This is a genomic window from Pseudomonas sp. GW823-FHT06B06 (assembly GCF_058795195.1).
Genome location: NZ_JBXAHO010000001.1, coordinates 278,283 through 334,999, shown reverse-complemented (window position 1 = coordinate 334,999; position 56,717 = coordinate 278,283). Strand labels below are relative to the sequence as shown.

Genomic DNA, 56,717 nt, shown 5'->3' with positions numbered 1-56,717 from the left:
GCGTTGATGCACTTGGCCGCCTTGCTGCAATCCCAGGGGGATACCGCGGGAGCCAGACGATTGCAGGATCGCGCCGCCCGCAGCGAGCGCGCCGCCGACAGTGAGCGTAAACGATGATCGCCTCCGACTCCTTGAACGTCACCCATGAAGATGCCCAGTCCATCGACGACTGCTGGAATCGCATTGGCATTCACGGCGACAAGTCCTGCCCGCTGCTGAGCGAACACATTCACTGCCGTAATTGCGCGGTGTATTCGGCGGCCGCCACGCGCCTGCTGGATCGCTACGCGTTGCAGCAGGAGGAACGCGCGTCAGCGTCCATTGCCGTCGAAAGCGAGGTGAAAACCCGTTCGCTGCTGATGTTCCGCCTCGGCGAAGAATGGCTGGCGCTGGCCACTCGCAGCCTGGTCGAAGTGGCGCCGTTGCAAACCATTCATTCATTGCCCCATCAACGCTCCCGGGCCTTGCTAGGGGTGGCGAATGTACGGGGTGCGTTGGTGGCGTGCCTCTCTCTGGTCGAGTTGCTGGGTCTCGATAGCACCAGCAGCGTTGCCAGCGGCGCGCGAGTCGTGCCGCGCATGCTGATCATCGCCGCCCACGGCGGTCCCGTGGTGGTGCCGGTAGACGAAGTGGACGGAATACATGCCATCGACGAACGCATCCTCGAAGCGGCGTCCCGCTCTGGCGCGCAGGCCAGTGCCAAGTACACCCGTGGCGTGATGCAATTCAAAGGTCGCAGCCTGCGCTGGCTGGATGAAGATCAGCTGATGTCCGCCGTGACCCGGAGCCTCACATGACCCCCGAGCAAATGCGCGACTCTTCGTTGCTGGAGCTGTTCAGCCTGGAAGCCGAGGCCCAGACCCAGGTGCTGAGCGCAGGTTTGTTGGCGCTGGAACGTGATCCGACCCAGGCTGATCATCTCGAATCGTGCATGCGTGCGGCACATTCGCTAAAAGGCGCGGCCCGGATCGTCGGCGTCGATGCTGGCGTCAGCGTTGCCCATGTCATGGAAGATTGCCTGGTCAGTGCCCAGGAAGGGCGCTTGTACCTGCGCCCGGAACACATTGATGCGTTGCTGCAAGGCACCGACCTGCTGATGCGCATCGCGACACCGAACAATGCGCCGGGCGCTGCGGACATCGAAGCGTATGTCGCATTGATGGGGCGCTTGCTCGATCCAATGGCTGCTGCGATACCGAGCATGACCCCCGCCGCGCTGGTGATGGCCGAGCTGCACGTTGAAGCGCCCGCACCCGCGATCGAAGAGCCGGCGGTGCCCGTCGAATCGCTGGCGGTATCGCCCAAGCTGGCCAGGCGTACCACCGAAAACGGCGAGCGCGTACTGCGCGTCACTGCCGAGCGCTTGAACAGTCTGCTCGATCTGTCGAGTAAATCCCTGGTGGAAACCCTGCGGCTCAAACCGCACCTGGCCACCATGCAGCGGCTCAAGCGCATGCAGAGCAACAGTCAGCGGGCGCTGGAAAACCTCAACGTCCATCTCAAGGAGCAAGTCCTGAGCCTCGAAGCCCGGGAAGCCCTCGACGATGCACGCCGGCTCCTGGCGGAGTCCCAGCAATTGCTGGTGGAAAAAAACGCCGAACTGGATGAGTTTGCCTGGCAGGCCAGCCAGCGCGCGCAGGTGTTGTACGACACCGCCCTGGCTTGTCGCATGCGGCCGTTCGCCGATGTCTTGACGGGGCAGGTGCGGATGGTCCGCGACCTCGGTCGTAGCCTCGGCAAGCAAGTGCGGCTGGAGATCGAGGGCGAAAAGACCCAGGTCGATCGCGACGTCCTGGAAAAACTCGAAGCACCACTGACTCACTTGCTGCGCAATGCCGTCGATCACGGTATCGAAAGCCCGGAACAAAGGCTGTTGGCGGGTAAGCCAGCAGAGGGCCTGATTCGTCTGCGCGCGTCCCATCAGGCCGGGTTGCTGGTGCTGCAACTGAGCGATGACGGTAACGGGGTCGATCTGGAAAAGGTCCGTCGCAGCATCGTCGAACGCCAGTTATCCCCGGCCGATACCGCCGCGCAATTGAGTGAAGAGGAACTGCTGACCTTCCTTTTCCTGCCCGGCTTCAGTCTGCGCGACACTGTCACCGAAGTCTCCGGGCGCGGCGTTGGCCTGGATGCGGTGCAGCACATGGTTCGCCAGTTGCGCGGTGCGGTGGTGCTGGAGCAGACGGCGGGCGAGGGCAGTCGTTTCCATCTCGAGGTGCCCCTGACCCTGTCCGTGGTGCGCAGCCTGGTGGTGGAAGTCGGTGAAGAGGCTTATGCCTTCCCGCTGGCCCACATTGAACGCATGTGTGATCTGGAGCCGGCGGATATCGTTCAGGTCGAGGGCCGCCAGCATTTTTGGCATGAAGGCCGGCATGTCGGGCTGGTCGCCGCCAGTCAACTGTTGCAGCGTCCGGCCAGTCAAGGCAGCCAGCAAACCCTGAAAGTCGTGGTGATCCGCGAGCGTGATGCGATATATGGCATTGCGGTAGAACGCTTTATCGGCGAGCGGACATTGGTTGTATTGCCCCTGGATGAGCGCCTCGGCAAGGTCCAGGATATCTCCGCCGGCGCTCTGCTCGACGACGGTTCGGTGGTGTTGATCGTCGACGTCGAAGACATGCTGCGTTCGGTGGATAAATTGCTCAACACCGGGCGCCTGGAGCGCATTGCGCGCCACAGCAACCAGGTCGTCGCAGCAGCCCGCAAGCGAGTCCTGGTCGTCGATGACTCCCTGACCGTGCGTGAGCTGCAGCGCAAACTGCTGCTCAATCGAGGTTATGACGTGGCCGTGGCGGTCGACGGCATGGATGGCTGGAATGCCTTGCGTTCTGAAGATTTCGACCTGCTGATCACCGACATCGACATGCCGCGCATGGACGGCATCGAGCTGGTGTCGTTGTTGCGCCGGGACAATCGTCTGCAATCGCTGCCGGTGATGGTGGTGTCCTACAAGGATCGTGAAGAAGACCGTCGTCGTGGACTGGACGCCGGGGCCGACTATTATCTAGCCAAAGCCAGTTTTCACGACGATGCCTTGCTCGATGCAGTGGTTGAGCTCATAGGAGGAGCACGGGCATGAAGATCGCAATCGTCAATGACATGCCAATGGCCGTGGAAGCCTTGCGCCGGGCATTGGCTTTCGAGCCGACCCACCAGGTGATCTGGGTGGCGGGCAACGGCCGCGAGGCGGTGCAAAAGTGTGCCGAACAGACGCCAGACCTGATCCTGATGGATTTGATCATGCCGGTGATGGACGGAGTGGAGGCCACCCGGCGCATCATGGCTGAAACGCCCTGCGCGATCGTCATCGTCACCGTCGATCGCCAGCAGAACGTGCATCGGGTGTTCGAGGCCATGGGCCATGGCGCCCTGGATGTGGTCGACACGCCGGCCCTCGGTGCGGGTAATGCCCAGGAAGCGGCGGCACCGCTGTTACGCAAGATCATGAATATCGGCTGGCTGATCGGCGACAAGGGCAATCGGGAACGATTGGCACCGGATCCGACGCGCAGTTCGGGCCCACGCCAGAGCCTGATCGCCATCGGTTCATCCGCTGGCGGGCCGGCGGCTTTGGAATGCCTGCTCAAGGGATTGCCGCGGGATTTTTCCCCGGCCATCGTCTTGGTCCAACACGTTGACCAGGTATTTGCCGCTGGCATGGCGGAATGGCTCGGCAGCGCCAGCGGCCTGAACGTGCGCCTGGCCCAGGAGGGCGAACCGCCGCAAAGCGGCACCGTGCTGCTGGCGGGCACCAACCACCATATTCGTTTGTTGAAAAACGGCAAGCTGGCCTACACGGCCGAACCGGTCAACGAGATCTACAGGCCCTCTATCGATGTGTTTTTCGAGAGTGTGGCCAGTTACTGGAATGGCGATGCGGTTGGCGTTTTGTTAACCGGCATGGGGCGTGATGGGGCGCAAGGGCTTAAACTCATGCGCCAGCATGGCTACCTGACCATCGCACAAGATCAACAAAGCAGTGCGGTGTACGGCATGCCGAAGGCGGCAGCCGCCATCGATGCCGCCGTGGAAATACGCCCGCTGGAAAAGATAGCGCCACGATTGCTGGAGATATTCCCCAAGTGACCCTTTCAACCGCATTCCTGGCCCAAGTAGTATTCAGGTGAACGCACATGAATGATTTACAGCTCGACGACTTCAAGACTGACGAAAATGCCGCCATGGTGCTGTTGGTGGACGATCAGGCGATGATCGGCGAGGCCGTACGACGCGGTTTGTCGAACGAAGAAAACATCGACTTCCACTTTTGCGCCGACCCGCACCAGGCCATCGCCCATGCCGTGCGCATCAAGCCGACGGTGATCCTGCAGGACCTGGTCATGCCCGGCCTCGATGGCCTGAGCCTGGTGCGCGAATACCGCAACCACCCGGCGACCAGGGACATTCCGATCATCGTCCTGTCGACCAAGGAAGACCCGCTGATCAAGAGCGCGGCGTTCGCGGCCGGGGCCAACGACTACCTGGTCAAGCTGCCGGACAACATCGAGCTGGTGGCGCGCATTCGCTATCACTCGCGCTCCTACATGACGCTGCTGCAGCGTGATGCGGCCTACCGCGCCTTGCGGGTCAGCCAGCAACAGTTGCTCGACACCAACCTGGTGTTGCAACGCCTGATGAACTCCGACGGCCTGACCGGGCTGTCGAACCGTCGGCATTTCGATGAATACCTGGAACTCGAATGGCGCCGCTCGCTGCGTGAGCAGACCCAATTGTCGTTGCTGATGATCGATGTGGACTACTTCAAGACCTACAACGACACCTTCGGCCATCTGGAAGGCGACGAAGCCCTGCGCCAGGTCGCCGCGGCGATCCGCGACGCCAGCTCCCGACCTTCCGACCTCCCGGCCCGCTACGGCGGCGAAGAATTCGCCCTGGTACTGCCCAACACCTCGCAGGGCGGCGCGCGGCTGGTGGCGGAAAAACTGCGCATGACCGTGGCCGCGCTGAAGATCCCGCATATAGCCCCGACCGAAGGATCGAGCCTGACCATCAGCATCGGCCTGTCTACCATCATCCCGACATCTGGCAGCAATTGTCGTGAATTGATCTCGGCGGCGGACAAGGGGTTGTACCAGGCGAAGAACAACGGGCGTAATCAGGTGGGCATAGGCTGACCGACACAAAACACCCTGTGGCGAGGGGATTTATCCCCGCTGGGCTGCGAAGGGGCCCCAACAACGGGACTGCTGCACAGTCCAACGGGGATAAATCCCCTCGCCACAGGTGATCTCCACAGTTGCAGAGGGCGTAGGTGAACCCCGCCTTTTCGGCCAAGCGGACTGCCGTTTCCGGCCGTTTACCGTTATACTCGCCGGCTTTCAAAAGTTCGCCAACGAGTGCTGCCCGCCATGGAAATCAACCCGATCCTTAACACCATCAAGGACCTGTCCGAGCGCTCCGAAACTATTCGGGGGTATCTTTGACTACGATCAAAAGCATGAGCGCCTGACCGAGGTCAATCGCGAGCTTGAAGATCCGAGTGTCTGGAACAAACCTGAATACGCCCAGGAACTGGGCCGCGAGCGCGCTGCGCTGGCGCAGATCGTCGATACCCTCGACGAACTGAACACGGGTCTGGCCGATTGCCGCGACCTGCTGGACATGGCTGTCGAAGAAAACGACGAAGGCGCAGTGGGCGATGTCGTCGCCGAGCTGGCCCGTCTTGAGGAAAACCTCGCCAAGCTTGAATTCCGCCGCATGTTCAGCCATGAAATGGACCCGAACAACGCCTACCTGGATATCCAGGCCGGCTCCGGTGGTACCGAGGCCCAGGACTGGGCCAACATCCTGCTGCGCATGTACCTGCGCTGGGCTGACAAACGCGGTTTCGACGCCACCATCATGGAACTGTCGGCCGGTGAAGTCGCTGGCATCAAGGGCGCGACCGTGCACATCAAGGGTGAATACGCCTTTGGCTGGCTGCGTACCGAGATCGGCGTACATCGCCTGGTTCGCAAGAGCCCGTTCGACTCTGGCAACCGTCGTCACACTTCGTTCTCGGCGGTTTTTGTCTCGCCAGAGATCGATGACAAGGTGGAAATCGAGATCAACCCGGCGGACTTGCGGATCGACACCTATCGTTCCTCCGGTGCCGGTGGTCAGCACGTAAACACCACCGACTCGGCCGTACGTATCACCCACGTACCGACCAATACCGTGGTCAGCTGCCAGAACGAACGTTCCCAGCATGCCAACAAGGACACCGCCATGAAAATGCTGCGGGCCAAGTTGTATGAGCAGGAAATGCAGAAACGCAACGCCGCGTCCCAGGCGCTGGAAGACACCAAGTCGGATATCGGCTGGGGTCACCAGATCCGTTCTTATGTGCTCGATGCGTCGCGGATCAAGGATCTACGTACCAACATCGAACGCAGCGACTGCGACAAGGTGCTCGACGGCGATATCGACGAATACCTGGAAGCCAGCCTGAAATCAGGGCTGTAAGACATGCAATACGGGATCGGTCCCGATCCCTGTAGGAGCCGGCTTGCTGGCGATCCCCGGGCCGCAGGCCCGGGGGCAACGAACCTGTGATGGAATATTTAAAGACATGAGCGACCTAGAACTCGACCCGCAAGCCCTGCAACAGGAAGAAAACTCCCTGATCGCCCTGCGCAAGGAAAAGCTTGCTGCCGAGCGCGCCAAGGGCAATGCCTTCCCCAACGACTTCCGCCGCGAAAACTACTGCAATGACTTGCAGAAACAGTACGCGGACAAGACCAAGGAAGAGCTGGCAGAGGCTGCAATCCCGGTCAAGGTTGCCGGTCGCATCATGCTCAACCGTGGCTCGTTCATGGTGATCCAGGACATGACCGGTCGCATCCAGGTCTACGTCAACCGCAAGACCCTGTCCGAAGACACCCTGGCCGCGGTGAAAACCTGGGACATGGGCGACATCATTGCTGCCGAGGGCACCCTGGCCCGTTCCGGCAAAGGTGACCTGTACGTTGAAATGACCAACGTGCGCCTGCTGACCAAGTCCCTGCGCCCGCTGCCGGACAAGCACCACGGCCTGACCGACACCGAACAGCGCTATCGCCAGCGTTACGTTGACCTGATCGTCAACGAAGACGTGCGCCAGACGTTCCGCGTACGTTCGCAAGTGATCGCGCACATTCGCAGCTTCCTGATGAAGCGCGACTTCCTCGAAGTCGAAACGCCGATGCTGCAGACCATTCCTGGCGGTGCCGCGGCCAAGCCGTTCGAAACCCACCACAACGCGCTGGACATGGAAATGTTCCTGCGTATCGCGCCAGAGCTGTACCTGAAGCGTCTGGTGGTTGGTGGCTTCGAAAAAGTGTTCGAGATCAACCGCAACTTCCGTAACGAAGGCGTTTCGACTCGTCACAACCCTGAATTCACCATGTTGGAGTTCTACCAGGCCTACGCCGACTACGAAGACAACATGGACCTGACCGAAGAACTGTTCCGCGAGCTGGCACAGCTGGTCCTGGGCAGCACCGACGTGCCGTACGGCGACAAGGTGTTCCACTTCGGCGAGCCGTTCGTGCGCCTGTCGGTGTTCGACTCGATCCTCAAGTACAACCCTGAGCTGACCGCCGATGACCTGAACGACATCGACAAGGCTCGCGCCATCGCCAAGAAGGCCGGCGCCAAGGTGCTGGGCTTCGAAGGCCTGGGCAAGCTGCAGGTGATGATTTTCGAAGAACTGGTCGAGCACAAGCTGGAGCAGCCGCACTTCATTACCCAGTACCCGTTCGAAGTATCGCCGTTGGCTCGCCGCAACGACGAGAACCCGAATGTCACCGACCGCTTCGAGCTGTTCATCGGTGGTCGTGAAATCGCCAACGCCTACTCCGAGTTGAACGACGCGGAAGACCAGGCCGAGCGTTTCATGGCCCAGGTGGCCGACAAGGACGCCGGCGACGACGAAGCCATGCACTACGACGCCGACTTCGTGCGCGCGCTGGAGTACGGCATGCCACCGACGGCCGGTGAAGGCATCGGCATCGACCGCCTGGTGATGTTGTTGACCAACTCCCCGTCGATCCGCGACGTGATCCTGTTCCCGCACATGCGGCCACAAGCGTAAGTGTTTCAATAAAAAGCCGCCTCTTCAGGCGGCTTTTTATTGCCTGTCTGGTACAAACGTATCAACTTGTTAGTTTCATCTGAGAGGAAAGACCTGTCGTGAATCGTGCAATGGCTCAAGAAGGTGCAGCGGGTATCGCCACTGCGGTTGCTGAAAGTGTTCAGTACCAGGGCCGCAAGGCCAGCCGGCAGGGCAGCGAGCAACGTCGACAGGACATTCTCGATGCCGCGATGCGCATTGTCGTGCGCGATGGCGTACGGGCCGTAAGGCATCGTGCGGTGGCTGCCGAGGCGCAAGTGCCCTTATCGGCGACCACTTACTACTTCAAGGATATCGATGACCTGCTCACCGATACCTTCGCCCAGTATGTGGAGCGCAGCGCGGCCTACATGGCCAAGCTGTGGGTGAATAACGAGGGCCTGCTGCGCGACATGATCGCCAGTGGCGACGGCAGTGCGCAGGCTCGTTCAAAACTGGCGGACGACATTGCGCGGTTGATGACCGACTATGTGCACCGGCAACTGATCACCCGTCGTGAGCACTTGATGGCCGAGCAGGCGTTCCGCCAGGAAGCGCTGCTGAACCCGCGCCTGGCCGAGTTGGTGCGCTCCCATCAGCAAATCCTGTTGCAGGGTTCCTGCCAGCTTTTCCAGGTGCTGGGTTCTCGCGAACCACAACAGGACGCCAAAGTGTTGACGGCGATAATCGGACGGATGGAATATCAGGGCCTGCTCAACGACGCCGAACCGGACGCCGAAGAGGAGATGCTGGGCATACTGACGCGTTATATGCATTTGGTGCTGGCTTCGGTATAACGCGCCCCCCGTACCGATCGTTCCCACGCTCCGCGTGGGAATGCCGCCCGGGACGCTCTGCGTCCCTTGCCGGTGTGACGCAGAGCGTCACTGGATGCATTCCCACGCGGAGCGTGGGAACGATCAGCGTGGACAAGTCATCGTGTGTCGATAGGGAGTGTTGAATGAAAGCTTGGTGCGCCGTAGTAATCGCCTTGTCGTTCCTGCTGCTCAGCGGCTGCCTGGTGACCTTCAAGGAGCCGCTGCCCACGAGCGAGCCCGCACCAAAAGGTTTATTGGGAAAATGGACCAGCACCAATGCCTGGGGTGAACCGCTGAATCTTGAGTTGACGCGCATCGGCGACAATCGCTATCAGGCAGTCAGCTATTTCAAGGCCAGGCCCAAGGAACGCGAGGCCTATCCATTTACCGTGTCTCACCACGGTAGCCGCTGGTATCTCTCTGCGAAAGCGCCGGCCCGGTTCGGCGGGCATTTCACGATTGCCGGCTTCGAACTCACCGACAAGCGCGAACTGGTGGTGTACAACCTCGACCTCGAGCAAATCAAGCAGGCGCTTGGGCAGAAAATTCTCAGTGGCGAAGTCTTCCAGACCGACGACGGCGAGGGCGTGTTGATCGACAGCAAGATGGACCAGGTATCGGCCTACCTCGACGATCCCGCCAACTCCGATGTATTCGTCGAAGCGGTCCGCTACCAGCGCCAGGCCAAGGCCCAATAACCAACAGTTTTCAACAGGAGTTCCGGGTGGACGATTACCAGCAGTCGATACGCATTTTGTCCGATCGCATTGTGCTGGCACAGACGCCGATTCGCGTCCTCGATGCGGTGAAATGGGACGACAACATCCGCAAGGGCTTCCTCAAGGCCAAGGGCAAGGAAATGCCCGCGGTGGACCGTGATTACTATCTCAACCGTCCGCTGGCCTTCGATTCCAGCAAGGTGAAGCTGGAATTCCAGAACATCGAGCGCGACATCACCCGTCAACTTGGCCAGTTCAACCCGGTCGGGCAAATCATGCGCCGCATGTGCAAGGAATACCGGATGGTGGTGCGCATGCTCGAAGCGCGTGGCACCGAGGATTTCGGCCTGATTTCCCAGGAGTTGTATGGCGCTGCCTCGGACGCCTTTCATGCTGGCGACCCGACCCTGTCCGACCTGGGCATGATGCTGTCCGAGTACCTGAACAACATCGACGGTCGTGGCGACCTCAAGGATGAACCGAAGACGCTGACGGCCAAGGAAGCGGTCGACCTGTTGCAACATCGCTTGAACAAAGTATTTGGCGAAGCCGAGGAAACCATCCGCGTGTTCGAGTCTGACGGCATCGTCGCCGATGCGGCTGCCGGCGCTGACTACATCAAGATCCGCTCCGATGCGATGTTCAATCAGCGCGATGTGCGCGCCCTGGAGGTCCACGAAGGGCTGGTGCATGTCGGTACCACCCTCAACGGTTTGAACCAGCCGATCTGCACCTTCCTGTCCAAGGGGCCGCCCTCGTCGACGGTGACCCAGGAAGGCCTGGCGATCCTGATGGAAATCATCACCTTTGCCTCCTACCCGAGCCGCCTGCGCAAGCTGACCAACCGCACGCGGGCCATTCACATGGTTGAGGAGGGCGCGGATTTCCTGCAGGTGTTCGAGTTCTTCCGCGAACAAGGCTTCGAGATGCCCGAGAGCTACAGCAACGCCAGTCGCGTTTTCCGCGGCTCGGTGCCGACAGGTCTGCCATTCACCAAAGACTTGTCCTACCTCAAGGGCTTCATCATGATTTACAACTACATTCAACTGGCCGTGCGTAAAGGCAAGCTGGAGCAGATACCGCTGTTGTTCTGCGGCAAGACTACCCTGGAAGACATGCGCACCTTGCGCCTGCTGGTGGATGAAGGCCTGGTGGTGCCGCCCAAGTACCTGCCTGAACAGTTTCGCGACATGAACGCGTTGTCGGCGTGGATGTGTTTCTCCAACTTCCTCAATCACCTGAGCCTGGACCGGATCGAGGCGGATTACTCCAATATCCTTTGATCAGATCGTTCCCACGCTCTGCGTGGGAATGCCGCCATGGACGCTCCGCGTCCACTGTGACGCGGAGCGTCACGTTATGCATTCCCACGCGGAGCATGGGAACGATCACCCACATTGAGGTTTCACCGGATGAGAATCCTCGGCATCTTCTGCCTTCTCCTGGCCCTGAGCGGTTGCAGCTCACTGCTGTTCTACCCCGAACCCGGCCAGTTATTCACCCCGGAAAAAGCCAAGCTCGAATACCGCGATGTCACCCTGACCACCGCCGACGGCCTCAAGCTGCACGGCTGGTGGCTGCCGGCAAAAAAAGGTGTCGAGGTCAAAGGCACCGTTTTGCACCTGCACGGCAACGGTGGCAACCTGCCCATGCACCTGGGCGGGAGTTGGTGGCTGCCTAAAGAGGGTTACCAGGTGTTGCTGGTGGACTATCGCGGCTACGGCTTGTCCGAGGGCGAACCGAGCTTGCCGGCGATCTATCAGGACATCGACGCCGCGTTCCAATGGCTCGACCAGGCCCCGGAGGTCAAGGGCAAGCCGCTGATCTTGCTGGGACAGAGCCTTGGCGGTTCGATGGCGGTTCACTACCTCGTGCAACACCCCGAGCGGCAAAAACAACTGAAGGCGGTTGTGCTCGATGGTGTGCCTGCCAGTTACCGCAGTGTCGGTCGTTATGCGCTGAGCAATTCATGGGTGTTCTGGGCGTTCCAGGTGCCGCTGTCCTGGCTGGTGCCTGATGGCGACAGTGCGATCAATTCCATGGCTCAGCTCAATGGCGTGCCGAAACTGATCTACCACAGCATCGACGATCCGCTCGTGCCTCTTTCCAACGGCATCCGTCTGTATCAAGCTGCGCCGCCGCCCAGGGTGCTGCAACTGACCCGTGGCGGTCACGTGCAGACATTCGCCGACCCGGTCTGGCGCAAAGTCATGTTGCGTTATCTCGATGACCCGCAGCATTTCAACGGCCTGCGCCGCTTGGGCGAAATCCCCAATTACCCGGCACCCGAACATTCTGAAAATGAACCACCAGAGAGCCCGCAATGAGTGAAGAACGTAACGCCATCCCGCTGATCATCACCGGTATCTGCAGCATCCTCGGCACCGTCGCGGCCTTGTGGTGGTACGGCTACCTGCACTTCGCCAAGCCAGAGGATGCGTTGCTGCTCAACGAATTCACCATGCTCAAGACCGTGCCGGGCGAAGACTACAAGGTCTCCCTGGAACCGGCGGCGCAAGTGGCGCAGTGCATTGATGGCGTGTTGGTGCTGTTCGACACCGAACAGAAAGGCCTGACCGGCGTGCTGGTCAACAACAAGAAGAAAGCGGTGCGTTGCATGGGGCAGGAAACCCCGCAGAAGCTGGAACAGTAGGAGCTGCCGAAGGCTGCGATCTTTTGATCTTGAAAACTAAAAGCCCCGCCTGATCAGATCAGGTGGGGCTTTTGGATTATTGCGTGATGCTTAATTCGAGCTCACCGCCGAACGCGGAATCACCGGCTGGTTGTCATTGGAAATCGTCACTTCCACCCGACGATTCTGTGCCCGGCCCGAGACACTGGTATTTTCCGCCACGGGATATTCCTTGCCATAACCCTGGGCGACGATGCGGGTTGGATCAACACCCATCTTCACCAGCGCCATGCGCACGGAGCTGGCGCGGCGTTCCGACAGTGACTGGTTGTGCGAGGCGGTACCGGTGCTGTCGGTGTAACCCTCGACAATCACCTTGCGGTCCGGATTCTCCTGAAGGTACTGGGCCAGTTTGTTGATGTTCATCATGCCGTTGGATTTCAGCTCGGCCTTGTCGGTGGCGAACAGCACATCACCGAAGGTCACCAACGTGCCGCGATCGGTCTGTTTGGCATTGAGGCTGTCCTGCAGCTGCTTGATCTGCTGGTCGCGGGCGTCAAGACGCGCCTGGGCCCGTTGTGCAGAAGCGTTTTTCAGATTGGCTTCGGCGGTGCGCAGGGCGATGGTCTGTTTCGCCACTTCGACACGCTGGTTGGTCAGGTAGGCCAACTGGTCAACCTTGGCCGGGTCTTCCTTATCCAGGTAGGCCTTGTCGGCCTTGTCCAGGTAATCGCTGGCGTCCTTGGTTTCCAGCGCCGCGACTTTGCTCGCCTGCGGGTTGGCTTGCAGGCCGGAATAATTGGTGCGGGCCTGTTCCAGATTGGCGTTGGGAGGCGTTGAGCATGCGGCCAAAGTAACGCTGGCGGCCAGCAGGGCAGGGATCATCAAATTTTTTGAATTCATGGTTTTAGTCCTTTTCAATCGAGTAAGAAATACGTCGTGCAGCGCTGTTACTGAACGGTGCGCTGGCTTTCCTGACGCAGTTCCTGAACCCCTTTCTGAGAGTCCTTCACAGATTGTTCGGCTTTCATCGCCTGGGCTTTGCGCTCGGCTACACGAGCGTCCCACTCAGCCTGTTCGGCCAAGGTCTTGGCTTGATCGAACTTCTTGTCGTGCATGGCAATTTCGGCTTGCTTGAGTTTGTCTTGTGCAGCCTTCATTTCCACTGCAGCGAATTCGGTACCACCGGCACTGACGGCGCTATTGACCGCTGACTCGGTGACGGCAAATTGCTCGGTGGGTGGGTTACCCGCGCAACCGGCCAGCACGAGGCCTGTGCCGATGGCCAGTGCCGCCATTTTCAGTCCGTGCAGGGAAGAGGATTTGCCAGTTCGGGTTTTCATCGTTTTCAACTCCATTGGGCTAACTCCTGAGCAACGTGAATATCCATCCTGGGCAAAGAGCCGAAACCGTATTTCACAAGGCTTTTTGAAACGGCCGTCCCAGGCGTGGTTACTGGGTTGACCCGAGGCGTTTTTTGAAAGTTCAGAAATTTAGCTGGCTATCGAAAAAATTTCGACGCAGCGCGAAGGGCTCTATATCGAGGAATGTGGCGATGAACACAGCTGATCACACCCCTCGAAGGGGGTGCGAACAGTGATTTTCAGGAGGGACAAATACAAAAAAAATCAGTGCTTTTGCTTGTCGCCAGCGGCCGACAGGTCATGCAAATGACGACGGGACAAAGCGAGGAAACGTGGGGTCGGGCCGATGTCTTCGTACAACGGATCGCCCTCTTCATCAGTGGCGACTACGGTGGAACCTTTCACATACGGAAAACTTTTTTCCAGTTCTTCCAGGGCGGCCCCGATCAATTCGCCCAGCAGTTCTTCAGGATGCCGCTTGGGGTACATCTCGATAATCGCCGCAAGCCGTGCGGCAGCCTCCACGTCCAGATGAATCGAATAGCCTGTGTCGGTCAGGCGACCCTTGGCGTTTTCTTCCCAGTGGTTGGCAAGCTCGCGGATTTTCATAATGACCTCATTGCACTCCTGCTCCCGGCAGGCGGGGAATGTCCGGCAGATGCCGGCGACAGCCGTTGTACGGCTTACTCTTGAGACTAGCTTTTACGCCAAAGGTTTAAAGGCCCTTCGTCGTCTTGCTTGTAAGAACCGGTCTGGAGCGGCACTCTTAAGGTTCCTGGTCGACCGGATTTTTCGCTGGAGAACTGTTGATGACCGATATTGATGCACGCTTGCGCGAAGACGTTCACCTGCTCGGTGAGTTGTTGGGCAACACCATTCGGGAACAGTATGGGGACGGCTTTCTCGACAAGATCGAGCAGATCCGCAAGGGGGCGAAGGCTGACCGTCGCGGTTCCATGGATGCCGAGCTCAGCGCCAGCCTCAACCAGTTGACGGAGGACGAACTGCTGCCGGTGGCGCGGGCGTTCAACCAGTTTCTCAACCTGGCCAACATCGCCGAGCAGTACCAACTGATTCATCGTCGCGAAGAATCCCAGCCCGCGCCATTCGAGGCGCGGGTACTGCCGGAGCTGCTCGCCCGCCTGCGCGCCGAAGGTCATGGCGCCGAGTCCCTGGCCCGTCAGTTGGGACGGCTGGAAATCGAGCTGGTGCTGACGGCGCACCCGACCGAAGTCGCGCGCCGCACGCTGATCCAGAAATACGACGCCATCGCTGCGCAACTGGCGGCGCAGGACCATCGCGACCTGACCAGCGCCGAGCGCGAGCAGATCAAGTCGACATTGCAGCGCCTGATCGCCGAAGCCTGGCACACCGAAGAAATCCGCCGCACGCGCCCGACGCCGGTCGACGAAGCCAAATGGGGCTTCGCGGTGATCGAGCATTCACTGTGGCAAGCGATCCCCAACTACTTGCGCAAGGCCGACCAAGCCCTGCATGCCGCCACGGGACTGCATTTGCCATTGGAAGCGGCGCCGATTCGCTTCGCCTCGTGGATGGGCGGCGACCGCGACGGCAACCCCAACGTGACGGCGGCCGTGACCCGTGAAGTGCTGCTGCTGGCGCGCTGGATGGCGGCCGATTTGTACCTGCGCGATGTCGATCATCTGGCTGCCGAGTTGTCGATGCAGCAGGCCAGTGAAGAATTGAAGGCCAAGGCTGGCGACAGCGCCGAACCTTACCGCGCTGTGCTCAAGCAGCTACGCGAACGCCTGCGCGCCACGCGAAGCTGGGCGCACACCGCGTTGTCGACGCCGACGCCTGCACCGGCCGATGTACTGCAAGACAATCGCGACCTGCTCGACCCACTGGAGCTGTGCTACCACTCGCTGCATGAGTGCGGCATGGGCGTCATCGCCGACGGTCCCTTGCTCGATTGCCTGCGCCGGGCCGTGACGTTCGGCCTGTTCCTGGTGCGCCTCGATGTACGCCAGGACTCGTCGCGCCATACCGCGGCCATGACCGAAATCACCGACTACCTTGGCCTGGGTCGCTATGAAGACTGGAGCGAAGAAGAGCGCATCGCCTTCCTGACGCGCGAACTGAATAACCGTCGACCCTTGTTGCCGGCCTACTACAAGCCTTCGGCCGATACCGCCGAAGTGCTGGCGACTTGCCGGGAAATCGCTGCGGCGCCAGGAGCGTCGCTGGGCTCCTACGTGATTTCCATGGCCGGTGCCGCTTCCGATGTGCTGGCCGTGCAGCTGCTGCTCAAGGAGTCCGGGGTATTGCGGCCGATGCGCGTGGTGCCGCTGTTCGAAACCCTTGCCGACCTCGATAACGCAGGTCCGGTGATCGAGAAGCTCTTGTTGCTGCCGGGCTATCGCTCGCGCCTGCAAGGCCCGCAGGAAGTGATGATCGGTTATTCCGACTCGGCCAAGGACGCAGGGACCACGGCAGCCGCCTGGGCCCAGTACCGGGCGCAGGAACAACTGGTGGATATCTGCCGCTCGCACGACGTGGAACTGCTGTTGTTCCATGGTCGCGGCGGCACCGTGGGGCGGGGTGGCGGCCCGGCGCACGCGGCGATTCTGTCGCAGCCGCCGGGTTCGGTCGCCGGACGTTTCCGCACCACCGAGCAGGGAGAAATGATTCGATTCAAGTTCGGCCTGCCGGACATCGCCGAGCAAAACCTCAATCTGTATCTGGCCGCGGTGCTCGAAGCGACCTTGCTGCCACCGCCGCCGCCGACACCTGAGTGGCGCCATCTGATGGACGAACTGGCCGCCGATGGGGTCAGCGCCTACCGTGCGGTGGTGCGGGAAAATCCGCAGTTCGTGGAATATTTCCGCCAGTCCACCCCGGAACAGGAGCTTGGGCGCCTGCCGCTGGGCAGTCGCCCGGCCAAGCGCCGTGCTGGCGGGATCGAAAGCCTGCGGGCCATCCCGTGGATCTTCGGCTGGACCCAGACCCGGTTGATGCTGCCCGCCTGGTTGGGCTGGGAAGCGGCCCTGAGCAAAGCGCTGGAGCGCGGTGAGGGCGAACTGCTGCAGCAGATGCGCGAGCAGTGGCCGTTTTTCCGCACGCGCATCGACATGCTGGAAATGGTCCTGGCCAAGGCCGACGCGGATATCGCCCGCTCCTACGACGAGCGTCTGGTCGAGCCGGACTTGCTACCTTTGGGCGCGCATTTACGCGACCTATTGTCGCAGGCATGCGCCATCGTTCTCGGCTTGACCGGTCAGTCGCAGCTGCTGGCACATAGCCCAGCCACCCTGGAATTCATCCGCTTGCGCAACACTTACCTCGACCCGCTTCATCTATTGCAGGCAGAGTTGCTGGCACGATCGCGGCAACCGGATGTGGCCCAGGACAGCCCGGTAGAACAGGCGTTGCTGGTGTCTGTAGCAGGGATTGCCGCCGGTTTGCGCAACACCGGCTGAGGATTTTTGCCATGCTTTTGGGCATCCGGCGGGGGCGCCGGATGCGGTTCCAAGGCGGGTTAAAAAGTGCTGCCAGGCGACAGTTAATGATGGGGTTGCGACTTGGGGAACCCGGTTGCGCGGTCACGACAGGCAGTGGTTTCTCCGACTTTTGGCGGCTTGTGTGGGCGAAGCCTGCTGTGTATCTTGATCAGCCTTTGGCCGTTTGGGCGGTCACGACCCTATTTTTGAGATTGGCCCCACGAGGCGAATCTGACGTTATCCATATAAAAAATTGAGGAGCACATCGATGCGCGTCATTCTGCTGGGAGCTCCCGGGGCCGGTAAAGGTACTCAGGCTAAGTTCATCACCGAAAAATTCGGTATTCCGCAAATCTCCACCGGCGACATGCTGCGTGCCGCGGTCAAGGCTGGCACCGAGCTGGGCATCAAGGCCAAGAGCATCATGGATGCCGGTGGCCTGGTGTCCGATGACTTGATCATCGCCCTGGTCAAGGACCGTATCGCCCAGTCCGACTGCGCCAACGGTTTCCTGTTCGACGGTTTCCCGCGCACCATTCCACAGGCTGAAGCCCTGGTGACTGCCGGTGTCGAGCTCGACGCGGTGGTTGAAATCGCCGTTGAAGACGAAGAGATCGTGCAGCGTATCGCCGGTCGCCGTGTTCACGAGGCCAGCGGTCGTGTCTACCACATCGTCTACAACCCGCCGAAAATTGCTGGCAAGGACGACATCACCGGCGAAGAGCTGGTACAGCGCAAGGACGACACTGAAGAAACCGTGCGTCATCGCCTGTCCGTCTACCATTCGCAGACCAAACCGCTGGTGGACTTCTACCAGAAGCTGTCTGCTGCCAACGGCAAGCCGAAGTACAGCCATATCGAAGGCGTCGGCTCGGTTGAAGCGATCACCGACAAGGTGCTGGCTGCCCTGAGCTGAAAATAGCTTGATCTTCTACGGCCCGCTTGCGGGCCGTAGTTGTTTATACTGACGGACTTTTTTCTGACCTCTCTTGTGGAAACATCGATGAGCACCTTGCTGGCCCTGGACACCGCGACTGAAGCTTGCTCCGTTGCCTTGCTGCATGACGGCAAAGTGACGAGCCATTACGAGGTGATTCCGCGCCTGCATGCACAGAAGCTGCTGCCGATGATCCAGCAGTTGCTTGCCGATGCCGGTACCACCCTGCAAGCGGTCGATGCCATCGCCTTCGGTCGCGGGCCGGGTGCATTCACCGGCGTGCGGATTGCCATCGGTGTGGTGCAAGGCCTGGCCTTTGCACTCGATCGCCCAGTCTTGCCGGTGTCGAACCTGGCGGTGCTGGCCCAACGCGCCTATCGCGAACACGGTGCCAGCCAGGTCGCGGCGGCCATCGATGCGCGGATGGACGAGGTGTATTGGGGCTGCTACCGAGAAACCGCAGGGGAGATGCGCCTGGTCGGCTCCGAAGCGGTATTGCCACCGGAAGTCGCTGCATTGCCGGCCGATGCCAGCGGTGAGTGGTTCGGCGCGGGCACCGGTTGGGGCTATGCCGAACGCATTGGCGTCAGCCTGAGCGGGCAGGATGCGGGCATGTTGCCCCATGCTGAAGATTTGCTGACCCTGGCGCGTTTCGCTTGGGAACGTGGCGAGGCGATCGTGGCGGATGAGGCGCAGCCGGTTTATCTGCGCGATAAAGTGGCGACGCCGAAAGCGCGTTAATCCCTTGGTCCCAGGTGTCCGCTTCGCGAGCAGGCTCGCTCCCACAGGAGTTATGCCAATCCCTGTGGGAGCGAGCCTGCTCGCGAAGACGATCATGCCTGGCGAAGCCAATCGTCGTTTTCTAACCCCGGGTTTTAAACCTTTTGCCTTTTATGTGTTCTAGTTATCACTAGGCAGTTTGCGATGTGGGTTATGTGCCACTAGACTGCCATTACTGATACCGAGCATGCACCTATGCGTATAGACGGCGTTTCCTCTCAGTCCTACCCCATCAAGCGCAAGCCTCGCAAAGACCCGCGAGTGGAAGACGAGTCCGTCGATATCGAAGGCGAACTTGCATTTGCGACTGAAGAACAGCTGGCTGCCCGTGCTGCCAAAGCCGCTGCGCAGAAGCTGAGCAATCTTCCCGCCCGCCAGCAGGACATGCTTTATCACCGCGCGATGAACAAAAGCGTGGCAATGGCGCTGGCCAGTTACCTGAGCACCGCCAGTTTCGTCGAATGGGATGCACAAGTGCTGGGCCTCGACCTGTACATCTGATGTTGCCTTACTACCTTGGTTGCCCGTCCTGGAGCGAAAACGCCTGGCGTGATTACCTCTACCCGGCAGCGGCCAGGCCCGCCGATTTTCTGGGTCTCTATTCCCAAGTGTTCAACGCCGTGGAAGGCAATACGACCTTCTACGCGAGTCCCTCTGCCAGTACCGTGCAGCGATGGGCCGAGGTCATGCCCGCACACTTTCGCTTCACCGCGAAGTTTCCCCGCGAGATCAGTCACGGCGGGGACCTGCGAGAACAACTGACTGCCGCCGAAACCTTCACCCGATTGCTCAGCCCGCTGGGCGAGCGGATAGCGCCGTTGTGGCTGCAATTATCCAAGGGCTTTACGCCGCAACGCTTGCCCGAGCTGGCCGGATTCATCGACGCGCTGCAGCGCCCGCTGGCCGTTGAAGTGCGGCATGACGAGTTCTTTGCCAAGGGCGAGAACGAGCGGATGCTCAATCGCCTGTTGCTCGATCGTGGGGTCGAGCGCATTTGCCTTGATCCCCGTGCTTTGTTCAGCTGTACCTCCACCGACCCTTCGGTGCTGCACGCCCAATCGAAGAAACCCCGTGTGCCGCCGCGCCCTGCAGCGTTCACGCAGTTCCCGCAGGTGCGTTTCATCGGTCATCCGCAGCTTGAGGCCAATGAACCGTTCCTGTTGCCGTGGGTGGAGAAAATCGCCCTGTGGATCGAAGAAGGTCGTACGCCCTACATCTTCCTGCACACCGCCGACAATGTGCTCGCGGCCAAACTGGCACAACGTTTCCACGCGCGCCTGATGCTGCGTCTGCCTGGCTTGCCGGCGCTGCCTGAGCTATACAGAGAGCCCGCGGCGGAGCAACTTGGCTTGCTCTGAAGCGGACTCGTTTCCCTTCAGAGGAGCCTGCCAATGGATGCGCAAACCCTTCGAGCCCAAGCGTTCAGAGCCTTGCACGAACGCGACGGGGTTTTTGTGATTCCCAACCCGTGGGATGCTGGTTCGGCCAAGATGCTCGCCAGCCTGGGTTTCGAGGCGCTGGCGACCACCAGCGCCGGTTACGCTTTTTCCCAGGGTCGCCCTGATGGCGGCCTGACGCTTGACGACACCCTGGCCAACGTCCGGGCGATTGTCGCCGCCACCGACCTGCCGGTCGCGGTCGATCTGGAAAACGGATTCGCCGATGATCCCGCCGAATGCGCGCAAAGCATTCTGGCGGCGGCGGCCGCGGGTGCCGTCGGCGGTTCGATCGAGGACTTCACGGGCCGACCGGACGCTCCGATTTATTGCTTCGAACATGCCGTGGCGCGCATCGAGGCCGCCGTCGCTGCCGCTCGCAGCTTGCCTTTCGCGTTCACGCTGACAGCCCGTGCCGAGAACTATCTGCATGGCAATCCGGATCTGGCCGACACGATCCGCCGCTTGCAGGCGTTCGCCGAAGCGGGTGCCGACGTGTTGTATGCGCCAGGGTTGCGCAGCGCTGAAGAGGTATTGGCGGTGGTTCGCGCCGTGGCGCCGAAACCGGTCAACGTGTTGATGTCCGGCGGCTTGAAGCTGACGGTCGAGCAGTTGGGCGAAATGGGCGTCAAGCGCATCAGTGTCGGCTCGGCGCTGGCCCTGGCGGCGCTGGGTGAGTTCTACCGCGCCGCCGAAGAGATCAAGACGGCGGGCACGTTCGGCTTCACGTCGCGCTCCATGCCCTACGCCCAGGCCAATCAGTTTTTCAAAGGCTGACGGTGCGGTTTCGCGGGTGGCTGCTGCTGATCCTGTTGATCATCGCAGCTGCGGGAGTGGGCGTCTGGCGCGATTGGATCTCCCTGCCGCCGCAGTGGAATCCCTGGGCGCCGCTGGACGTCAAGGCGGAGCCCAACCTGCTGACCCGCTACAAACTGATGCGTCTGCGCGCTGATTCGCAGCTGTGCGATCAGGCGTTGAGCAGCTCCGGATTGCGCGTGACCCGTCAGGCCGACAGCCCGGACGCCAAATGTCCGCTGACCAATGCCCTGCGTGTGCAGGGCGGGGACGTGGCCCTGAGCAGCAGTTTCCTTGCCAGCTGCCGACTCGCCGTGTCGTTTGCCCTGTTCGAGCATCACGCGCTGCAACCTGCGGCGCAGGCGATCTACGGGCAAGCGGTCACGCGGGTCGATCACCTTGGCAGCTTTGCCTGCCGCAATGTCTACAGTCGCGAGAATGGCAGGCTCAGCCAGCACGCGTCGGCCAATGCACTGGATATCGCCGGTTTTCGACTGGCGGATGGCCGGACCGTCAATGTGCTCAAGGATTGGTCGAAGGATAATCAGGATGGAAGATTTTTAAGGCAGGTGCGCGATGGCGCCTGTGGCCTGTTCAGCGTGGTGCTGAGCCCGGATTACAACGCGGCCCATCGCAATCACTTTCATCTGGATGTCGGGCCTTGGTGGGTCTGTCGGTGATGCTTAGGCGGCGAGGCGCAGGTTCTGCAGGATGATCGGGCGTGCCCAGCCGTTGTCGAAATCGAGTTGTTTCTGTTGCTCCAGCAGTTCTTCCGGCGAGAACGGCGGGAACGGCTTGTCCAGCAGATCGAGCTCGAACTCGGCGATCGGCAAATGCAGTGGACGCGGTTGCGGTGCGGGACCGGCTTGCGGCAACGGCTGACCGGCGGTGAGCACGATCGGGCGTACCCAGCCGCTCTCGAAGTTTTGCTGTTGCTGCTGGGCAACGATTTCTTCGGCGGGGAACGGTGGGAATGGTTTGTCGGCCAGTTCCATTTCGAACTCGGCAATTGGCAGGAACAGCGGTTCGGGCGGGCGAACTTCGTTGTCTTTCACGTCGCATTCGCGCTGGGAAACGATGTGCGCCAGCAGGTCACTGCCCACGGTAGGTTCAACCGGGCTTTGCAAATCGACCGGTGGAAAATTCAGCGATTGCGGAAGCACTTCACCCGACTGTTCGGCCAGTGCACGGGCAAAGAAATCCTGCCATATGTGACTGACGCCGCCCAGTACCTGGGTATTTCGCAGGTTGTAATCGCCGTAGGGCGAGATAAAGCCTGTGATTGTGGGTTGAATGTCTGACATTTCTCTCGGTCGACGCTCAGCTCTGGCAAAATGCTCGATAGTTTTGTTATCGGCCGTTTTTGCCGATCATTAATTTTTTGAGCGTGTTTTCCCATGATTGATCAACCTGCGGCCTGCCGCATCCATGTCGAGGCGCTGAGCGCGGCCTTCGAGCCCCAGGCCGAGCAATGGGCCGAGCGTCTGGGCCTGCCGCTGCAAGTGACTGATGGCGAGTTCGCGTTGCAGGTGGGTGACCAGGGTCTGCAGCTGCAACAGCTGGGGCCGGACGCGCCCGGACCAGTGCGGGTGGATTTCGTCGAGGGTGGCGCGGCGCATCGCCGGTTGTACGGTGGCGGCAGTGGGCAGATGATCGCCAAGGCCGTCGGCGTCGCCCAAGGCGTGCGTCCGCGTGTGCTGGATGCCACCGCGGGGCTGGGCAAGGATGCGTTCGTGCTGGCTAGCCTGGGTTGCGAGATGAGCCTGATCGAGCGTCAGCCGTTGATTGGTGCCTTGCTTGAAGATGGCCTGGCCCGTGGCGCGGAAGATTTTGACGTAGCACCCATCGTGGCGCGCATGCGCTTGCTCAAGGGCAACTCGATCGAGGTGATGCGCAATTGGCAGGGCGAACCGCCGCAGGTGATCTACCTCGACCCGATGTTCCCCCATCGTGAGAAAACCGCGCTGGTGAAAAAGGAAATGCGCCTGTTCCGGCCACTGGTTGGGGATGATCCGGATGCGCCGGCTTTGCTTGAAGCCGCCCTGGCCCTGGCCAGCCACCGGGTGGTGGTCAAGCGTCCGCGCAAGGCGCCGTGCATTGAGGGGCCCAAGCCGAGCCATGCACTGGATGGCAAGTCCAGCCGGTATGACATCTACCCGAAGAAAGCGCTCAAGCCCTAAGACCGAGTCGCCTTCATCGCGGGCAAGCCACGCTCCCACAGGATTTGTGTTGAACACAATTTCTATGAATACCTCGAACCCTGTGGGAGCGGGCTTGCCCGCGATGGCGTCAGATCAGCCAACCAATATCTGTCAGGCCTACTCCGGCCGATAAGCCCGCATAAACAACCCCACAACCTCCCGCACATGGCTCTCCGCCGCGTCCCCGGTCAGCGGCTCGCCACAGCCATACAACAACCGAAAATTCCCCGCGCCCTTGAGCAGGCAGAAGAAGTGCTCAGCCGCATTGTGCGGTTTGTCGATACTCAACGCGCCACTTTCGTCGATCCGGGTCAGCAAACGCTCCATGCCATGCAGCATGCGTTGCGGGCCCGCCTCAAAGAAGATTTGCGAGAGTTTCGGGTCCTGGCTGCCCAGGGTCATCATCAACCGGTGCAGGTTCACCGACTCGTCGCTGTTGATCAACTGGTGAAAGCCGCGGGCGATGTTCAGCAGTACGGTTTCCACTGCCACGCCTTCGGGCAATTCAAAGAACAGTGACGGCAACTGTTCCTCGCACTTGGCCACCACGGCAGCGGAGAACAGCGTCTCCTTGTCGTTGAAGTGGCTGTAGACCGTGAGCTTCGACACACCGGCCTGCGTAGCGACAGCATCCATGCTGGTGTTGGCATATCCCTTGGTCAGAAACAGCGTTTTCGCTGCATCGAGGATCGCCTGGCGCTTGGCCAGATCCTTGGGGCGGCCCGGGCCATTGGGTGCTGAAAGATTGTTCGGCATATTCGCTTTTATTACTGGACTGGTGAGTTTGCTATTAATAACATACTCGTCAGTATAATTATTCCAAGCACCATTGGCGAAAGGTCCTTCACCATGTTCCGCTATGCCTTGCCCCTCGCGTTGCCAGTCACCCTGGCGTTTTTATTGACCGCGTGCGGTCACGAAGAGGCGCCTCAAGTCAGCGTTCGACCGGCCATGGTGGTCCAGCCAGAGCCTTCAACCCAGGCGATGGAAAGTTATCCCGGTGAAGTCCGTGCCCGCTTTGAACCGGAGCTGGCGTTCCGCATTGGCGGAAAAGTCAGCCGACGACTGGTCGACGAAGGGCAGCGGGTCAAGGCCGACCAGCCACTGGCGGAACTCGATCCTCAGGACGTGCGCCTGCAACTGGAGGCCACCCGTGCCCAGGTCGCGGCCGCCGAGGCCAACCTGAACATGGTGCGTGCCGAGCGTGATCGCTATAAAACGCTGATGGAGCGCCAACTGGTCAGTCGCTCGCAGTATGACAATCACGAAAACCTGTACCGGTCCGGTGAAGCGCGTCTTAAACAGATCAAGGCCGAGTTCAACGTCTCCACCAATCAGGCCAGTTACGCGGTGCTGCGGGCGCCGCAAGATGGCGTTGTGGCCAAGCGAGCCGTGGAAGTCGGGCAAGTGGTCGCGGCGGGGCAAACGGTGTTTACCCTGGCCACCGATGGTGAGCGTGAAGTGTTGATCAGCTTGCCGGAAGCAAGCTTCGGCCGCTTCAAGGTGGGTCAACCGGTTTCGGTAGAACTGTGGACGCAACCGGATCAGCGCTTCGCCGGACACATCCGCGAACTGTCGCCGGCCGCCGATCCAAAGTCGCGCACCTTCGCCGCGCGTATCGCCTTCAATGCGGGCACGGTACCGGCCGAACTCGGCCAGAGCGCCCGTGTCTTCGTTCAGAGCGCCCAATCCGTGCCGTTGTCAGTGCCACTGTCGGCGCTGACCGCGGAGAACGGCGTGACCTACGTCTGGGTCGTCAGCGCCAACAACACCTTGAAGAAGACCCCGGTTCGGGTCGGTGCCTTCGGTGAGAAAACCGTCCCGGTACTCGAAGGCCTCAATGCCAGCGACTGGGTGGTGGCCGCCGGCGTCCATGTGCTTCTCGACGGGCAGTCCGTGCGCCCGGTGGATCGCTCCAACCGCGTGGTCAATCTGGCTGGCAAGGAGTAGTCCCCGATGGGTTTCAATCTTTCTGCATGGGCGCTGCGCAATCGCCAGATCGTCCTGTTCCTGATGCTCTTGCTGGCGATTGTCGGCGCACTGTCCTACACCAAGCTGGGTCAAAGCGAAGACCCGCCGTTCACCTTCAAGGCCATGGTGATCCGTACCAACTGGCCGGGGGCGACCGCACAGGAAGTCTCGCGCCAGGTCACCGAACGCATTGAAAAGAAGCTGATGGAAACCGGCGAGTACGAGCGCATCGTGTCGTTCTCGCGCCCGGGTGAATCACAGGTGACCTTCATCGCCAGAGACTCCATGCACTCGGTGGAGATACCGGACCTCTGGTATCAGGTGCGCAAGAAGGTCAGCGACATTCGCCATACCCTGCCGCCGGGTATCCAGGGGCCGTTCTTCAACGATGAATTCGGCACCACCTTCGGCAATATCTACGCCCTGACAGGCGAAGGTTTCGATTACGCCGTGCTCAAGGACTACGCCGACCGCATCCAGATCCAGCTGCAGCGGGTCAAGGATGTGGGCAAGGTCGACCTGCTCGGTTTGCAGGACGAAAAGATCTGGATCGAGCTGTCCAACGTCAAGCTCGCCACCCTCGGATTGCCGCTGGCGTCGGTGCAGCAAGCCCTTGAAGAACAGAATGCGGTGTCCACCGCCGGCTTCTTCGAAACCACCAGCGAACGATTGCAGCTACGGGTCTCGGGGAATTTCCAGACGGTCGAAGAGATCAAGAACTTCCCGATTCGTGTCGGCGATCGTACGTTCCGCATCGCCGATGTCGCCAACGTGCGCCGCGGTTTCAACGATCCACCGGCGCCGCGCATGCGCTTCATGGGTGAAGACGCCATTGGCCTGGCCGTGGCCATGAAGGACGGCGGCGACATTCTGGTGCTGGGCAAGGCCCTGGAAATCGAGTTTGCCCGTATCCAGAAGAACCTCCCGGCCGGCATGCAGTTGCGCAAGGTCTCGGACCAACCGGCCGCCGTGAAAACCGGCGTCGGCGAATTCGTCCAGGTGCTGGTCGAAGCGCTGGCCATCGTCTTGCTGGTGAGCTTCTTCTCCCTCGGGGTGCGCACCGGCATGGTGGTGGCCCTGGCCATCCCGCTGGTATTGGCGATGACGTTCGCCTGCATGTATTACCTCGGGATAGGCCTGCACAAGATCTCCCTCGGCGCCCTGGTGCTGGCGCTGGGCTTGCTGGTGGACGACGCCATCATCGCCGTGGAAATGATGGCGATCAAAATGGAGCAGGGCTTCGACCGGATCAAGGCGGCGAGTTATGCCTGGACCAGCACCGCGTTCCCGATGCTCACCGGTACGCTGATCACCGCCGCCGGTTTCCTGCCCATCGCTACCGCGCAATCGGGCACCGGCGAATACACCCGTTCGATCTTTGAAGTGGTGACCATTGCACTGGTGGCGTCCTGGGTGGCGGCGGTGCTCTTCGTGCCTTATCTGGGGGAAAAGCTCCTGCCGGACCTGGCGAAAATTCACGCGGCCAAACATGGCACTGATCAACCCGATCCCTATGGCACGCCGTTTTATCAACGCGTACGGCGTCTGGTGGAGTGGTGCGTGCGCTGGCGCAAGACCGTGATCACGGCGACTGTGGTGCTGTTCATTGCCTCCATCGTGCTGTTTCGATTTGTGCCTCAACAGTTCTTCCCGGCCTCGGGCCGACTGGAGTTGATGGTCGACCTGAAGCTGGCCGAAGGCGCGTCCCTGAGCAATACGGCCGAGGAGGTCAAGCGCCTCGAAGCGTTGCTTAAGGACAAAGCCGGCATCGACAACTACGTGGCCTACGTCGGGACCGGCTCACCGCGTTTTTACCTGCCGCTTGATCAGCAATTGCCAGCAGCGAGCTTCGCCCAGTTCGTCGTCCTGGCAAAAACCATCGAAGATCGCGAACCCTTGCGCACCTGGCTGATCACGACCCTCAACGAACAATTTCCGGCCTTGCGCTCGCGGGTCACGCGCCTGGAGAACGGTCCGCCGGTTGGCTATCCGGTGCAATTCCGGGTGACCGGTGAGCACATCGAGGAAGTCCGCGCACTGGCCCGAAAGGTCGCGGCCAAGGTTCGCGAAAACCCGCATGTGGTCAACGTCCATCTGGACTGGGAAGAGCCCAGCAAGGTCGTCTATCTGAATATCGATCAGGACCGTGCACGGGCATTGGGCGTGAGCACGGCAAACCTGTCGAAGTTCCTGCAGAGCTCGCTGACCGGTTCCAGCGTCAGCCAGTACCGCGAAGACAACGAGTTGATCGAGATCCTGTTGCGCGGCACCGTGCATGAGCGCACCGAACTGTCGCTGCTGCCAAGCCTGGCGGTGCCGACCGACAATGGTCGCAGCGTTGCGCTGTCGCAGATCGCGACCCTGGAATACGGCTTTGAAGAAGGCGTGATCTGGCACCGTAATCGCCTGCCCAACGTGACGGTTCGCGCCGACATCTATGGCAAGGAACAACCGGCGACCCTGGTGCAGCAGATCATGCCGACCCTCGATCCGATCCGCGCCGAATTGCCGGATGGCTATCTACTGGATGTCGGCGGTACGGTCGAGGATTCCGCTCGCGGGCAGAACTCGGTGAAGGCTGGCGTGCCGTTGTTCATCGTGGTGGTGTTGACGTTGCTGATGCTGCAGTTGCGCAGCTTCTCCCGCACGGCGATGGTGTTCCTGACGGCGCCCCTGGGGTTGATCGGGGTGACGCTGTTCCTGATGGTGTTCCGCCAGCCGTTCGGGTTTGTGGCCATGCTCGGGACCATCGCGTTGTCGGGGATGATCATGCGCAACTCGGTGATCCTGGTGGATCAGATCGAGCAGGATATCGCGGCCGGGTTGAAGCCGTGGCAGGCGATTATTGAGGCGACCGTGCGGCGGTTCAGGCCGATTGTGCTGACGGCGCTGGCTGCTGTTCTGGCGATGATTCCATTGTCGCGCAGTGTGTTTTTCGGGCCGATGGCGGTGGCGATCATGGGCGGTTTGATCGTGGCGACGGCGTTGACGTTGTTATTTTTGCCTGCGTTGTATGCGGCTTGGTTTCGGGTCAAGAAAGAATCGGCCTGAGTTCGTTGGACTTGGCGGCCTTTGGGCCGACCAAGCTCTGGTTTTTCGAGTACATATCCGTTTCTGCGGTAAGGGCGGCTGACGGTTTCGCCCTTACGGCGACTCACTTTTTTTCAAACCCCTCCGGTTGGCTTCGCTGGCACCTACATGCAGCGTGTTCGACTGCGTCGAACGGCGCTGCGCGCCACTCCCCGGATGAACACCTCCGCTCAGCCTCCCGAAGGGACGGGTGGATCAAGATCAACAGCTGGAGCTAACGCTCGGCCTGATGAGTGGTGAAGAGCGGAGGGTGTATACCCTGTGGGAGCGGGCTTGCTCGCGAAGGCGGCCTGCTGGCCGACCTGCATCTGGCGGATGTACCTGATCCCCTGTGGGAGCGGGCTTGCCCGCGAAGGCGGCCTGCCAGCCGACCTGCATCTTGATCGTTCCCACGCTCTGCGTGGGAATGCCGCCGGGGACGCTCCGCGTTCCGCTGTCGACGCAAGGCTTGAGTCCTGCGCTGTGACGCGGAGCGTCACGGGATGCATTCCCACGCGGGCGTGGGAACGATCAGGGTGGTGGCTTAGAGCGTACCAAACACCTTCTTCGCCAAACTGGTCGCCGCCGCCGTCGGGTTCTGGCGGATGGTTTCTTCCTGTTTGCCGATCATTTCGAACAAACCGTTCAACGCCTGCTCGGTCACGTAGTTTTCGACGTTGGCACTCTTCGCGTCGATCACGCCCATGGTCGCGGCCTGCCCGGCGAATGAGTTGTACTGCTGGGCCAGGCCAACCTGGTCGGTGGCTTGCTTGACGATGGGCAGGAATTTGGCGCGGATTTGTTCGCGGCTGGTCTTGTTCAGGTACTGGGTGGCCGAGTCATTGCCGCCGCTGAGAATGCCCTTGGCATCGTCGACCGTCATCTTCTTCACGGCGTCGACGAGGATCGGTTGGGCCTGGACCACGGCGGTTTCCGCCGCTTTGTTCATGCTGGCTTCCAGTTGATCGACCTGATCGCCCATGCCGAACTGTTTCATTTTGCTGGCAACTTTGCCCAGTTTGCCCGGCAGTTCGATCTTCACGTCCGGGTTGTTGCTGAAGCCGCCCGGGGTGCCGAGTTGTTTCACCGCCAGTTGCGCGCCTTGGGTCAGGGCGTCCTTGAGACCGCCGGTGGCGTCTTTTTGCGACAGGTCGCTCAGAGACAGTGCCAGGGCGCTGGCAGAGATCATCAAGCCTGCGCACAGGCCGGCAAAACGGAGGGTAGGGCGGAGCATGGCAACTTCCTTTTTCAAAGACACTTATTTGAATAAGCTCTAGCGGGCCGCGTCAACGCGGACCTTCACGGGCTGCGGATCGGAGCCGTCCAGGCGCACGGCGTGATTTTCGGTGGTGATAAACAGCAGTTTGCCATCGACTTCGATGCGTGCGTTGATCGAGTAACGGTGATTGGGTTCGATCTTCAGCGGGTCGTAGCTCAGGTGGAACGGTAGCGGCACCTGGCCTTTGACCGGGCCACGTTGTTCGTCGATGACCTTGGCCGGGGCGTCGGCGAGTGAGATGTCTTGCAGGCTGACACTCAGGATTGCCGTCGGTGGCAGTGCAATGCGTTGCAGGTAGAAGACTTCGCCATCAAGGGATGCCTTGGGCGCGGGAGTCGGGTGCTGGCAGGCTGTCAGCAGCACTGCGGCTGCTATCAGAGAAAGCTTTTTCATTGGCAGATCTCCGTATCGACGGCACCAGAACCGACTGGCGCCTTGATCAATCTAGACGGTTTGTTCGGGCGTAGCGGGTTGGTCGGCGGCATCTTCACTGCGATGCAGCGCCACCTGACGGATCGACAAGCGAATCTCCGCCGGCAGCACCCGCTTCGCCGCACCTTCGGCCAACTCACCAAGCAACTCGTGATAGCTCAGCTTGCCGGCTTCATCGCGCTTGAGCACGTCCAGGTCCAGCAAAGTCTGGATGAAATGGCGGAACAGGCTCTTGTCGAAGAACTCCGGGGCGTTCAGGCCATGCAGGATCGACAGGCGCTGGGCCATGACCGTGCACAGGTCTTCCAGTTCTTCGGCGCTGATGCTGTTCTGGCCGCTGTTGAGCAGCAGGGACACCGTCATGTAGAAGCGCTGCAAGGTCTGGGCAATGCTTTTCGATAGCAGCGTCAACAGCACGAAATGCCGCGAGCTCGGGGCCGGACGCAGGTAGACGTCATTCTCGAAACGCAGCAGGCCTTGTTCGACGAACGCTTGCAGCCATTGGTCGATCACCCCGTCCAACTCGTCCAGCGGCCAGCGAATGAACAGTTCCGCTTGCAGGTAGGGGTACAGCGCACGGGTGTAGCGCAGGATCTGTTCGCGGCTCATGCGCGAGGCGCTCTGGAAGAAGCTCGCCAGCAGCGCCGGCAGCGCGAAGATGTGCAGTACGTTGTTGCGGTAGTAGGTCATCAGGACGGCGTTTTGCTCGTCCAGATAGAGAATCTTGCCCAACGCATCGCTTTGTTCCGAGAGCAGGTCCATGTCCTTTACATGCTCGATCAACGCTCGGCCATCACCTTCGGGCAGGGTGGTGTGCGGCGAGTACGGGACTTTGCGCAACAGCGCCAGGTACAGGTCGAGAACCCGCGCCATGGCGCGATCATCCAGGGCCAGGCGGCTTGTGGACAGCAGCGCCAGCGCGACCAGGTTGACCGGATTGATCGCCGCCGCTTCGTTCAGGTGCTGCGCGACTTTTTGACCAAGGCGGTTGGTGGTTTCGTTGAGCCAGGCGGGTTTGAACTGGGGACCCAGTTCCTGCTCGCGCCAGTCCGGCTGCTCGCTGTCGAGAAATTGCGCCAGTTTGATCGGCTCACCAAAGTTCACCGCGACTTGACCGAAGCGCTGCTTGAGCGCGCCGATGACCTTGAAGATGTCGAAGATCGATTCTTTCTTCTTGCTCGCGCCACGCAACTCGCCCAGGTAGGTCCGGCCTTCCAGCACGCGCTCGTAGCCGATGTAAACCGGCACGAAGACAATGGGCATGCGTGACGAACGCAGGAAGCTGCGCAGGGTGATTGCCAGCATCCCGGTTTTCGGTTGCAGCATGCGCCCGGTGCGCGAACGGCCGCCCTCGACGAAGTACTCCACCGGGAAGCCCTTGGTGAACAGGGTGTGCAGGTATTCGTTGAACACCGAGGTGTACAGCGGATTGCCCTTGAAGGTGCGGCGCATGAAGAAGGCGCCGCCACGGCGCAGCAGGCCGCCAATCCCGGGCATGTTGAGGTTGATCCCGGCGGCGATGTGCGGCGGGGTCAGGCCATTGCGAAACAGCAGGTAGGACAGCAGCAGGTAGTCGATGTGGCTGCGATGGCAGGGTACATAGATCACTTCGTAACCCGGGGCAACCTTTTGTACGCCTTCGATGTTGTTGACCTTGATGCCATCGTAGATTTTGTTCCAGAACCAGCTCAGCACCACTTCCATGAAGCGGATGGCGGTGTAGGTGTAGTCCGAGGCGATCTCGTTGCCGTACCGCAGGGCCTGGGCCTTGGCTTTCTCCGGCGAGATGTTCTCGCGCTCGGCTTCGTCGAGGATCGCCTGCTTTACCAGCGGCTGGTTGACCAGACCCTTGACCAGGTTGCGACGGTGGGAAATATCCGGACCGATGACCGCGGCTTTCAGGTTGCGAAAGTGCACCCGCAGAATTCGTTGGGCCATGCGCACGGTGCGCTCGTGACCTTTGTCGTGCTCGATCAGTTCACGCAGGTGGATCGGCGCGGAGAACTGCACGCGGGTCTTGCGCCCCAGCACGATGATGCTCAGCAGGCGGCGCAAGCGCCCGGTGACCGCCCAACTGTCGGCGAACAACAGTTTCCACGGGCTGTTTTCGCTGTCCGGCGACTGCCCCCAGAACACGCTGACCGGAATGATCTGCGCATCTTCGGCGGCGTTCTGGCTCAAGGCACTGACCAGGCGGGTCAAGGTGGGCGGTGCGCCGCGCTTGTCCTGGCGCCCGAGCCAGTCCGGGTCCGGTGTCAGGTAGAAGAACGCGGCCGGTTCCAGCAGGTTGCCCACCGATACCGGCAGCACCGGACGCGGCAGGCCGGCCTTGGTGCATTCGGTGTCGACCACGGCCAGGTCGGTCAACGAAGGATTTTGCAGGACGTAGAACACCGGGCGACTGCGGTCGAGGTTGAGGGTGAACGACGACTGGTTGATCGTCTCCGAGCGAACCCAGAGGTACAACAGTCGGCGCAGGGTGCCAAACACAAGACGGCGGAACGGGGAGCGGGTCATACGGCTTCTGCGTGAGTGAATAAAACCGAGCGTTTGCTCGGGCGGGAGACAGTGTGCCGGATTCGTCGAAAATCGGCAAAAAAGCACTCAACCAATCTGTAGTTGAGAGTTTCTGCGCCTGTCATATACTCGGGCGCTCAAAATAAAAACAAGGGGGTACTGAGATGGCAACGCGCGAAACCGGCAATGTGAAGTGGTTCAACGACGCCAAGGGCTACGGTTTTATTCAACGCGAGGACGGGGTGGACGTGTTCGTGCATTACCGCGCGATTCGCGGCGAGGGACACCGTTCGCTGACTGAAGGCCAGCAGGTCGAGTACGGGGTGGTGACCGGCGAGAAGGGTTTGCAGGCTGCGATCTTTGGCGGTTAAGCAGTTTTCCAGGTGATCTCTTCTTCACCATCGGCGCTGATGCGAATCCAGCGATCCGCCGTCTCTTCACCTTCTTCCTCGACCCAGCTACCCGGTGCGCAGCGCACTTCGACGTTCAACGCTGCAAAGGCGGCGCGGGCGCAGGCGATGTCGTCTTCCCACGGCGTCTGATCGCTTTCCAGGTACAGGCTGTTCCACTTTCCTACGGCCTTGGGCAACCAGGTCACCGGCACGTTGCCGGCCTTGCACTTGTAGGTCTGGCCTTTCTGGACCCAGTCGGTGCACGGGCCCAATGCCGCGCCGAGCCAGGCCGAGATGGCCTTGTGGTCGACGTCGGCGTCTTTCAGGTAAATCTCGATATCGGGTTGGCGCATGGATGTCCTCACTGCGTGTCTGAAAAATCCATTCGCGGATTTAGCCGGTCTTGAGCCGTTGCCCAAGACCAAAAATGGTTGAAGTTATTGAAGTACGAAGTAATCGTAGCGCATCGATACGGTGACTTCGAAAGGCTCGACCTGCTCAATGACTGCTGCCCGGCGCTCGGCACTGGCGCGCCAGCCGTGGGGGGTCATGGCCAACAGGTTCGCCCGGTCCTGACCACTGGCAAGCGTCAGTTTGAACGTCAGGGTCTCGCTGTGAGCCAGCGCCATGCCTTCAGGCACCAGGTCCAGGTGCTTGTCGTCGATGTACTCGCGGACTTCGTCGTACAGCCGCTCACGCAGCTCCATCAGGTGGCCGCTGGTCGGACCGACTTTCATCAGGCCGCCGCCGGGGCTGAGCAGGCGCTTGGCTTCGTCCCAATCCAGCGGGCTGAAGACGCTGGCCAGGAACTGACAGCTGCCCGATGCCAGCGGCACGCGGGCCATGCTGGCGATCAACCAGGTGAGCTTGGGGTTGCGTTTACAGGCGCGCTTGACCGCTTCCCGGGAAATGTCCAGGGCGTAGCCGTCGGCGTCCGGCAAGGCGTCGGCGATTTGCGCGGTGTAATAGCCCTCGCCACAACCGATATCGATCCAGCGCTGTGGCGCGTAACTTGCCGCCAGTTCCGCCAGGCGCTTGGCCACCGGCGCGTAATGGCCGGCGTTGAGGAAGTCGCGGCGGGCTTCGACCATCGCCTGGTTATCCCCAGGATCGCGGCTGTTCTTGTGCTGCACCGGCAACAGGTTCAGGTAACCCTGGCGCGCACGGTCGAAACGATGCCCGGCGGGGCAGGCCACGCCGTTGTCCACCGCGCTCAGCGGTTCACTGCAGATCGGGCAAGCGAGCATCAGGCGAGCAACTTGATCAGGGTCTGGTAGTAGATTTCGGTCAACACATCGAGGTCGGCCGCCAGCACGCGCTCGTTGACCTGGTGGATGGTCGCGTTGACCGGCCCCAACTCGACCACTTGCGTGCCCATGGTCGCAATGAAACGGCCGTCGGAAGTGCCACCGCTGGTGGAAGCCTGGGTTTCACGACCGGTGATGTCCTTGATGCTCGAGGACACGGCGTCGAGCAGCGCGCCCGGTTCGGTGAGGAACGGCAGGCCGGACAGTGCCCAGTCGATGTGCCAGTCCAGGGCATGCTTGTCGAGAATGTCGGCGACACGCTTTTGCAGGCCTTCGACGGTCGACTCGGTGGAGAAGCGGAAGTTGAATACGGCGACCAGGTCACCCGGGATGACGTTGGTCGCGCCGGTGCCGGAGTTGACGTTGGAAATCTGGAAACTGGTCGGCGGGAAGAAATCGTTGCCGTGGTCCCAATGCTCGGCGGCAAGTTCCGCCAGCGCTGGAGCGGCCAAGTGGATCGGGTTCTTGGCCAGGTGCGGGTAGGCCACGTGGCCCTGTACACCACGCACGGTCAGCTTGGCGCCGAGGGAACCGCGACGGCCGTTCTTGACCACGTCACCGACCAGGGTGGTGCTCGACGGTTCGCCGACGATGCACCAGTCCAGGCGCTCCTTGCGTGCGACCAGGCGTTCAATCACGGCCTTGGTGCCATGGTGCGCCGGGCCTTCTTCGTCGCTGGTGATCAGGAAGGCGACCTTGCCCTTGTGATCCGGGTAATCGGCGACGAAACGCTCGGCGGCCACGGTCATGGAGGCCAGGCTGCCTTTCATGTCTGCCGCGCCACGGCCGCAGAGCATGCCGTGTTCGTCGATGACTGCGTTGAACGGATCGATCTGCCAGGCGGTCACGGGACCTGTCGGCACCACGTCGGTGTGACCGGCGAAGCAGAGTACCGGGCCGTCGTGTTTGCCGTGGGTGGCCCAGAAGTTATCCACATCTTCGATGCGCATCGGTTCCAGCATGAAACCGGCATCGCCCAGGCGCTGCATCATCTGCTTCTGGCAATCGGCGTCGACCGGCGTCACGGACGGACGGCGGATCAGGTCGATGGCGAGTTGAAGGGTCGGCGAAAGGTCGGCGTGGGCCGTCATGGGAAACTCCGGAAATCATGAATGTGGGCGCGGACCCACTGTGGGAGCGAGCCTGCTCGCGAAGGCGGCGTGTCAGTCAACATAAACGTTGATTGTTACAACGCCTTCGCGAGCAGGCTCGCTCCCACAGGGATCAGGTCCGGCCATTGGGCCGTAGCCCCTGCAAAATGGCGGTTATCTTAAAGCAAAACGGCGACCATTGGCCGCCGTTTAGTGCATCGGTGAAGATTTAGACCGCTGGCGCCGTTTCGGTTTCGGCGGTCGGCTTCGGCAGGGAGGAGAGGAACGCCATGATCAGCGCCGCCAGGTACGGCAGCGACTGTACCAGCAGCATGGTTACCCAGAAACGCATGTCGTTGCTCGGCATGCCGTTCACCAGGTAGATCCCCAGGGCCGCGCCCCACAACAGCAGCATGATGAACACCTCTTCGCGGGCCTCGGAAATCGCCACCCAGAAGCCGTGGTTATCGGCATTCTTAGGCGTGCGGAAGAACGGAATGCTGCTGGTGAAGAAACCGTACAACACCGCCTTGGCGATGGTGTGCGACAACGCAAGTCCCGCCAGTGCCGCGCAGAACGCATCCTTGAGGTTCACGCCCACCGCCCGTCGGTAGAGGAAGATGATCTTGCCGACCTTGAACACGAACAGCGCCAGGGGCGGGATCGCGAAAATCAGCAACGGCGGATCGACCCGCTGCGGCACGATGATCATCGCCGCCGACCACAACAGCGCGCCGACAGTGAAGAAGATGTTCATGCCATCGGCGACCCACGGCAACCAGCCCGCAAGGAAGTGGTAGCGCTGGCCGCGGGTCAGCTCGGTGTCCTTGCCGCGCAGCAGGCTGCGGGTGTGACGCTTGATGATCTGGATCGCGCCATAGGCCCAGCGGAATCGCTGTTTCTTGAAGTCGATGAAGGTGTCGGGCATCAGGCCCTTGCCGTAGCTGTCGTGGTAATACGCCGCCGACAGGCCTTTTTCAAACACTCGCAGGCCAAGCTCGGCGTCTTCGCAGATGCACCAGTCGGCCCAGCCCAGTTCCTCGAGCACCGAGCGCCGGGTCATGGTCATGGTCCCGTGCTGGATGATCGCGTCACGGTCGTTACGGGTAACCATGCCGATGTGGAAGAAGCCTTTGTATTCCGCGTAGCAGAGCTTCTTGAAGGTGCTTTCGTTCTGGTCGCGGTAATCCTGCGGCGACTGCACCACGGCGATTTTCGGGTCGGCGAAGTGCGGCACCATGTGCTTGAGCCAGTTGGGGTGCACGCAGTAATCGGAGTCGATCACCGCGATCACTTCGGCATCCTTGGCGGTGTGGGGGATCAGGTAGTTCAGCGCACCGCCCTTGAAACCGGCCAAGGGTGCGACGTGGAAGAACTTGAAGCGTGGGCCGAGGGTTTCGCAGTAGTCGCGCACCGGTTCCCAGACCGCCGGGTCCTTGGTGTTGTTGTCGATGATCAGGACTTCGAAGTCCGGATAGTCGAGATTGGCCAGGGCGTTGAGGGTCTCCTTGACCATCTCCGGAGGCTCGTTGTAGCACGGCACATGGATCGAGACTTTCGGTCGATAGTTCGAATCACCGACCACCGGCAGGAATTCCCGGCGCCGTTTGTGGATCCACACGGCTTCGGCCAGTTCGTGGGCCTCGGTCAGCAACACGATGAACACCCCGAGGGCACCAAGGGCGAGCAGGAAGCCCACCGTCAGGCTGAACCAGGTGCTGTATTGCTGGCTGTAGTCATAACCGATCCAAACCAGCACCGAACCGCAAAGGAACGCGATAAAAGTCAGGAAGGTGCGACCACGCTGGCGCAGGGCCGAGCCGTCGATCATCAGCAGGGTCAGCGACAGCAGCGCCAATACCACCGAGCCAACGGCCAGCACGCGCCATTGCGGGATCGCGACCACCGGGCCTTCGAAGTTGAATTTCTGTTGGCGTGCGGCGTTGAACACACCCCAGTAGGCGCCTACCGAACCTTCGTCACTGGCCTTCCACGGCTGGTCGAACGCTTCGATCACGAAGTAGTTGAAGCCCTGGCGGTTGAGCTTGTTGACCAGGGTTCGCAGATAGATCGCCTGGTCTGCCGGCGACGCATCGGCGCCGCCGCGCATGCGGCCGTTGCTCGGCCAGCCCACTTCGGAGAGCAGTAGCGGTTTTTTCGGGAACATCTTTTTCAGGTCGCGGGCCCGGTCGAGGACGAACTGTCCCGCCTTGTCCATCGGGATGAACTCCCAGTAAGGCAGCACGTGCGCGGCAATCAGGTCGACGTGCTTGGCCAGTTCCGGGTGTTCTTCCCAGACGTGCCACTGTTCGGACGTAGTCACCGGCACCTTCACAGCGGCGCGAACGCGATCAAGGATCACACTCAGTTCGGCAGCGGTGATTTCCTTGCGGAAAATGGCTTCGTTACCTACAACGACGCGCACGACGCTGCGCGAAGAATTGGCGATTTCGATGGCACGGGTGATTTCCCGCTCGTTGCGTTCCTGGTCCGGGCTGATCCAGATCCCCAGTGTCACCCGCAGGCCAAACTCTTCCGCCAGCTTGGGAATGTTTTCCAGCGTACCGTCGACCGAGTAAGTACGGATGTTGTCCGTCAGCTTGCTCATTATCTCCAGGTCACGACGCATTTGATCGTCGGTTGGGTACTGCTCCTTCTGTGGGAATTGACCCTGCTGGAAAGGTGAGTACGAGAAGCCGGAGATCTGTTCGGGCCAGTTGGGAGCGGTCACCGGGCGATTGATCAGCGCCCAGAAACCGGTAAACAAGGCAGCGATGGCGAGCACCACCACCAGGTTGAGTCCAAATTTACGCGATGACATAGTTATTTCGGGTTCCAAAGACTGTGGAACGAAGGAACGGTCGGACCGCCAAGGGGGGCGAATCCTACACTAGGCATTCTCTGAACCTATAGCGGACAGGGAATTACCCGACATTGGGCAATTCACTTTCACATTAGTTCTTACACTTACCGCTCGAACCCTAAAATTTCGTGCGACGAAGCCCTATACTGCGCGCCGGTTTTTGAGGTGATGGTCATGAGTACAGAAGATCCGCGGTTTGCAGGCATCGCCCGTTTGTATGGCATCGAGGGCCTTGAGCGCCTGCGCGCGGCGCATGTGGCGATTGTTGGCGTCGGTGGCGTCGGCTCCTGGGCGGCGGAAGCCATGGCCCGTTGCGGTGTCGGCGAGATCTCGTTGTTCGACTTGGACGATGTCTGTGTCAGCAACGCCAACCGCCAGTTACACGCATTGGACAGCACCGTCGGCAAACCCAAGGTCGAAGTGATGGCCGAGCGCTTGCGCGGGATCAACCCGGATTGCACGGTGCACGCGGTGCCGGATTTCGTCACCCGCGAGACCATGGCCGAGTACATCACGCCGAACATCGACTGCGTGATCGACTGCATCGACAGCGTCAACGCCAAGGCGGCGCTGATTGCCTGGTGCAAGCGGCGCAAGATCCAGATCATCACCACCGGCGGCGCGGGCGGGCAGATCGATCCGACGCTGATTCAGGTCTGCGACCTAAACCGTACGTTCAATGATCCGCTGGCGTCGAAAGTGCGCTCCACCTTGCGCCGCGACTATGGCTTTTCGCGCACCGTGACCCGTCATTACAGCGTGCCGTGTGTGTTCTCCACCGAGCAACTTCGCTACCCGAAACCCGATGGCAGCATTTGCCTGCAGAAGAGTTTCGTCGGTGATGGTGTGAAGCTTGACTGCGCCGGTGGTTTTGGCGCGGTGATGATGGTGACGGCGACCTTCGGCATGGTCGCGGCGACCAAGGCGGTGGACAAGATCGTGGCGGGTGTGCGACGGCCGGCGGAGCGCGTCAAACCTTCCTGACGCCGATCATTCCACGCAGAGCGTGGGAACGATCAGTCAGGCGGCGAGTTCACGCATCCGTTGTAAAACCGCATTCAAGCCATTGCTGCGCGACTGGGACAGCTGGCGACCCAACCCCAGCTGATTGAACCAGTCCGCCAAGTCCACCTGCTGAAGCTCATTCGCCGACAACCCGTTGACCCGCGCCAGCAGCAACGCCACCAATCCGCGAATCAACCGTGCATCACTGTTGGCCCTGAACTGCCAGTGGCCATCCTTCAGTTCGCCCACCAGCCACACCTGGCTTTCGCAGCCGTGCACCCGGTTGGTGTCACACATTTCTACTTCGTTCAGTACGGGCAGGCGCTCGCCCCACTGCATCAGCAGGCGCGCCCGTTGTTCCCAGCCCGGCAGATCTTGAAAGGCTTGCAGCGCGTCCACGGCTTCAGCGGGAAGGCTCATCGCAATAACTCCAGTGCTTGATCCAGCGCTTCAAAGAACCGTTCCAGGTCTTCGGAGTCATTGTACAGCGCCAACGACACCCGAATCGCTCCGGCCAGGTGCAGGCTTTTTAGCAGCGGCATGGCGCAGTGATGACCGGCGCGGACCGCAATGCCCTGTTCAGTCAGAAGGTGCGCCAGATCCGAGTTATGTACGCCTTCGATGGTGAAGCTCGCCAGTGCCACTTGCGGCTTGCCCAACAGGCGGATGCCGTTACGCGCAGCGAGTCCCTTGAGCAGATAGTCATGCAGGGCCGATTCATGGGCGCAAGTGGCGTGCTGATCGAGCCCGGCAAGGTAATCCAGGCTTGCCCCCAGTCCAATGACGCTGGAAATCGGCGGCGTGCCGGCTTCGAATCCCAGCGGAGCAGGGCGGAAGCGGGCGTCATGATAGTTGGCATCCAGCACCATTTCGCCGCCGAACTGCCAGGGGCGTAGCTGTTGCAGCGCTTCATGGCGCCCAAACAACACGCCCAGGCCATCAGGGCCATAGAGCTTGTGGCTGGAAAATACATAGAAGTCGCACCCTAGCGCTTGCACGTCATGCCGACCATGGACCACGCCCTGGGCGCCGTCGATCACGGTCAAGGCGTTTTGCGCCTTGGCCAGCGCCAGCAGCGGGGGCAGGGGTTGCCAGGCGCCGATGACGTTGGACAGCTGGCTGACCGCTAGCAGCCGCGTGCGTGAGCCGATCAACCGTCCGGCAGCGTCAAGGTCGATCACACCGTCGGCATCCAGTGGCAGGATCACCAGTTTCAGCTCGCGGCGCTGCGCCAGTTGCTGCCACGGCAGCAGGTTGGCGTGATGTTCCAGGGCGCTGATGACAATCTCATCGCCTGGATTGAAAAGATGCTCCAAGCCATAGGCCAGGAGGTTCAGCGCGGACGTCGCACCGTGCGTGAAGATGATTTGCCCGCGGTCGCCGGCATTGAGCCATTGCGCGGCTTTGCGCCGACTGTCCTCGAATGCTTGGGTCGCATGGGCGCCGGGCAGGTGTTGTGCCCGATGCACGTTGGCCGCGCCGTTGGCGTAGTAATGCGCCAGGGCATCGAGCAGGGCTTGCGGTTTTTGCGTGGTGGCGGCGTTGTCCAGATAGGTCTGGCCTTGCCGTTGCAGGGCGGCGATGGCCGGAAAGTCGGCGCGCCAGGGGGAGAGAATCGTCATGTTGTTCGGCCTTTACGCCTGACCCCTTGTAGGAGCGAGCATGCTCGCGATGGACGCCTGGACGACACGGGGTGTCTGGTGCCCCGCGTTATCGTTGACGTTCATCGCGAGCATGCTCGCTCCTACAGGAATCGACTGACGCTTAGTTGTGAGCGTGCAGCGCTTCGTTCAATTCGATCGCCGATTTGTGGGTCTTGCACTCCACGGCACCGGTTTGCGAATTGCGACGGAACAGCAGGTCGGCCTGGCCGGCCAGCTCACGGGCCTTCACAACTTTCACCAGCTCGTTGTTCTCGTCCAGCAGCGCCACCTTGGTACCGGCAGTCACATACAGGCCCGACTCAACGGTGTTGCGGTCGCCCAACGGGATACCGATACCGGCGTTGGCGCCGATCAGGCAGCCTTCGCCAACCTTGATCACGATGTTGCCGCCACCCGAGAGAGTGCCCATGGTCGAACAGCCGCCGCCCAGGTCCGAACCCTTGCCGACGAATACGCCAGCGGAGACGCGGCCTTCGATCATGCCCGGGCCTTCGGTGCCGGCGTTGAAGTTGATGAAGCCTTCGTGCATTACGGTGGTGCCTTCGCCCACGTAGGCGCCCAGGCGCAGGCGCGCGGCGTCAGCGATACGGACGCCGGCCGGTACGACGTAGTCGGTCATTTTCGGGAACTTGTCCACCGAGAACACTTCCAGCAGCTCGCCGCGCAGGCGGGCTTCGAGTTGATGCTCGGCCAGTTCGGACAGGTCGATGGCGCCCTGGCTGGTCCAGGCTACGTTTGGCAGCAGCGGGAACACGCCAGCCAGGTTCAGGCCGTGTGGCTTGACCAGGCGATGGGACAGCAGGTGCAGCTTGAGGTAGGCCTCAGGCGTGGAGGTCAGTTGTGCGTCTTCGGCCAGGACAGTGGCGACCAGCGGCTTGTGGCTCTCGGCCAGGCGGGTCAGCAGGGCGGCCTGGGCAGCGTCGACACCTTTCACGGCTTCAGCCAGTTGCGAAGCTTGCGCGGTGGTGAAGGTGATGGCCTGGTTGCCTTCGGTGTAGCCCAGGATCGGCGCAATGGCAGCGACCAGTTCGGCAGACGGGTTGAGCAATGGCTGTGCGTAGAACACTTCCAGCCAGGCGCCTTGACGGTTTTGGGTGCCGACACCAAAGGCCAGGCTGAACAGGGTAGTGGACATGTTGATACCTCTAGCAAATTGAAACGGGCTGCTTATTTGAGCGCGGCCGCGTAGATATCTGGCTTGAAGCCAATCAGGGTTCGGTCACCGAGATCGAGCACCGGGCGCTTGATCATCGAAGGTTGTGCGAGCATCAGTTCGATGGCTTTCGACTGGTCGAGATCGGCTTTGCGTTCGTCGTCGAGCTTGCGAAAGGTCGTGCCTGCACGGTTTAACACCACTTCCCAGCCGTGCTCGTTGCACCATTGGGTCAGGTGTTCACGATCGATACCGACCGCTTTGTAATCATGGAAGTCATAGCTGACAGCGTGTTCATCAAGCCAGGTGCGCGCCTTTTTCATGGTGTCACACGCCTTGATGCCGAAAAGGTGCAACGTTTTACTTGAAACGGTCAAGGAATCGCCCCCTTTACAGGTGTTGGAAATAAAAGGTGCCGGATTATGCCATGGCCGGATGGTTTCGCGGCGGCTGTAGGACAAAACCCCTGGGAATACAGTTGTGACAGGGTGCGACATAGGTGTAAGGGCAAGCGCACAGTCTAAGCGGCTAATATGGCACTTCAATGCTGTCGATTGTCCGGGAACCACGCTTTATGCAAACCGCCTACACCGTTCTGATTCTGTTGATGCTGGTAGGTGTTTCGCGCCTGCTCGGACGGGTGATCCCACTGCCGTTGCCGTTGGTGCAAATTGCCGCGGGTGCCTTGCTTGCCTGGCCGACCCTCGGCCTGCATGTGGCGCTGGATCCTGAATTGTTTCTGTTTCTGTTCCTGCCACCGTTGTTGTTTTCCGATGGCTGGCGCATGCCCAAACGTGAATTCTGGCGTTTGCGTGGACCGATCCTCACCCTGGCCGTGGGGTTGGTGCTGTTTACCGTGGTCGGTGCCGGGTATTTTATTCACTGGTTGCTGCCGACTATCCCGTTGCCGGTGGCGTTTGCATTGGCGGCGGTGCTGTCGCCCACGGACGCCGTGGCGGTGTCGGCGATCTCTCAGAATCGCTTGCCGACGCCCTTGATGCACATGCTGCAGGGCGAGGCGTTGATGAACGATGCCTCGGGTCTGGTGACGTTCAAGTTCGCCCTGGTGGCGGCAGTGACCGGGGCATTTTCGCTGGCCAACGCCAGTGTCACCTTTGTATTGGTGGCGGTCGGCGGCCTGGCCATTGGCGTGGCCTTGAGCTGGCTGGTAGGGCGCCTGCGCTCGTGGATGATCGCCCGTGGCTGGGATGACCCGGCCACCCACGTCGTCTTCATGTTGTTGCTGCCATTTGCCGCCTACGTGCTCGCCGAACGCGTGGGAGCGTCGGGCATTCTGTCGGCGGTAGCGGCGGGGATGATGCAAAGCTGGCTCGATCTGCTGCCGCGCCAGACCAACACGCGGTTGCTTAATCGCAGCGTCTGGTCACTGCTGGAGTTCGCCTTCAATGGCTTGATTTTCCTGCTGCTGGGCTTGCAGTTGCCGGACATCATCAAAGCCGTGGCCAGCCATGAAACTTCGCTGTGGCCGACGCTGTTTTATCGCTGTGTCGATGTGCTGGCGATTTTCCTGGTGCTGCTGGTGTTGCGGTTCGTCTGGGTGCAGAGCATCTGGCGCCTGTCCATTGTGCTGCGGCGCTGGCGCGGCAAGGATGAGATCACCCGGGTGCCGAGCGCGCGCTCCTGCTGGTTACTGACCGTTGGTGGCGTGCGCGGGGCGGTAACATTGGCGGGTGTGATGTCGGTGCCAATGTTCATGGGGGCAGAGGCATTTCCCGAGCGTGACCTGCTGATCTTCATCGCTGCCGGGGTGATTTTGCTGTCGTTGATCGCCGCGTGCGTGGCGTTGCCGTTGCTGCTGCGAGGCATCGAAAAAAGCCCGGACGACAAGCGCCGCAATGAAGTGCGCGACGCCTGGCGCAAAACCGCCGAAGCGGCCATTCATGCCCTCGAAACCGAAGAGGTCAACCCACAGGACGCCGCTCAAGCGGCGCTGGCGGTAGAACTCAAGGCGCGGATCATGTCCGAGTATCGGCATCAGCTTGAAGTATTCAATGACTCGGCCGAAGCCCAGGCACTGGCCTTTCAAATGGACTTGCTGGAACGGCGCCTGCGTTTGAAGGCCCTGCGAGCGCAGCGCCTGGAGTTGTATAGCCTTAGTCGTCATCACCAGATTGGGGATGACGTGTTGCGCGAGGTATTGGGTGAGCTGGACTTGAGTGAGGCTAAACTGGGGGCGGTAAAGTAAGCGGATTGTCGAGCTGGCGCGGTTATGGGTAAATCATGCGCACGGCCGCAATGTCGCCTTGGCTGATATGCAAGTTTAGAGGTTGATGCCAGTCACCCACGGTAAGTTCGTTGAGGACTTCATAGTGCATTACGGAATGCCGGTCATAGGGGGTGAAAGCCTGAAAGGCACTGCGCTCCAAGGGAAAGACATTGGCATCAACTTCAGCTCTGGTAAACGTACTGCTGATCATGTGGGCGTATGTTTTTTCTCGGTCCCAAGGTATCCCTGCATCTGGATGTTGATGCTCATGACCCAATCCGAGTGCATGCCCAAATTCATGAATAACCGTATATTCGAAATAGGGAGAGGAAAATTTGGTTCCCAGGGTCATGGACGGCGCTTGGGGGTCGCCGGTAATCGCGTCGGTACCGATTCTTGAACCGCCGCTATTATCGAACGAGGGTTGAAAGTCGATGCGAATGTCACCCAGGAATTCTTCCGAAGAAAAAATGTCTTGTTCATCCATTTCAATGAATTCGAAATTGAGATTGATGTACGGCAGCCATTTGCTTGCAGCGTTTTTTACCGCGGCAAAAGAGAGTTCATTGTATTCGAAGATCAGGATTCTCAGGGTTTTCCCTGGCTTCCAATATTTGGTGTGGTCGCTGATACTGCGCTTTTTACGATTGCCGTGAGTGACTCCGTTAGAGGGGTGCTCATTGATGGCGGCTTGATAAGAGGCAGCAGGGTCGGAAGTTGCAATGGTTTTGCAGCATTTAAGTTGATTCATTTGGTTGTGCTTAGTGGTCTGTGAGTGAGGCCTCAAATTAAAGGGTGGGTAGGGGGTTGTCTAGATTGTTAATTGTTCAGTTTGTTGCGCGTATAAGTTTAGTTTGTTGGGTGTGAAGTTGTTTAAGTTGGCCTGCACCGCGTTGCACGGTGCAGGGGAACTCATTGTTATTTACTGCGTGCATCAATGAAGTTGCGAATTCGCTCTGCGGCCTCTACACACTCCGCCAGCGGCGCAACCAATGCCATGCGCACGCGCCCGGCACCCGGATTGACGCCATCAACATCCCGCGACAGGTAGGAACCCGGCACGACGGTCACATGCTCCTGCTCGAACAGGTCGCGGCAGAAGGCTGCGTCGTCACCGGCCACATTCGGCCACAGGTAAAAACCGCCGTCCGGGCGTTGCACGTCCATCACCGGGCTGAGGATTTTCAGCACCGCGTCGTACTTCTCGCGATACAGCGCACGGTTGGCGCGCACATGCACTTCGTCGTTCCACGCGGCAACGCTGGCCAGTTGGGTTTGAACCGGCATCGCGCAGCCGTGATAAGTGCGGTAGAGCAGGAAGCCCTTGAGGACGTCAGCGTCACCGGCCACGAAGCCCGAACGCAGGCCTGGCAGGTTGGAGCGCTTGGACAGGCTGTGGAATACCACGCAGCGCTTGAAATCCTTGCGGCCCAGTTCCACGCAAGCGCTGAGTAGGCCTGGTGGCGGCGTCTGTTCGTCGAAATACAGCTCGCTGTAGCACTCGTCCGCGGCGATCACGAAGTCGTATTCGTCAGCCAGGGCGATCAGCTTTTTCAAGGTCTCGACCGGGATCAGCGCGCCGGTTGGGTTGCCCGGCGAGCACAGGAACAGGATCTGGCAGCGTTGCCAGATGTCCGGCGAAACGGCATCGAAATCCGGATTGAAGCCATTTTCGTCCAGGCACGGCAGGTAGTGCGGCTTGGCCCCGGCGAGGAACGCGGCGCCTTCATAGATCTGATAAAAGGGGTTCGGACTGACCACCAGCGCGTCGTCACTACGGTTGACCACGGTCTGGGTGAACGCGAACAGCGCTTCACGGGTGCCGTTGACTGGCAGCACGTTGCGCGCCGGGTCGATCCAGCCGCTCGGAACGCCGAAGCGGCGCTCGCACCAGGCGGCGATGGCTTCACGCAGGGCCGGGATGCCGAGGGTGGTCGGGTACACGGCCATCTGATCCAGGTTGCTGGCCAGGGCTTCGGCGACGAAGCTTGGCGAGCGGTGTTTCGGTTCGCCGATCGACAACGCGATAGGGCGTTTGTCCGGGTTTGGCGTGACGCTGCCGAGCAGGGCGCGGAGCTTCTCGAACGGGTAGGGCTGGAGCTGGGTCAGAGCGTTGTTCATCGATGGATCTCGTTCAATGTGAAGACCTGCACTCTGTAGGAGCCAGCAAGCCGGCTCCTACAGAGGGGAGATACTTAATTCAAATGCTGATGCGCGACAGTTTGATATCGGGTTCCTGGTTGACGCTCAACTGTTCGACGATTGCATCCTGCAAGCGACTGCACAACAACGGGTCGGACAACGGTTGGTTGTTCGCGTCGGTGATGAAGAACACGTCTTCCACGCGCTCCCCGAGGGTGGCGATCTTGGCGTTCTGCAGCGACAGGTCGAACTCCAGGAAGATCGTGCCGACCCGTGCCAGCAGGCCAGGGCGATCAGGGGCAGTCAGTTCCAGTACGGTCACCGGGCGCTGGGCGTCGTTGTGGATCGTCACCTGTGGTGCGAAGGCGAAATGCTTGAGCTGGCGCGGCACTCGGCGCTGGATGATGGTCGGGTAATTGTCCGGATTGCGCAGGGCTTCGGTCAGGCCGTCACGGATCTGCTTGACCCGTGCCGGATTATCACCGATCGAGTCGCCATCGGTATCGAGCACAATATAGGTGTCGAGGGTGAACTGGCTGCTGGAGGTGATGACCCGGGCGTCATGGATGTTCAGGTTGAGCTGGTCCATCGCGGCCACGGTCACGGCGAAGAAATCGTGCTGGTCCGGTGCATAGATGAAGATTTGCGTGCCACCCTCGAACTCGCGTTGAGTGGTTTCCTTGATCAGTACCAGCGGCCCGCCGTCGGCCGGCTGCTGGAGGATCGCATCGCTGTGCCAGGCGACGTCGCCGGCGGTGTGGCGCAGGAAATAGTCGTCCCCCAGTTGCGCCCACAACTGCTCGACGTCGTCCGGGTCGGTGCCGCCGCGCACCAGGATGTCCAGGGCGGCGCTCTGGGTCTGGCGGATCTGTTCTTCGCGGTCCACCGGGTTTTCCAGGCCGCGACGCAGGGCGCGCTTGGTTTCGGTGTAGAGCTGGCGCAGCAGGCTGGCCCGCCAGGAGTTCCACAGGGTCGGGTTGGTGGCGTTGATGTCGGCGACCGTCAGCACATACAGGTAATCGAGGCGTGTTTCATCGCCCACTGTCTGGGCGAAATCATGGATCACCTGGGGGTCGGACAAATCCTTGCGCTGGGCCGTGGTCGACATCATCAGATGGTTTTGCACCAGCCAGACGATCAGGCGGCTGTCCCATACCGGCAGCTGATGGCGCTGGCAGAAGGCCTCGGCGTCCACCGCGCCGATGTCCGAGTGATCGCCATGCCGGCCCTTGCCGATGTCGTGGTACAGGCCGGCGAGGTAGATCAGTTCAGGCTTGGGCAGCTTGGCCATGAGCTTGCTGGCCAACGGGAATTTTTCCGAAACCTGGGTGTACTGCAACTTACGCAGGTGCTTGATCAGGTTCAGGGTGTGGGCGTCAACCGTATAGATGTGGAACAGGTCGTGCTGCATCTGGCCGACGATGAAACCGAATTCCGGCAGATAACGCCCGAGAATGCCGTAGCGATTCATCCGGCGCAGGTTGCGGTGGATGCCGATCTTGCATTTGAACAGCTCGATGAACAGGCTGGTGTTGCGTATGTCGTTGCGGAAATCGTCGTTGATCAGGTGCCGGTTTTCGCGCAGCAGGCGAATGGTGTCGGCACGCACACCCTTGATTTCCGGTTGCTGGGCCATCAGCACGAAGATTTCGAGCATGGCGAACGGCGTGCGGCGGAACACATTGTCGTTACGCGCCTCGATGTAGCCGTCGTGCAACTGGAATCGTGAGTTGACCGGTTGTGGCGGTGTCGCATCCTCAGGCGCGAGGATGACTTCCTCGAAGTGCTGGATGATCAGGTCGCTGAGCTGGGCAATGCTCATGACCACGCGGAAATACTGTTGCATGAAGTTCTCGACGGCCTGCTTGGCGTCGTCCCCTTCAAATCCCAGCAGCCCGGCAATGGTGCGTTGGTGATCGAACAGCAGGCGGTCTTCGGAGCGTCCGGCGAGCATGTGCAGCGCATAACGCACCTTCCACAGGAACTCCTGGGAGGAGGCCAGCAAGGCGTTTTCGCTTTCGACCAGGAAACCTTCGCCGGCCAGTGCCCGCAGGTTCAGGGTGCCGTACTCGCGACGGGCCACCCAGAGAATCGTCTGGATATCCCGCAGGCCGCCGGGCGAGCCCTTGACGTTGGGTTCCAGGTTGTACTCGGTGTCGTTGTACTTGTGGTGACGGGCTTTCTGCTCGGCGCGCTTGGCCAGGAAGAACTCCTTGCTCGGCCACATGTGTGCGGTGCTGGTGACGTCCAGCATGCGCTGGCGCAGGTGTTCGGGACCGCAGATGGTGCGGCTTTCCATCAGGTTGGTGACAACCGTGAGGTCAGCGCGGGCCTCGACGGCGCACTCGTCAACCGAGCGAACGCTCTGGCCGACTTCCAGGCCAATGTCCCACAGCAGGGTCAGGAAGCGCTCGATGGGCTCGCGGAAAACTTCGTGGTCCGCACTGTCCAGCAGGATCAGCAGGTCGATATCGGAATAAGGATGCAATTCGCCACGACCGTAGCCGCCGACCGCGACCAGCGCGATGTCGGCGTCTTCGCTCCAGCTGAATTGCTCCCAGGCCTTTTGCAGGATGTTATCGACGAACCAGGCACGGTCCTCGATCAAGCGGCGAATCTCCCGGCCACTGCGAAAGCGCCCGTCGAGCACTTCGCGAGCCTGGCGGATCGCCTTCTTGAAGGCCGGGATCGGGCTGGCCTTCAGGGCCAGTTCAGCCTGGAACTGGCCGCGATCGAAGAGTTCTGGATCCACCTGCGGCATCGATTGCTTTCCTTTCTATAGGCTGGATACGGTGACGGGATCAGGCCGAAACGCGAGGGATGGTGTCATCGCTGCGCAGGGTGAAGATCTCGTAGCCGGTTTCGGTTACCAGCAAGGTGTGTTCCCACTGTGCCGACAGCTTGCGGTCCTTGGTGATCGCGGTCCAGCCATCGCCCAGTACCTTGGTGTCGGCGCGGCCCTGGTTGATCATTGGCTCGATGGTGAAGGTCATGCCAGCCTTCAGTTCCATGCCGGTACCGGCACGGCCGTAGTGCAGGATCTGCGGCTCTTCATGGAACACCTTGCCGATGCCGTGGCCGCAGAACTCGCGAACCACCGAAAAGCCGTTCTTCTCGGCGTGCTTCTGGATGATTTCACCGATGTCGCCCAGGCGGCACCCCGGCTTGACGATTTCAATCGCCTTGTACATGCATTCCTGGGTCACTTGCGACAGGCGCTCAGCCCAGACCGGCACGTTGCCGACGTGGAACATGCGGCTGGTGTCGCCGTGGTAGCCGTCCTTGATGACCGTGACGTCGATGTTCAGGGTGTCGCCATCCTTGAGCGGCTTGTCGTTCGGGATGCCGTGGCAGACCACATGGTTGATCGAGGTGCAGATCGACTTCGGGTAGCCCTTGTAGTTCAGCGGGGCAGGGATGGCCTTCTGCTCGTTGACGATATAGTCGTGACAGATCTGGTTCAGTTGATCGGTGGTGACGCCCGGTTTGACATATTCGGCAATCATTTCCAGCACGTCGGCGGCCAGTTTGCCGGCGACACGCATGCCAGCGATGTCCTCTGGGGTTTTGAGGGTGACGGTCATACAGGCTCTCTCTACGCTCGATGGCGCTTTCCAGACGAAAAGGGCATTGCGCGATCGATCTTCGCAGCCCTGAAAAACGCGATTCTAACAGACGATCAACGCAAATCCGCGGCTCTGTAGATCGCTTCTCTCTATAGAATGGTGCATTCTGGGCCGATTCCAAGGGATGGTGTTGTGCATTCGCCTCGATTTCAGAATCCGGGTTCCGTTTTTTCCTGCCTTGTGATATAAAATGCGCCGCTTTCCGGGGATGCCCCGAAAAGCCTAAATCCACACACGTGTCGACACGATGACCTGGGTGCCGCAAGCGAAATGCTGGTGGTTGGTCATTGGGATACGTGGAGGCCAAACCCGACTTATTAAGGAACTATCATGTCCCAAGTCAACATGCGCGATATGCTGAAGGCCGGTGTGCACTTCGGTCACCAGACCCGTTACTGGAACCCGAAAATGGGTAAATACATTTTCGGCGCGCGTAACAAGATTCACATTATCAACCTTGAAAAAACCCTGCCAATGTTCAACGAAGCTCTGACTTTCGTAGAGCGCCTGGCCCAGGGCAAAAACAAGATTCTGTTCGTCGGCACCAAGCGTTCCGCTGGCAAGATCGTTGCTGAAGAAGCAGCACGTTGCGGTTCGCCGTACGTCGATCACCGCTGGTTGGGCGGCATGCTGACCAACTTCAAGACCATCCGTGCTTCCATCAAGCGTCTGCGTGACCTTGAAGTACAAGCCGAAGACGGTACTTTCGCCAAGCTGACCAAGAAAGAAGCGCTGATGCGCTCCCGTGACCTGGAAAAGCTGGATCGTTCCCTGGGTGGTATCAAGGACATGGGCGGTCTGCCAGACGCTCTGTTCGTTATCGACGTTGATCACGAGCGCATCGCGATCACCGAAGCCAACAAGCTGGGCATCCCGGTTATCGGCGTAGTCGATACCAACAGCAGCCCGGAAGGCGTTGACTACATCATCCCAGGCAACGATGACGCAATCCGCGCTATCCAGCTGTACATGGGTTCGATGGCTGACGCTGTTATCCGTGGTCGCAACAACGTTGCTGGCGGCACCGAAGTTTTCGTTGAAGAAGCTCCGGCAGCTGCAGCTGAGTAATTGACGCCCTGGCGTTGACTCAGTAAGCAAAAAGGGGGCTTGGCCCCCTTTTTGCCACCTCGAAAACCGTTTGTCGGCGCCCACTGCTCTATCTGTAACGTGCGGCAGCTAACAAGGGTGGTTCGGGAAGAATTGAACGCCCGTTCGATCGGGTGGAATGGTTGATAACCTATCCAAGAGGAATTTTGAAATGGCAGAGATTACTGCAGCGTTGGTCAAAGAACTGCGCGAGCGTACCGGCGAAGGCATGATGGATTGCAAAAAGGCCTTGACCAAGGCCGGCGGCGACATCGAGAAAGCCATTGATGACATGCGTGCTTCGGGCGCCATCAAGGCTGCCAAGAAAGCGGGCAACGTTGCCGCTGAAGGCGCAATCGCCATCAAGGCCGACGACAAGTCCGCCGTACTGCTGGAAGTGAACTCGCAGACCGACTTCCTGGCCCTGCAAGACGACTTCAAGAACTTCGTAGCTGCCAGCGTAGAAAAAGCCTTCGCTGAAAAACTGACCGACGCAGCTCCGCTGATCGCCGCTCAGGAATCGGCTCGTGAAGCCCTGGTGGCGAAAGTTGGCGAAAACGTCAACATCCGTCGCCTGGTTCGCGTTGAAGGTGACGTGGTGGGTACTTACCTGCACGGTAACAAGATCGGTGTTGCTGTTGTTCTCAAGGGCGGCGATGTTCAGCTGGCCAAAGAGATCGCCATGCACGTGGCGGCAAGCAACCCTGAATTCCTGCTGCCATCGCAGGTTTCTGCCGAAGCCATCGAGCGCGAGAAAGCTGTATTCCTGCAGCTGAACGAAGACAAGATGAAAGGCAAGCCTGCTGAAATCGTCGAGAAGATGATTGCTGGCCGTATCACCAAGTTCCTGGCTGAAGCCAGCCTGGTTGAGCAAGCTTTCGTAATGAACCCAGAGCTCACCGTGGGTGCCCTGGCCAAGAAAGCTGGCGCTGAAATCGTTTCCTTCACCTACTTCAAAGTCGGCGAAGGCATCGAGAAGCCAGTGGACAACTTCGCTGAAGAAGTTGCCGCACAGCTGGCTGCCGCCAAGCAATAAGACAGTTTTTTTAACTGTCGCCCTGAAGAGGCTGCCCGCTCACGCGCGCAGCCTCTTTTCAGATGGGTAACCAATTTTTATTGGTTTCCGTTTGGAACTGGCTTACAAAGCCATGTTCCGATGGCGCTGAAGCAGCGCCACGCTAGAGTGAACGCCAGCTGAAAACAGCTCGCAAAGAATTTTTTAAAATACGCCGCAGGAGAGATTCGCAATGGCTCAGCAGGGCAGTGGTTATCAGGCTCGCTATAAACGCATTCTACTCAAGCTTAGCGGCGAGGCCCTGATGGGCTCGGAAGAGTTCGGGATCGATCCGAAAGTTCTGGATCGCATGGCGCTGGAAGTCGGCCAGTTGGTTGGCATCGGTGTCCAGGTCGGCCTGGTGATCGGCGGCGGTAACCTGTTCCGCGGCGAAGCGTTGAGCAAGGCGGGCATGGACCGGGTCACGGGCGACCACATGGGCATGCTGGCCACTGTGATGAACGCCTTGGCCATGCGCGATGCGCTGGAACGTGCCAATATCTCGGCCATCGTGATGTCGGCCATCTCCATGGTTGGCGTGACCGATCACTACGATCGCCGCAAGGCCATGCGCCACTTGAATTCCAAGGATGTGGTGATTTTCGCGGCCGGCACCGGCAACCCGTTCTTCACCACGGATTCGGCTGCCTGCCTGCGTGCAATTGAAATCGACGCCGATGTCGTGCTCAAGGCAACCAAGGTCGATGGCGTCTACACCGCTGACCCATTCAAAGACCCGCATGCCGAGAAGTTCGATCATCTGACCTACGATGAAGTACTGGATCGCAAGCTGGGCGTGATGGATCTGACGGCCATTTGCCTGTGCCGCGACCACAAGATGCCGTTGCGCGTATTTAACATGAACAAGCCCGGCGCCCTGCTGAATATCGTGCATGGTGGCGCTGAAGGGACCCTGATCGAGGAAGGCCAACAATGATCAACGATATCAAGAAAGACGCTCAAGAGCGCATGCAGAAGTCCGTGGAGTCGCTGGCGCACAACTTTGGTCGTATTCGTACCGGCCAGGCGCACCCAAGCATCCTGGAAGGTGTGATGGTTCCGTATTACGGTGCCGATACCCCGATCAAGCAAGTGGCGAACATCACCGTCAAGGATGCGCGTACCCTGCAAGTGGTTGCCTTTGAGCGCAACATGCTGGGCGCCGTCGACAAGGCCATCGGCAGTGCCGGCCTGAACCTCAACCCGACCAACCTGGGTGAGTTGCTGCTGATCTCCATGCCGGCCCTGACCGAGGAAACCCGCAAGGGCTTCACCAAGCAGGCGCGTGACGTGGCTGAGGATGCCCGGGTTGCCGTGCGCAACATCCGTCGCGATGCCAACAGCCAGCTCAAGGATCTGGTCAAGGAAAAGGAAATCAGCGAAGACGAAGAACGTCGCGCAACCGGCGAAATCGATGATCTGACCAAGAAGTACGTGGCTCAAATCGACGCGAACCTGGCGCAGAAAGAAAAAGACCTGATGGCCGTATAAGGGTCGCGTTTTCATGGAAAAGACCAAGCAGGTTGCACCGTCCACGGTGCCGCGCCATGTCGCGATCATCATGGATGGTAATAATCGCTGGGCGAAAAAACGCTTTATGCCGGGTGTTGCCGGGCATAAAGCGGGTGTGGATGCGGTGCGCGCGGTCATCGAGGTGTGTGCCGAGGCGGGGGTCGAAGTGTTGACCTTGTTCGCCTTCTCCAGTGAGAACTGGCAGCGTCCCGCCGATGAAGTCAGTGCCTTGATGGATTTGTTCTTCAAGGCATTGCGTCGAGAGGCCAAGCGCCTCAACGACAACAACATCAGCTTGCGCATCATTGGCGACCGTTCGCGCTTCCATCCGGAACTCCAGGCTGCCATGCGTGAAGCTGAAGCCATGACGGCCGGTGCCAACCGCTTTGTCCTGCAGATCGCCGCCAACTACGGCGGTCAGTGGGATATTGCGCAAGCCGCGCAGCGCCTGGCGCGTGAAGTCCAGGCCGGGCACCTGCGGCCGGAAGATATTACCCCGCAGTTGCTGCAGACCTGCCTGTCCACCGGCGACCTGCCGTTGCCGGACTTGTGCATCCGTACCGGTGGCGAACATCGCATCAGTAACTTCCTGCTGTGGCAACTGGCCTACGCCGAGTTGTACTTCTCCGACCTGTTCTGGCCGGACTTCAAACACGACGCCATGCGCAATGCGCTGGCCGATTTCGCATCTCGCCAGCGCCGCTTCGGTAAAACGAGCGAGCAGGTCGAGGCTGGAGCCCGGGTTTAATGCTTAAACAACGTATCATCACCGCGCTGATCCTGCTGCCGATTGCCCTGTGTGGGTTTTTTCTGCTGGAAGGTTCCGCTTTTGCGCTGTTCATCGGCCTGGTCGTGACCCTGGGTGCCTGGGAATGGGCGCGCCTGGCCGGTTTCACTGCTCAAGCGTTTCGTGCCGGCTATGCCGCCGCCGTTGCATTGATGCTGTTCGTCATGTACATCCTGCCTGGCCTCGCGCCATGGGTGTTGGGTGCTTCGGTGCTCTGGTGGGCGGTGGCGACCTATCTGGTGCTGACCTACCCGCGCTCCAGCGAGCATTGGGCGAGCGCTGCCTGCAAGCTGGTGATCGGCCTGTTGATCCTGTTGCCGGCCTGGCAAGGCCTGGTGCACATCAAGCAGTACCCGTTGGGCAACTGGCTGATCATGGCGGTGATGGTGCTGGTCTGGGGTGCCGATATCGGTGCTTACTTCTCGGGACGTGCTTTCGGCAAGCGCAAGCTGGCGCCGCAGGTCAGCCCGGGTAAAAGCTGGGAAGGTGTATACGGTGGCCTGGCCCTGAGCCTGGTGATCACCACCCTGGTTGCCCTGGTGCGTGACTGGACAGTGGCGCAATTGTTCAAGGGCTTGATCGGCGCTGCGCTGATCGTGTTCGTCTCGGTGGTGGGTGATCTCACCGAAAGCATGTTCAAGCGCCAGTCCGGGATCAAGGACAGCAGTAATCTGTTGCCGGGGCACGGCGGCGTGCTGGACCGCATCGACAGCCTGACCGCGGCGATCCCGGTGTTCGCAGTGCTGTTGTGGATGGCTGCGCCGTGAGCCGTCCTCAACAGATTACCGTCCTGGGGGCCACGGGCTCGATCGGTTTGAGCACCCTGGATGTCATCGCCCGCCACCCTGGGCGCTATCAAGTCTTCGCCTTGAGCGGTTTCAGCCGCCTGAGCGAACTGCTGGCGCTGTGCGTGCGTCACGCCCCACAGTTTGCCGTAGTGCCTGAAACCGCAGCTGCCCGCCGTTTGCAGGATGATCTGCGCGCCGCGGGCCTGTCGACTCGGGTTCTGGTGGGGGAGGAGGGGTTGTGTCAGGTTGCTGCCGCCCCTGAAGTCGATGCGGTCATGGCGGCCATCGTCGGCGCGGCGGGCTTGCGCCCGACCCTGGCGGCCGTTGAGGCTGGCAAGAAGATCCTCCTGGCCAACAAGGAAGCGCTGGTCATGTCCGGCGCGTTGTTCATGCAGGCCGTACGCAAGAGTGGATCGGTATTGCTGCCGATCGACAGTGAGCACAACGCGATTTTCCAGTGCATGCCCCGGGATTCAGCCCGAGGCCTGGACGCGGTCGGCGTGCGTCGCATTCTCCTGACCGCTTCTGGCGGTCCGTTCCGGCAGACGCCCATGGCCGAGCTGGCGCATGTTTCGCCGGAGCAGGCCTGTGCCCACCCTAATTGGTCCATGGGGCGCAAGATCTCGGTCGATTCGGCCAGCATGATGAATAAAGGGCTTGAATTGATCGAGGCCTGCTGGCTGTTCGATGCCAAGCCGTCCCAGGTTGAAGTGGTGATTCACCCCCAAAGTGTGATTCATTCGCTGGTCGACTACATCGATGGCTCGGTACTGGCCCAGTTGGGTAATCCGGACATGCGAACCCCGATCGCCAATGCGCTGGCATGGCCTGAGCGAATTGACTCAGGCGTGCCGCCGCTGGACCTGTTTGCCGTCGCGCGCCTGGACTTCCAGGCGCCTGATGAAGATCGATTCCCGTGCCTGCGCCTGGCTCGGCAGGCAGCCGAGGCGGGCAACAGCGTTCCGGCGATGTTGAATGCGGCAAATGAAGTCGCTGTCGCGGCCTTTCTCGACGGACGGGTTCGTTACCTGGAAATCGCGAGTATCATCGAGGAAGTACTCAATCTCGAGCCGGTGGTTGTAGTGAATGATCTTGATGCGGTGTTCACGGCGGACGCCAAGGCGCGTGTGCTGGCCGAACAATGGTTGAGTCGTCACGGGCGGTAAGATTGCAGGCCTGGATAGGAATGCGGAGAAAATAAATGAGCGCGCTCTATATGATTGTCGGCACCCTGGTAGCTTTGGGCGTGCTGGTCACCTTCCACGAGTTCGGCCATTTCTGGGTCGCGCGACGCTGTGGGGTCAAGGTGCTGCGTTTCTCCGTAGGCTTCGGCATGCCGCTGCTGCGCTGGCACGACAAGCAGGGCACTGAATTCGTGGTGGCTGCCATTCCGCTGGGCGGCTACGTGAAAATGCTCGACGAGCGTGAAGGTGAAGTGCCGGCCGATCAGCTCGATCAATCCTTCAATCGTAAATCGGTGCGCCAGCGCATTGCGATCGTGGCGGCAGGGCCGATTG

The 56,717-nt window shown here is 60.4% G+C and carries 53 protein-coding genes (2 of these 53 cut by a window edge); 33 read left to right on the top strand and 20 right to left on the bottom strand.

From position 1 onward, the window contains the following. The 12 genes from AC1Q8Q_RS01615 to AC1Q8Q_RS01560 form a co-directional block, all read left to right on the top strand. A protein-coding gene (locus AC1Q8Q_RS01615) for a CheR family methyltransferase (RefSeq protein WP_033043255.1) crosses the window boundary here: on the top strand, positions 1-117 show its final stretch. 1,155 nt of this gene lie to the left of the window's left edge; 117 of the gene's 1,272 nt are visible here — the last part of the coding sequence; its start codon lies off the left edge, out of view; its stop codon occupies positions 115-117. Next, positions 114-797, top strand: a complete 684-nt coding sequence (locus tag AC1Q8Q_RS01610) for a chemotaxis protein CheW (RefSeq protein ID WP_033043256.1) — start codon at positions 114-116, stop codon at positions 795-797. The genes AC1Q8Q_RS01615 and AC1Q8Q_RS01610 overlap by 4 nt, the downstream gene beginning before the upstream one ends. After that, a complete protein-coding gene (locus tag AC1Q8Q_RS01605; RefSeq protein ID WP_492614758.1) occupies positions 794-3,079 on the top strand; it encodes a hybrid sensor histidine kinase/response regulator in 2,286 nt (761 codons plus the stop codon). The genes AC1Q8Q_RS01610 and AC1Q8Q_RS01605 overlap by 4 nt, the downstream gene beginning before the upstream one ends. After that, positions 3,076-4,086 carry a chemotaxis response regulator protein-glutamate methylesterase gene (locus tag AC1Q8Q_RS01600; protein WP_432669059.1) on the top strand — a complete coding sequence of 337 codons (1,011 nt, stop codon included), beginning with the start codon at positions 3,076-3,078 and terminating at the stop codon, positions 4,084-4,086. Before AC1Q8Q_RS01605 ends, AC1Q8Q_RS01600 begins: the two co-directional genes overlap by 4 nt. 47 nt (positions 4,087-4,133) lie before the next feature. Further along, entirely contained in the window at positions 4,134-5,135 is a 1,002-nt protein-coding gene (locus tag AC1Q8Q_RS01595; RefSeq protein ID WP_168757308.1) for a response regulator, read from the top strand. Between the two features lie 234 nt (positions 5,136-5,369). Further along, positions 5,370-6,465, top strand: a protein-coding gene (gene prfB, locus AC1Q8Q_RS01590; RefSeq protein ID WP_098465888.1) for a peptide chain release factor 2 whose coding sequence is annotated in 2 segments (ribosomal slippage) — positions 5,370-5,441 and positions 5,443-6,465 — 1,095 coding nt in all. Because the reading frame shifts where the segments join, the coding sequence is not laid out codon by codon here. 106 nt (positions 6,466-6,571) lie between these two features. Then, on the top strand, positions 6,572-8,074 hold the full coding sequence (gene lysS, locus AC1Q8Q_RS01585) for a lysine--tRNA ligase (protein ID WP_033043263.1): 1,503 nt from the start codon (positions 6,572-6,574) through the stop codon (positions 8,072-8,074). A 98-nt stretch (positions 8,075-8,172) separates the two neighbouring features. After that, the gene (locus AC1Q8Q_RS01580; RefSeq protein ID WP_020799654.1) at positions 8,173-8,889 is read left to right on the top strand and encodes a TetR/AcrR family transcriptional regulator; all 717 of its coding nucleotides are present in this window, start codon (positions 8,173-8,175) and stop codon (positions 8,887-8,889) included. 164 nt (positions 8,890-9,053) lie between these two features. Then, positions 9,054-9,608 (top strand): hypothetical protein, encoded by a 555-nt coding sequence (locus AC1Q8Q_RS01575; protein ID WP_168757309.1) that lies wholly within the window; start codon positions 9,054-9,056, stop codon positions 9,606-9,608. A 26-nt stretch (positions 9,609-9,634) separates the two neighbouring features. Then, positions 9,635-10,912, top strand: coding sequence for a flavohemoglobin expression-modulating QEGLA motif protein (locus AC1Q8Q_RS01570; protein ID WP_020799652.1), 1,278 nt, complete (start codon positions 9,635-9,637; stop codon positions 10,910-10,912). Between the two features lie 129 nt (positions 10,913-11,041). Beyond that, positions 11,042-11,956 (top strand): alpha/beta hydrolase, encoded by a 915-nt coding sequence (locus tag AC1Q8Q_RS01565; protein ID WP_168757310.1) that lies wholly within the window; start codon positions 11,042-11,044, stop codon positions 11,954-11,956. Next, complete coding sequence (locus tag AC1Q8Q_RS01560; RefSeq protein WP_020799650.1) at positions 11,953-12,282, top strand: PA3694 family proteiin; 330 nt, start codon at positions 11,953-11,955, stop codon at positions 12,280-12,282. Before AC1Q8Q_RS01565 ends, AC1Q8Q_RS01560 begins: the two co-directional genes overlap by 4 nt. Positions 12,283-12,372: 90 nt before the next feature. Here the strand turns inward: AC1Q8Q_RS01560 and lptF are convergent, their stop codons facing one another. From lptF to AC1Q8Q_RS01545, 3 genes are all read right to left on the bottom strand, one after another. Then, positions 12,373-13,164: a lipotoxin F family OmpA-related lipoprotein LptF gene (gene lptF / locus AC1Q8Q_RS01555; RefSeq protein ID WP_020799649.1), complete on the bottom strand. Its 792-nt coding sequence runs from the start codon at positions 13,162-13,164 to the stop codon at positions 12,373-12,375. A gap of 47 nt (positions 13,165-13,211) precedes the next feature. Further along, on the bottom strand, positions 13,212-13,619 hold the full coding sequence (locus AC1Q8Q_RS01550) for a DUF4398 domain-containing protein (RefSeq protein ID WP_020799648.1): 408 nt from the start codon (positions 13,617-13,619) through the stop codon (positions 13,212-13,214). Between the two features lie 270 nt (positions 13,620-13,889). Further along, a complete protein-coding gene (locus AC1Q8Q_RS01545; RefSeq protein ID WP_020799647.1) occupies positions 13,890-14,234 on the bottom strand; it encodes a hypothetical protein in 345 nt (114 codons plus the stop codon). Positions 14,235-14,434: 200 nt separating this feature from the next. Here AC1Q8Q_RS01545 and ppc point away from each other — a divergent pair, with 200 nt between their 5' ends. From ppc to AC1Q8Q_RS01510, 7 genes are all read left to right on the top strand, one after another. After that, on the top strand, positions 14,435-17,065 hold the full coding sequence (gene ppc / locus AC1Q8Q_RS01540) for a phosphoenolpyruvate carboxylase (RefSeq protein WP_020799646.1): 2,631 nt from the start codon (positions 14,435-14,437) through the stop codon (positions 17,063-17,065). 289 nt (positions 17,066-17,354) lie between these two features. Continuing rightward, entirely contained in the window at positions 17,355-18,002 is a 648-nt protein-coding gene (gene adk / locus AC1Q8Q_RS01535) for an adenylate kinase (protein WP_020799645.1), read from the top strand. An 87-nt stretch (positions 18,003-18,089) separates the two neighbouring features. Next, the gene (gene tsaB / locus AC1Q8Q_RS01530; RefSeq protein WP_151140608.1) at positions 18,090-18,764 is read left to right on the top strand and encodes a tRNA (adenosine(37)-N6)-threonylcarbamoyltransferase complex dimerization subunit type 1 TsaB; all 675 of its coding nucleotides are present in this window, start codon (positions 18,090-18,092) and stop codon (positions 18,762-18,764) included. Positions 18,765-18,998: 234 nt separating this feature from the next. Next, on the top strand, positions 18,999-19,304 hold the full coding sequence (locus AC1Q8Q_RS01525; RefSeq protein WP_168757311.1) for a hypothetical protein: 306 nt from the start codon (positions 18,999-19,001) through the stop codon (positions 19,302-19,304). Continuing rightward, positions 19,301-20,161, top strand: a complete 861-nt coding sequence (locus tag AC1Q8Q_RS01520) for a DUF72 domain-containing protein (RefSeq protein WP_173667173.1) — start codon at positions 19,301-19,303, stop codon at positions 20,159-20,161. Before AC1Q8Q_RS01525 ends, AC1Q8Q_RS01520 begins: the two co-directional genes overlap by 4 nt. Before the next feature lie 33 nt (positions 20,162-20,194). Beyond that, entirely contained in the window at positions 20,195-21,016 is an 822-nt protein-coding gene (locus AC1Q8Q_RS01515; RefSeq protein ID WP_033043309.1) for an isocitrate lyase/PEP mutase family protein, read from the top strand. Positions 21,017-21,018: 2 nt separating this feature from the next. Then, positions 21,019-21,714, top strand: coding sequence for an extensin-like domain-containing protein (locus AC1Q8Q_RS01510; RefSeq protein WP_168757312.1), 696 nt, complete (start codon positions 21,019-21,021; stop codon positions 21,712-21,714). A 3-nt stretch (positions 21,715-21,717) separates the two neighbouring features. Here the strand turns inward: AC1Q8Q_RS01510 and AC1Q8Q_RS01505 are convergent, their stop codons facing one another. Next, on the bottom strand, positions 21,718-22,338 hold the full coding sequence (locus AC1Q8Q_RS01505; protein ID WP_020799639.1) for a hypothetical protein: 621 nt from the start codon (positions 22,336-22,338) through the stop codon (positions 21,718-21,720). A gap of 93 nt (positions 22,339-22,431) precedes the next feature. Here AC1Q8Q_RS01505 and AC1Q8Q_RS01500 point away from each other — a divergent pair, with 93 nt between their 5' ends. Further along, positions 22,432-23,214: a class I SAM-dependent methyltransferase gene (locus tag AC1Q8Q_RS01500; RefSeq protein WP_020799638.1), complete on the top strand. Its 783-nt coding sequence runs from the start codon at positions 22,432-22,434 to the stop codon at positions 23,212-23,214. 138 nt (positions 23,215-23,352) lie between these two features. Here AC1Q8Q_RS01500 and AC1Q8Q_RS01495 read toward each other — a convergent pair whose 3' ends face one another. Further along, on the bottom strand, positions 23,353-23,991 hold the full coding sequence (locus AC1Q8Q_RS01495) for a TetR/AcrR family transcriptional regulator (RefSeq protein WP_033043312.1): 639 nt from the start codon (positions 23,989-23,991) through the stop codon (positions 23,353-23,355). 93 nt (positions 23,992-24,084) lie between these two features. On the opposite strand from AC1Q8Q_RS01495, the gene AC1Q8Q_RS01490 reads away from it, so the two are divergent. Further along, on the top strand, positions 24,085-25,185 hold the full coding sequence (locus tag AC1Q8Q_RS01490; RefSeq protein WP_020799636.1) for an efflux RND transporter periplasmic adaptor subunit: 1,101 nt from the start codon (positions 24,085-24,087) through the stop codon (positions 25,183-25,185). Between the two features lie 6 nt (positions 25,186-25,191). Beyond that, the gene (locus tag AC1Q8Q_RS01485) at positions 25,192-28,257 is read left to right on the top strand and encodes an efflux RND transporter permease subunit (protein WP_083348320.1); all 3,066 of its coding nucleotides are present in this window, start codon (positions 25,192-25,194) and stop codon (positions 28,255-28,257) included. Between the two features lie 562 nt (positions 28,258-28,819). Here AC1Q8Q_RS01485 and AC1Q8Q_RS01480 read toward each other — a convergent pair. Genes AC1Q8Q_RS01480 through plsB form a run of 3 tightly spaced genes read right to left on the bottom strand, consistent with a single transcriptional unit; the run spans position 28,820 to position 32,503 of the window. Next, positions 28,820-29,509 carry a DUF4197 domain-containing protein gene (locus tag AC1Q8Q_RS01480; protein ID WP_020799634.1) on the bottom strand — a complete coding sequence of 230 codons (690 nt, stop codon included), beginning with the start codon at positions 29,507-29,509 and terminating at the stop codon, positions 28,820-28,822. Positions 29,510-29,548: 39 nt separating this feature from the next. After that, positions 29,549-29,947, bottom strand: a complete 399-nt coding sequence (locus tag AC1Q8Q_RS01475; RefSeq protein WP_008058778.1) for a YbaY family lipoprotein — start codon at positions 29,945-29,947, stop codon at positions 29,549-29,551. A 51-nt stretch (positions 29,948-29,998) separates the two neighbouring features. Beyond that, entirely contained in the window at positions 29,999-32,503 is a 2,505-nt protein-coding gene (gene plsB, locus AC1Q8Q_RS01470; RefSeq protein WP_033042059.1) for a glycerol-3-phosphate 1-O-acyltransferase PlsB, read from the bottom strand. A gap of 164 nt (positions 32,504-32,667) precedes the next feature. Here plsB and AC1Q8Q_RS01465 point away from each other — a divergent pair, with 164 nt between their 5' ends. Continuing rightward, a complete protein-coding gene (locus tag AC1Q8Q_RS01465) occupies positions 32,668-32,874 on the top strand; it encodes a cold-shock protein (RefSeq protein WP_248679216.1) in 207 nt (68 codons plus the stop codon). Here AC1Q8Q_RS01465 and AC1Q8Q_RS01460 read toward each other — a convergent pair. From AC1Q8Q_RS01460 to AC1Q8Q_RS01445, 4 genes are all read right to left on the bottom strand, one after another. After that, entirely contained in the window at positions 32,871-33,248 is a 378-nt protein-coding gene (locus tag AC1Q8Q_RS01460) for a hypothetical protein (RefSeq protein ID WP_020799880.1), read from the bottom strand. The genes AC1Q8Q_RS01465 and AC1Q8Q_RS01460 overlap by 4 nt on opposite strands. An 84-nt stretch (positions 33,249-33,332) precedes the next feature. Continuing rightward, a complete protein-coding gene (locus tag AC1Q8Q_RS01455) occupies positions 33,333-34,142 on the bottom strand; it encodes a putative RNA methyltransferase (RefSeq protein ID WP_020799879.1) in 810 nt (269 codons plus the stop codon). Then, positions 34,142-35,293 (bottom strand): succinyl-diaminopimelate desuccinylase, encoded by a 1,152-nt coding sequence (gene dapE, locus AC1Q8Q_RS01450; protein WP_020799878.1) that lies wholly within the window; start codon positions 35,291-35,293, stop codon positions 34,142-34,144. The genes AC1Q8Q_RS01455 and dapE overlap by 1 nt, the downstream gene beginning before the upstream one ends. Positions 35,294-35,522: 229 nt before the next feature. After that, a complete protein-coding gene (locus AC1Q8Q_RS01445; protein WP_489327521.1) occupies positions 35,523-38,114 on the bottom strand; it encodes a glycosyltransferase in 2,592 nt (863 codons plus the stop codon). Between the two features lie 216 nt (positions 38,115-38,330). Between AC1Q8Q_RS01445 and tcdA the strand changes: the two genes are divergently transcribed. After that, the gene (tcdA, locus tag AC1Q8Q_RS01440; RefSeq protein ID WP_020799876.1) at positions 38,331-39,140 is read left to right on the top strand and encodes a tRNA cyclic N6-threonylcarbamoyladenosine(37) synthase TcdA; all 810 of its coding nucleotides are present in this window, start codon (positions 38,331-38,333) and stop codon (positions 39,138-39,140) included. A 36-nt stretch (positions 39,141-39,176) separates the two neighbouring features. Here tcdA and AC1Q8Q_RS01435 read toward each other — a convergent pair whose 3' ends face one another. The 4 genes from AC1Q8Q_RS01435 to AC1Q8Q_RS01420 all read right to left on the bottom strand — a co-directional run bounded on the left by AC1Q8Q_RS01435 (position 39,177) and on the right by AC1Q8Q_RS01420 (position 42,355). Beyond that, positions 39,177-39,581 (bottom strand): SufE family protein, encoded by a 405-nt coding sequence (locus AC1Q8Q_RS01435; protein WP_020799875.1) that lies wholly within the window; start codon positions 39,579-39,581, stop codon positions 39,177-39,179. Continuing rightward, a complete protein-coding gene (locus AC1Q8Q_RS01430) occupies positions 39,578-40,783 on the bottom strand; it encodes an aminotransferase class V-fold PLP-dependent enzyme (protein ID WP_492614757.1) in 1,206 nt (401 codons plus the stop codon). The genes AC1Q8Q_RS01435 and AC1Q8Q_RS01430 overlap by 4 nt, the downstream gene beginning before the upstream one ends. Positions 40,784-40,925: 142 nt before the next feature. Next, on the bottom strand, positions 40,926-41,960 hold the full coding sequence (gene dapD, locus AC1Q8Q_RS01425) for a 2,3,4,5-tetrahydropyridine-2,6-dicarboxylate N-succinyltransferase (protein WP_020799872.1): 1,035 nt from the start codon (positions 41,958-41,960) through the stop codon (positions 40,926-40,928). Between the two features lie 32 nt (positions 41,961-41,992). Continuing rightward, positions 41,993-42,355: an ArsC family reductase gene (locus AC1Q8Q_RS01420; protein WP_008057297.1), complete on the bottom strand. Its 363-nt coding sequence runs from the start codon at positions 42,353-42,355 to the stop codon at positions 41,993-41,995. A gap of 197 nt (positions 42,356-42,552) precedes the next feature. Here AC1Q8Q_RS01420 and AC1Q8Q_RS01415 point away from each other — a divergent pair, with 197 nt between their 5' ends. Further along, positions 42,553-44,184, top strand: a complete 1,632-nt coding sequence (locus AC1Q8Q_RS01415; protein ID WP_033042550.1) for a Na+/H+ antiporter — start codon at positions 42,553-42,555, stop codon at positions 44,182-44,184. 22 nt (positions 44,185-44,206) lie between these two features. Here the strand turns inward: AC1Q8Q_RS01415 and AC1Q8Q_RS01410 are convergent, their stop codons facing one another. From AC1Q8Q_RS01410 to map, 4 genes are all read right to left on the bottom strand, one after another. Then, positions 44,207-44,956, bottom strand: coding sequence for a M12 family metallopeptidase (locus tag AC1Q8Q_RS01410; protein ID WP_020799869.1), 750 nt, complete (start codon positions 44,954-44,956; stop codon positions 44,207-44,209). Between the two features lie 167 nt (positions 44,957-45,123). Next, positions 45,124-46,326 carry a succinyldiaminopimelate transaminase gene (dapC, locus tag AC1Q8Q_RS01405; RefSeq protein WP_020799868.1) on the bottom strand — a complete coding sequence of 401 codons (1,203 nt, stop codon included), beginning with the start codon at positions 46,324-46,326 and terminating at the stop codon, positions 45,124-45,126. Between the two features lie 79 nt (positions 46,327-46,405). Next, a complete protein-coding gene (locus AC1Q8Q_RS01400; protein WP_033040572.1) occupies positions 46,406-49,108 on the bottom strand; it encodes a [protein-PII] uridylyltransferase in 2,703 nt (900 codons plus the stop codon). Between the two features lie 40 nt (positions 49,109-49,148). After that, the gene (gene map, locus AC1Q8Q_RS01395; RefSeq protein WP_020799866.1) at positions 49,149-49,931 is read right to left on the bottom strand and encodes a type I methionyl aminopeptidase; all 783 of its coding nucleotides are present in this window, start codon (positions 49,929-49,931) and stop codon (positions 49,149-49,151) included. Positions 49,932-50,303: 372 nt separating this feature from the next. On the opposite strand from map, the gene rpsB reads away from it, so the two are divergent. From rpsB to rseP, 8 genes are all read left to right on the top strand, one after another. Further along, on the top strand, positions 50,304-51,041 hold the full coding sequence (gene rpsB / locus AC1Q8Q_RS01390) for a 30S ribosomal protein S2 (protein WP_008057307.1): 738 nt from the start codon (positions 50,304-50,306) through the stop codon (positions 51,039-51,041). A gap of 190 nt (positions 51,042-51,231) precedes the next feature. Further along, positions 51,232-52,095, top strand: a complete 864-nt coding sequence (gene tsf, locus AC1Q8Q_RS01385) for a translation elongation factor Ts (protein ID WP_008019553.1) — start codon at positions 51,232-51,234, stop codon at positions 52,093-52,095. A gap of 211 nt (positions 52,096-52,306) precedes the next feature. Beyond that, positions 52,307-53,050, top strand: a complete 744-nt coding sequence (gene pyrH, locus AC1Q8Q_RS01380) for a UMP kinase (RefSeq protein ID WP_003222124.1) — start codon at positions 52,307-52,309, stop codon at positions 53,048-53,050. Then, positions 53,047-53,604, top strand: coding sequence for a ribosome recycling factor (gene frr / locus AC1Q8Q_RS01375; RefSeq protein ID WP_492614756.1), 558 nt, complete (start codon positions 53,047-53,049; stop codon positions 53,602-53,604). Before pyrH ends, frr begins: the two co-directional genes overlap by 4 nt. 13 nt (positions 53,605-53,617) lie before the next feature. After that, the gene (gene uppS, locus AC1Q8Q_RS01370; RefSeq protein WP_489327529.1) at positions 53,618-54,373 is read left to right on the top strand and encodes a polyprenyl diphosphate synthase; all 756 of its coding nucleotides are present in this window, start codon (positions 53,618-53,620) and stop codon (positions 54,371-54,373) included. Continuing rightward, positions 54,373-55,179, top strand: a complete 807-nt coding sequence (locus tag AC1Q8Q_RS01365; RefSeq protein ID WP_020799864.1) for a phosphatidate cytidylyltransferase — start codon at positions 54,373-54,375, stop codon at positions 55,177-55,179. The genes uppS and AC1Q8Q_RS01365 overlap by 1 nt, the downstream gene beginning before the upstream one ends. Then, positions 55,176-56,366: a 1-deoxy-D-xylulose-5-phosphate reductoisomerase gene (ispC, locus tag AC1Q8Q_RS01360; RefSeq protein WP_492614755.1), complete on the top strand. Its 1,191-nt coding sequence runs from the start codon at positions 55,176-55,178 to the stop codon at positions 56,364-56,366. Before AC1Q8Q_RS01365 ends, ispC begins: the two co-directional genes overlap by 4 nt. A 35-nt stretch (positions 56,367-56,401) precedes the next feature. After that, positions 56,402-56,717: the start of an RIP metalloprotease RseP gene (gene rseP, locus AC1Q8Q_RS01355; RefSeq protein ID WP_042955726.1), read on the top strand. The gene runs 1,037 nt beyond the window's last position; the window shows 316 of its 1,353 coding nt (coding positions 1-316); it begins with the start codon at positions 56,402-56,404; the stop codon falls past the right edge of the window.

Coding starts and splice junctions, on each gene's coding strand:
- AC1Q8Q_RS01610 (WP_033043256.1), top strand. CDS start 114: ATGATCGCCTCCGACTCCTTGAACGTCACCCATGAAGATGCCCAGTCC.
- AC1Q8Q_RS01605 (WP_492614758.1), top strand. CDS start 794: ATGACCCCCGAGCAAATGCGCGACTCTTCGTTGCTGGAGCTGTTCAGC.
- AC1Q8Q_RS01600 (WP_432669059.1), top strand. CDS start 3,076: ATGAAGATCGCAATCGTCAATGACATGCCAATGGCCGTGGAAGCCTTG.
- AC1Q8Q_RS01595 (WP_168757308.1), top strand. CDS start 4,134: ATGAATGATTTACAGCTCGACGACTTCAAGACTGACGAAAATGCCGCC.
- lysS (WP_033043263.1), top strand. CDS start 6,572: ATGAGCGACCTAGAACTCGACCCGCAAGCCCTGCAACAGGAAGAAAAC.
- AC1Q8Q_RS01575 (WP_168757309.1), top strand. CDS start 9,054: ATGAAAGCTTGGTGCGCCGTAGTAATCGCCTTGTCGTTCCTGCTGCTC.
- AC1Q8Q_RS01565 (WP_168757310.1), top strand. CDS start 11,042: ATGAGAATCCTCGGCATCTTCTGCCTTCTCCTGGCCCTGAGCGGTTGC.
- AC1Q8Q_RS01560 (WP_020799650.1), top strand. CDS start 11,953: ATGAGTGAAGAACGTAACGCCATCCCGCTGATCATCACCGGTATCTGC.
- lptF (WP_020799649.1), bottom strand. CDS start 13,164: ATGAATTCAAAAAATTTGATGATCCCTGCCCTGCTGGCCGCCAGCGTT.
- AC1Q8Q_RS01550 (WP_020799648.1), bottom strand. CDS start 13,619: ATGGAGTTGAAAACGATGAAAACCCGAACTGGCAAATCCTCTTCCCTG.
- AC1Q8Q_RS01545 (WP_020799647.1), bottom strand. CDS start 14,234: ATGAAAATCCGCGAGCTTGCCAACCACTGGGAAGAAAACGCCAAGGGT.
- ppc (WP_020799646.1), top strand. CDS start 14,435: ATGACCGATATTGATGCACGCTTGCGCGAAGACGTTCACCTGCTCGGT.
- adk (WP_020799645.1), top strand. CDS start 17,355: ATGCGCGTCATTCTGCTGGGAGCTCCCGGGGCCGGTAAAGGTACTCAG.
- tsaB (WP_151140608.1), top strand. CDS start 18,090: ATGAGCACCTTGCTGGCCCTGGACACCGCGACTGAAGCTTGCTCCGTT.
- AC1Q8Q_RS01525 (WP_168757311.1), top strand. CDS start 18,999: ATGCGTATAGACGGCGTTTCCTCTCAGTCCTACCCCATCAAGCGCAAG.
- AC1Q8Q_RS01515 (WP_033043309.1), top strand. CDS start 20,195: ATGGATGCGCAAACCCTTCGAGCCCAAGCGTTCAGAGCCTTGCACGAA.
- AC1Q8Q_RS01505 (WP_020799639.1), bottom strand. CDS start 22,338: ATGTCAGACATTCAACCCACAATCACAGGCTTTATCTCGCCCTACGGC.
- AC1Q8Q_RS01500 (WP_020799638.1), top strand. CDS start 22,432: ATGATTGATCAACCTGCGGCCTGCCGCATCCATGTCGAGGCGCTGAGC.
- AC1Q8Q_RS01495 (WP_033043312.1), bottom strand. CDS start 23,991: ATGCCGAACAATCTTTCAGCACCCAATGGCCCGGGCCGCCCCAAGGAT.
- AC1Q8Q_RS01490 (WP_020799636.1), top strand. CDS start 24,085: ATGTTCCGCTATGCCTTGCCCCTCGCGTTGCCAGTCACCCTGGCGTTT.
- AC1Q8Q_RS01485 (WP_083348320.1), top strand. CDS start 25,192: ATGGGTTTCAATCTTTCTGCATGGGCGCTGCGCAATCGCCAGATCGTC.
- AC1Q8Q_RS01480 (WP_020799634.1), bottom strand. CDS start 29,509: ATGCTCCGCCCTACCCTCCGTTTTGCCGGCCTGTGCGCAGGCTTGATG.
- AC1Q8Q_RS01475 (WP_008058778.1), bottom strand. CDS start 29,947: ATGAAAAAGCTTTCTCTGATAGCAGCCGCAGTGCTGCTGACAGCCTGC.
- plsB (WP_033042059.1), bottom strand. CDS start 32,503: ATGACCCGCTCCCCGTTCCGCCGTCTTGTGTTTGGCACCCTGCGCCGA.
- AC1Q8Q_RS01465 (WP_248679216.1), top strand. CDS start 32,668: ATGGCAACGCGCGAAACCGGCAATGTGAAGTGGTTCAACGACGCCAAG.
- AC1Q8Q_RS01460 (WP_020799880.1), bottom strand. CDS start 33,248: ATGCGCCAACCCGATATCGAGATTTACCTGAAAGACGCCGACGTCGAC.
- AC1Q8Q_RS01455 (WP_020799879.1), bottom strand. CDS start 34,142: ATGCTCGCTTGCCCGATCTGCAGTGAACCGCTGAGCGCGGTGGACAAC.
- dapE (WP_020799878.1), bottom strand. CDS start 35,293: ATGACGGCCCACGCCGACCTTTCGCCGACCCTTCAACTCGCCATCGAC.
- AC1Q8Q_RS01445 (WP_489327521.1), bottom strand. CDS start 38,114: ATGTCATCGCGTAAATTTGGACTCAACCTGGTGGTGGTGCTCGCCATC.
- tcdA (WP_020799876.1), top strand. CDS start 38,331: ATGAGTACAGAAGATCCGCGGTTTGCAGGCATCGCCCGTTTGTATGGC.
- AC1Q8Q_RS01435 (WP_020799875.1), bottom strand. CDS start 39,581: ATGAGCCTTCCCGCTGAAGCCGTGGACGCGCTGCAAGCCTTTCAAGAT.
- AC1Q8Q_RS01430 (WP_492614757.1), bottom strand. CDS start 40,783: ATGACGATTCTCTCCCCCTGGCGCGCCGACTTTCCGGCCATCGCCGCC.
- dapD (WP_020799872.1), bottom strand. CDS start 41,960: ATGTCCACTACCCTGTTCAGCCTGGCCTTTGGTGTCGGCACCCAAAAC.
- AC1Q8Q_RS01415 (WP_033042550.1), top strand. CDS start 42,553: ATGCAAACCGCCTACACCGTTCTGATTCTGTTGATGCTGGTAGGTGTT.
- AC1Q8Q_RS01410 (WP_020799869.1), bottom strand. CDS start 44,956: ATGAATCAACTTAAATGCTGCAAAACCATTGCAACTTCCGACCCTGCT.
- dapC (WP_020799868.1), bottom strand. CDS start 46,326: ATGAACAACGCTCTGACCCAGCTCCAGCCCTACCCGTTCGAGAAGCTC.
- AC1Q8Q_RS01400 (WP_033040572.1), bottom strand. CDS start 49,108: ATGCCGCAGGTGGATCCAGAACTCTTCGATCGCGGCCAGTTCCAGGCT.
- map (WP_020799866.1), bottom strand. CDS start 49,931: ATGACCGTCACCCTCAAAACCCCAGAGGACATCGCTGGCATGCGTGTC.
- rpsB (WP_008057307.1), top strand. CDS start 50,304: ATGTCCCAAGTCAACATGCGCGATATGCTGAAGGCCGGTGTGCACTTC.
- tsf (WP_008019553.1), top strand. CDS start 51,232: ATGGCAGAGATTACTGCAGCGTTGGTCAAAGAACTGCGCGAGCGTACC.
- pyrH (WP_003222124.1), top strand. CDS start 52,307: ATGGCTCAGCAGGGCAGTGGTTATCAGGCTCGCTATAAACGCATTCTA.
- frr (WP_492614756.1), top strand. CDS start 53,047: ATGATCAACGATATCAAGAAAGACGCTCAAGAGCGCATGCAGAAGTCC.
- uppS (WP_489327529.1), top strand. CDS start 53,618: ATGGAAAAGACCAAGCAGGTTGCACCGTCCACGGTGCCGCGCCATGTC.
- AC1Q8Q_RS01365 (WP_020799864.1), top strand. CDS start 54,373: ATGCTTAAACAACGTATCATCACCGCGCTGATCCTGCTGCCGATTGCC.